At 66.9% G+C, this 55,815-nt stretch carries 60 protein-coding genes, 1 tRNA gene and 2 pseudogenes (1 of these 63 only partly in view); 42 read left to right on the top strand and 21 right to left on the bottom strand.

Going from position 1 to position 55,815, the window contains the following annotated elements; genetic code table 11:
* The first annotated feature begins 93 nt into the window (after positions 1-93).
* From ABQE44_RS21035 to recN, 6 genes are read left to right on the top strand one after another with little or no spacing between them, the layout of a single operon-like run.
* On the top strand, positions 94-867 hold the full coding sequence (locus ABQE44_RS21035) for a tetratricopeptide repeat protein (RefSeq protein WP_448394072.1): 774 nt from the start codon (positions 94-96) through the stop codon (positions 865-867).
* A gap of 1 nt (position 868) precedes the next feature.
* Positions 869-1,891 carry an HAD-IIA family hydrolase gene (locus tag ABQE44_RS21040; protein ID WP_448431753.1) on the top strand — a complete coding sequence of 341 codons (1,023 nt, stop codon included), beginning with the start codon at positions 869-871 and terminating at the stop codon, positions 1,889-1,891.
* An 8-nt stretch (positions 1,892-1,899) separates the two neighbouring features.
* Positions 1,900-2,076: a hypothetical protein gene (locus ABQE44_RS21045; RefSeq protein ID WP_448394070.1), complete on the top strand. Its 177-nt coding sequence runs from the start codon at positions 1,900-1,902 to the stop codon at positions 2,074-2,076.
* Positions 2,077-2,082: 6 nt separating this feature from the next.
* A complete protein-coding gene (locus ABQE44_RS21050; protein WP_448431755.1) occupies positions 2,083-2,889 on the top strand; it encodes a TlyA family RNA methyltransferase in 807 nt (268 codons plus the stop codon).
* Positions 2,886-3,812, top strand: coding sequence for an NAD kinase (locus tag ABQE44_RS21055; protein ID WP_448394068.1), 927 nt, complete (start codon positions 2,886-2,888; stop codon positions 3,810-3,812). Before ABQE44_RS21050 ends, ABQE44_RS21055 begins: the two co-directional genes overlap by 4 nt.
* The gene (recN, locus tag ABQE44_RS21060; protein WP_448394092.1) at positions 3,812-5,581 is read left to right on the top strand and encodes a DNA repair protein RecN; all 1,770 of its coding nucleotides are present in this window, start codon (positions 3,812-3,814) and stop codon (positions 5,579-5,581) included. The genes ABQE44_RS21055 and recN overlap by 1 nt, the downstream gene beginning before the upstream one ends.
* On the opposite strand, the gene ABQE44_RS21065 is transcribed toward recN, so the two are convergent.
* Positions 5,578-6,153, bottom strand: a complete 576-nt coding sequence (locus ABQE44_RS21065) for a TetR/AcrR family transcriptional regulator (protein WP_448394067.1) — start codon at positions 6,151-6,153, stop codon at positions 5,578-5,580. The genes recN and ABQE44_RS21065 overlap by 4 nt on opposite strands.
* A gap of 31 nt (positions 6,154-6,184) precedes the next feature.
* Between ABQE44_RS21065 and ABQE44_RS21070 the strand changes: the two genes are divergently transcribed.
* The 6 genes from ABQE44_RS21070 (at position 6,185) to xerD (ending at position 12,357) form a co-directional block, all read left to right on the top strand.
* On the top strand, positions 6,185-6,565 hold the full coding sequence (locus ABQE44_RS21070) for a VOC family protein (protein ID WP_448394066.1): 381 nt from the start codon (positions 6,185-6,187) through the stop codon (positions 6,563-6,565).
* 81 nt (positions 6,566-6,646) lie between these two features.
* A complete protein-coding gene (steA, locus tag ABQE44_RS21075) occupies positions 6,647-7,831 on the top strand; it encodes a putative cytokinetic ring protein SteA (RefSeq protein ID WP_448394065.1) in 1,185 nt (394 codons plus the stop codon).
* Positions 7,832-7,840: 9 nt separating this feature from the next.
* Entirely contained in the window at positions 7,841-8,782 is a 942-nt protein-coding gene (locus ABQE44_RS21080; protein ID WP_448394064.1) for a copper transporter, read from the top strand.
* 206 nt (positions 8,783-8,988) lie between these two features.
* Positions 8,989-10,764, top strand: coding sequence for a CTP synthase (locus tag ABQE44_RS21085; RefSeq protein ID WP_448431757.1), 1,776 nt, complete (start codon positions 8,989-8,991; stop codon positions 10,762-10,764).
* Positions 10,757-11,377, top strand: coding sequence for an NUDIX domain-containing protein (locus ABQE44_RS21090; RefSeq protein ID WP_448431759.1), 621 nt, complete (start codon positions 10,757-10,759; stop codon positions 11,375-11,377). The genes ABQE44_RS21085 and ABQE44_RS21090 overlap by 8 nt, the downstream gene beginning before the upstream one ends.
* Positions 11,374-12,357, top strand: a complete 984-nt coding sequence (xerD, locus tag ABQE44_RS21095) for a site-specific tyrosine recombinase XerD (protein WP_448394061.1) — start codon at positions 11,374-11,376, stop codon at positions 12,355-12,357. The genes ABQE44_RS21090 and xerD overlap by 4 nt, the downstream gene beginning before the upstream one ends.
* Here xerD and ABQE44_RS21100 read toward each other — a convergent pair whose 3' ends face one another.
* On the bottom strand, positions 12,358-13,113 hold the full coding sequence (locus ABQE44_RS21100; RefSeq protein ID WP_448394060.1) for an O-methyltransferase: 756 nt from the start codon (positions 13,111-13,113) through the stop codon (positions 12,358-12,360).
* Between the two features lie 139 nt (positions 13,114-13,252).
* Here ABQE44_RS21100 and ABQE44_RS21105 point away from each other — a divergent pair, with 139 nt between their 5' ends.
* From ABQE44_RS21105 to ABQE44_RS21150, 10 genes are all read left to right on the top strand, one after another.
* Positions 13,253-14,110 (top strand): ParA family protein, encoded by an 858-nt coding sequence (locus ABQE44_RS21105; protein WP_448394059.1) that lies wholly within the window; start codon positions 13,253-13,255, stop codon positions 14,108-14,110.
* Complete coding sequence (locus tag ABQE44_RS21110; protein ID WP_448394058.1) at positions 14,107-14,928, top strand: segregation/condensation protein A; 822 nt, start codon at positions 14,107-14,109, stop codon at positions 14,926-14,928. Before ABQE44_RS21105 ends, ABQE44_RS21110 begins: the two co-directional genes overlap by 4 nt.
* Positions 14,921-15,631, top strand: a complete 711-nt coding sequence (gene scpB, locus ABQE44_RS21115; protein WP_448394057.1) for an SMC-Scp complex subunit ScpB — start codon at positions 14,921-14,923, stop codon at positions 15,629-15,631. Before ABQE44_RS21110 ends, scpB begins: the two co-directional genes overlap by 8 nt.
* Positions 15,624-16,367: a pseudouridine synthase gene (locus ABQE44_RS21120; protein ID WP_448431761.1), complete on the top strand. Its 744-nt coding sequence runs from the start codon at positions 15,624-15,626 to the stop codon at positions 16,365-16,367. The genes scpB and ABQE44_RS21120 overlap by 8 nt, the downstream gene beginning before the upstream one ends.
* Positions 16,364-17,050 (top strand): (d)CMP kinase, encoded by a 687-nt coding sequence (gene cmk / locus ABQE44_RS21125; protein ID WP_448394055.1) that lies wholly within the window; start codon positions 16,364-16,366, stop codon positions 17,048-17,050. Before ABQE44_RS21120 ends, cmk begins: the two co-directional genes overlap by 4 nt.
* Positions 17,047-18,453: a ribosome biogenesis GTPase Der gene (gene der, locus ABQE44_RS21130; protein ID WP_448431763.1), complete on the top strand. Its 1,407-nt coding sequence runs from the start codon at positions 17,047-17,049 to the stop codon at positions 18,451-18,453. The genes cmk and der overlap by 4 nt, the downstream gene beginning before the upstream one ends.
* Positions 18,454-18,536: 83 nt before the next feature.
* Positions 18,537-19,304, top strand: coding sequence for a sulfite exporter TauE/SafE family protein (locus ABQE44_RS21135; RefSeq protein ID WP_448431823.1), 768 nt, complete (start codon positions 18,537-18,539; stop codon positions 19,302-19,304).
* Positions 19,305-19,526: 222 nt separating this feature from the next.
* Positions 19,527-20,492: a sulfite exporter TauE/SafE family protein gene (locus ABQE44_RS21140; protein WP_448431765.1), complete on the top strand. Its 966-nt coding sequence runs from the start codon at positions 19,527-19,529 to the stop codon at positions 20,490-20,492.
* Between the two features lie 36 nt (positions 20,493-20,528).
* A tRNA-Pro gene (locus tag ABQE44_RS21145) sits at positions 20,529-20,605 on the top strand.
* A 75-nt stretch (positions 20,606-20,680) separates the two neighbouring features.
* Positions 20,681-21,988, top strand: coding sequence for an acyltransferase family protein (locus ABQE44_RS21150; protein WP_448394090.1), 1,308 nt, complete (start codon positions 20,681-20,683; stop codon positions 21,986-21,988).
* Positions 21,989-22,127: 139 nt separating this feature from the next.
* Here the strand turns inward: ABQE44_RS21150 and ABQE44_RS21155 are convergent, their stop codons facing one another.
* Positions 22,128-22,574, bottom strand: coding sequence for a hypothetical protein (locus tag ABQE44_RS21155; RefSeq protein WP_448431767.1), 447 nt, complete (start codon positions 22,572-22,574; stop codon positions 22,128-22,130).
* Positions 22,575-22,880: 306 nt separating this feature from the next.
* On the opposite strand from ABQE44_RS21155, the pseudogene ABQE44_RS21160 reads away from it, so the two are divergent.
* From ABQE44_RS21160 to ABQE44_RS21170, 3 genes and pseudogenes are all read left to right on the top strand, one after another.
* Positions 22,881-23,949: pseudogene (locus ABQE44_RS21160) on the top strand (DUF1214 domain-containing protein).
* Entirely contained in the window at positions 23,946-25,130 is a 1,185-nt protein-coding gene (locus ABQE44_RS21165) for a sulfotransferase family protein (protein WP_448431769.1), read from the top strand. Before ABQE44_RS21160 ends, ABQE44_RS21165 begins: the two are co-directional and overlap by 4 nt.
* Before the next feature lie 59 nt (positions 25,131-25,189).
* Entirely contained in the window at positions 25,190-25,714 is a 525-nt protein-coding gene (locus ABQE44_RS21170; RefSeq protein WP_448431825.1) for a TetR/AcrR family transcriptional regulator, read from the top strand.
* A gap of 227 nt (positions 25,715-25,941) precedes the next feature.
* Here ABQE44_RS21170 and ABQE44_RS21175 read toward each other — a convergent pair whose 3' ends face one another.
* The 3 genes from ABQE44_RS21175 to ABQE44_RS21185 form a co-directional block, all read right to left on the bottom strand.
* Positions 25,942-26,826 carry a universal stress protein gene (locus ABQE44_RS21175; protein WP_448394049.1) on the bottom strand — a complete coding sequence of 295 codons (885 nt, stop codon included), beginning with the start codon at positions 26,824-26,826 and terminating at the stop codon, positions 25,942-25,944.
* 84 nt (positions 26,827-26,910) lie between these two features.
* On the bottom strand, positions 26,911-27,402 hold the full coding sequence (locus ABQE44_RS21180) for a hemerythrin domain-containing protein (RefSeq protein WP_448431771.1): 492 nt from the start codon (positions 27,400-27,402) through the stop codon (positions 26,911-26,913).
* Positions 27,399-27,851, bottom strand: a complete 453-nt coding sequence (locus tag ABQE44_RS21185; RefSeq protein WP_448431773.1) for an OsmC family peroxiredoxin — start codon at positions 27,849-27,851, stop codon at positions 27,399-27,401. Before ABQE44_RS21185 ends, ABQE44_RS21180 begins: the two co-directional genes overlap by 4 nt.
* A gap of 311 nt (positions 27,852-28,162) precedes the next feature.
* Between ABQE44_RS21185 and ABQE44_RS21190 the strand changes: the two genes are divergently transcribed.
* Entirely contained in the window at positions 28,163-28,561 is a 399-nt protein-coding gene (locus ABQE44_RS21190; RefSeq protein ID WP_448431775.1) for a DUF4267 domain-containing protein, read from the top strand.
* Here the strand turns inward: ABQE44_RS21190 and ABQE44_RS21195 are convergent.
* Entirely contained in the window at positions 28,547-31,411 is a 2,865-nt protein-coding gene (locus tag ABQE44_RS21195; RefSeq protein WP_448431777.1) for an MMPL/RND family transporter, read from the bottom strand. The two genes, ABQE44_RS21190 and ABQE44_RS21195, sit on opposite strands and share 15 nt — an antisense overlap.
* A 237-nt stretch (positions 31,412-31,648) precedes the next feature.
* Between ABQE44_RS21195 and ABQE44_RS21200 the strand changes: the two genes are divergently transcribed.
* Complete coding sequence (locus ABQE44_RS21200; protein ID WP_448431779.1) at positions 31,649-32,308, top strand: DUF7159 family protein; 660 nt, start codon at positions 31,649-31,651, stop codon at positions 32,306-32,308.
* On the opposite strand, the gene ABQE44_RS21205 is transcribed toward ABQE44_RS21200, so the two are convergent.
* The 5 genes from ABQE44_RS21205 to ABQE44_RS21225 form a co-directional block, all read right to left on the bottom strand.
* Complete coding sequence (locus tag ABQE44_RS21205) at positions 32,309-32,749, bottom strand: DUF5078 domain-containing protein (protein ID WP_448394043.1); 441 nt, start codon at positions 32,747-32,749, stop codon at positions 32,309-32,311.
* Between the two features lie 13 nt (positions 32,750-32,762).
* On the bottom strand, positions 32,763-33,089 hold the full coding sequence (locus tag ABQE44_RS21210) for a DUF732 domain-containing protein (RefSeq protein WP_448431781.1): 327 nt from the start codon (positions 33,087-33,089) through the stop codon (positions 32,763-32,765).
* Positions 33,086-35,992, bottom strand: a complete 2,907-nt coding sequence (locus ABQE44_RS21215; protein ID WP_448431783.1) for an MMPL/RND family transporter — start codon at positions 35,990-35,992, stop codon at positions 33,086-33,088. Before ABQE44_RS21215 ends, ABQE44_RS21210 begins: the two co-directional genes overlap by 4 nt.
* Positions 35,989-36,417 carry an MmpS family transport accessory protein gene (locus ABQE44_RS21220; RefSeq protein ID WP_448394040.1) on the bottom strand — a complete coding sequence of 143 codons (429 nt, stop codon included), beginning with the start codon at positions 36,415-36,417 and terminating at the stop codon, positions 35,989-35,991. The genes ABQE44_RS21215 and ABQE44_RS21220 overlap by 4 nt, the downstream gene beginning before the upstream one ends.
* Before the next feature lie 163 nt (positions 36,418-36,580).
* A complete protein-coding gene (locus ABQE44_RS21225) occupies positions 36,581-37,177 on the bottom strand; it encodes a TetR/AcrR family transcriptional regulator (protein ID WP_448394039.1) in 597 nt (198 codons plus the stop codon).
* A 49-nt stretch (positions 37,178-37,226) separates the two neighbouring features.
* Between ABQE44_RS21225 and ABQE44_RS21230 the strand changes: the two genes are divergently transcribed.
* From ABQE44_RS21230 to ABQE44_RS21240, 3 genes are all read left to right on the top strand, one after another.
* Complete coding sequence (locus ABQE44_RS21230; RefSeq protein WP_448394038.1) at positions 37,227-38,063, top strand: mycofactocin-coupled SDR family oxidoreductase; 837 nt, start codon at positions 37,227-37,229, stop codon at positions 38,061-38,063.
* Between the two features lie 8 nt (positions 38,064-38,071).
* Entirely contained in the window at positions 38,072-39,280 is a 1,209-nt protein-coding gene (locus ABQE44_RS21235) for a cytochrome P450 (protein WP_448431785.1), read from the top strand.
* Between the two features lie 107 nt (positions 39,281-39,387).
* Positions 39,388-39,627 (top strand): hypothetical protein, encoded by a 240-nt coding sequence (locus ABQE44_RS21240; RefSeq protein ID WP_448394036.1) that lies wholly within the window; start codon positions 39,388-39,390, stop codon positions 39,625-39,627.
* Positions 39,628-39,677: 50 nt separating this feature from the next.
* On the opposite strand, the gene ABQE44_RS21245 is transcribed toward ABQE44_RS21240, so the two are convergent.
* The 3 genes from ABQE44_RS21245 to ABQE44_RS21255 form a co-directional block, all read right to left on the bottom strand.
* Positions 39,678-40,889 (bottom strand): cytochrome P450, encoded by a 1,212-nt coding sequence (locus tag ABQE44_RS21245; RefSeq protein WP_448394035.1) that lies wholly within the window; start codon positions 40,887-40,889, stop codon positions 39,678-39,680.
* A gap of 134 nt (positions 40,890-41,023) precedes the next feature.
* On the bottom strand, positions 41,024-41,737 hold the full coding sequence (locus ABQE44_RS21250) for an SDR family oxidoreductase (protein ID WP_448394034.1): 714 nt from the start codon (positions 41,735-41,737) through the stop codon (positions 41,024-41,026).
* 11 nt (positions 41,738-41,748) lie between these two features.
* Complete coding sequence (locus tag ABQE44_RS21255) at positions 41,749-42,558, bottom strand: FadR/GntR family transcriptional regulator (protein WP_448394033.1); 810 nt, start codon at positions 42,556-42,558, stop codon at positions 41,749-41,751.
* 75 nt (positions 42,559-42,633) lie between these two features.
* On the opposite strand from ABQE44_RS21255, the gene ABQE44_RS21260 reads away from it, so the two are divergent.
* From ABQE44_RS21260 to ABQE44_RS21280, 5 genes are all read left to right on the top strand, one after another.
* On the top strand, positions 42,634-44,955 hold the full coding sequence (locus ABQE44_RS21260) for a CaiB/BaiF CoA-transferase family protein (RefSeq protein WP_448394032.1): 2,322 nt from the start codon (positions 42,634-42,636) through the stop codon (positions 44,953-44,955).
* Between the two features lie 238 nt (positions 44,956-45,193).
* Positions 45,194-46,300 carry an aromatic ring-hydroxylating oxygenase subunit alpha gene (locus tag ABQE44_RS21265; RefSeq protein ID WP_448394031.1) on the top strand — a complete coding sequence of 369 codons (1,107 nt, stop codon included), beginning with the start codon at positions 45,194-45,196 and terminating at the stop codon, positions 46,298-46,300.
* A 208-nt stretch (positions 46,301-46,508) separates the two neighbouring features.
* On the top strand, positions 46,509-46,922 hold the full coding sequence (locus tag ABQE44_RS21270) for a nuclear transport factor 2 family protein (protein WP_448394030.1): 414 nt from the start codon (positions 46,509-46,511) through the stop codon (positions 46,920-46,922).
* Positions 46,923-47,011: 89 nt separating this feature from the next.
* Positions 47,012-47,485: a MaoC family dehydratase gene (locus tag ABQE44_RS21275; protein WP_448431827.1), complete on the top strand. Its 474-nt coding sequence runs from the start codon at positions 47,012-47,014 to the stop codon at positions 47,483-47,485.
* Positions 47,482-47,925: a MaoC/PaaZ C-terminal domain-containing protein gene (locus ABQE44_RS21280; protein WP_448431787.1), complete on the top strand. Its 444-nt coding sequence runs from the start codon at positions 47,482-47,484 to the stop codon at positions 47,923-47,925. Before ABQE44_RS21275 ends, ABQE44_RS21280 begins: the two co-directional genes overlap by 4 nt.
* A gap of 19 nt (positions 47,926-47,944) precedes the next feature.
* Here ABQE44_RS21280 and ABQE44_RS21285 read toward each other — a convergent pair whose 3' ends face one another.
* Positions 47,945-48,346, bottom strand: a complete 402-nt coding sequence (locus ABQE44_RS21285; protein ID WP_448394028.1) for an Rv0313 family protein — start codon at positions 48,344-48,346, stop codon at positions 47,945-47,947.
* Positions 48,347-48,452: 106 nt separating this feature from the next.
* Here ABQE44_RS21285 and ABQE44_RS21290 point away from each other — a divergent pair, with 106 nt between their 5' ends.
* The 4 genes from ABQE44_RS21290 (at position 48,453) to ABQE44_RS21305 (ending at position 50,513) form a co-directional block, all read left to right on the top strand.
* Positions 48,453-49,253, top strand: coding sequence for a nuclear transport factor 2 family protein (locus ABQE44_RS21290; protein WP_448431789.1), 801 nt, complete (start codon positions 48,453-48,455; stop codon positions 49,251-49,253).
* A 50-nt stretch (positions 49,254-49,303) separates the two neighbouring features.
* Complete coding sequence (locus ABQE44_RS21295; RefSeq protein WP_448394026.1) at positions 49,304-49,486, top strand: hypothetical protein; 183 nt, start codon at positions 49,304-49,306, stop codon at positions 49,484-49,486.
* 67 nt (positions 49,487-49,553) lie between these two features.
* Complete coding sequence (locus tag ABQE44_RS21300; RefSeq protein ID WP_448394025.1) at positions 49,554-50,117, top strand: hypothetical protein; 564 nt, start codon at positions 49,554-49,556, stop codon at positions 50,115-50,117.
* Positions 50,118-50,147: 30 nt separating this feature from the next.
* Positions 50,148-50,513, top strand: coding sequence for a DUF732 domain-containing protein (locus ABQE44_RS21305; RefSeq protein ID WP_448431791.1), 366 nt, complete (start codon positions 50,148-50,150; stop codon positions 50,511-50,513).
* Here ABQE44_RS21305 and ABQE44_RS21310 read toward each other — a convergent pair.
* The 3 genes from ABQE44_RS21310 to ABQE44_RS21320 form a co-directional block, all read right to left on the bottom strand.
* A complete protein-coding gene (locus ABQE44_RS21310; protein ID WP_448394023.1) occupies positions 50,510-51,451 on the bottom strand; it encodes an ankyrin repeat domain-containing protein in 942 nt (313 codons plus the stop codon). The two genes, ABQE44_RS21305 and ABQE44_RS21310, sit on opposite strands and share 4 nt — an antisense overlap.
* A gap of 88 nt (positions 51,452-51,539) precedes the next feature.
* The gene (locus ABQE44_RS21315; RefSeq protein WP_448394022.1) at positions 51,540-51,857 is read right to left on the bottom strand and encodes a hypothetical protein; all 318 of its coding nucleotides are present in this window, start codon (positions 51,855-51,857) and stop codon (positions 51,540-51,542) included.
* 197 nt (positions 51,858-52,054) lie between these two features.
* The gene (locus tag ABQE44_RS21320; protein WP_448394021.1) at positions 52,055-52,864 is read right to left on the bottom strand and encodes an LmeA family phospholipid-binding protein; all 810 of its coding nucleotides are present in this window, start codon (positions 52,862-52,864) and stop codon (positions 52,055-52,057) included.
* Positions 52,865-52,941: 77 nt separating this feature from the next.
* Here ABQE44_RS21320 and ABQE44_RS21325 point away from each other — a divergent pair, with 77 nt between their 5' ends.
* From ABQE44_RS21325 to ABQE44_RS21335, 3 genes are read left to right on the top strand one after another with little or no spacing between them, the layout of a single operon-like run.
* Positions 52,942-54,264, top strand: coding sequence for an NAD(P)/FAD-dependent oxidoreductase (locus ABQE44_RS21325; RefSeq protein ID WP_448394020.1), 1,323 nt, complete (start codon positions 52,942-52,944; stop codon positions 54,262-54,264).
* Positions 54,265-54,297: 33 nt separating this feature from the next.
* Entirely contained in the window at positions 54,298-54,489 is a 192-nt protein-coding gene (locus ABQE44_RS21330; RefSeq protein ID WP_448394019.1) for a hypothetical protein, read from the top strand.
* Positions 54,489-55,028 (top strand): NUDIX hydrolase, encoded by a 540-nt coding sequence (locus ABQE44_RS21335; protein WP_448431793.1) that lies wholly within the window; start codon positions 54,489-54,491, stop codon positions 55,026-55,028. The genes ABQE44_RS21330 and ABQE44_RS21335 overlap by 1 nt, the downstream gene beginning before the upstream one ends.
* A 22-nt stretch (positions 55,029-55,050) precedes the next feature.
* Here ABQE44_RS21335 and ABQE44_RS21340 read toward each other — a convergent pair.
* Together ABQE44_RS21340 and ABQE44_RS21345 are read right to left on the bottom strand one after the other, a co-directional pair.
* Positions 55,051-55,443, bottom strand: a pseudogene (locus ABQE44_RS21340) (nuclear transport factor 2 family protein); the annotation flags it as partial.
* Positions 55,440-55,815, bottom strand: partial view of an LLM class F420-dependent oxidoreductase gene (locus ABQE44_RS21345; RefSeq protein WP_448394017.1) — the final stretch only. It continues 500 nt past the right edge of the window; the window shows 376 of its 876 coding nt (coding positions 501-876); its start codon lies off the right edge, out of view; its stop codon occupies positions 55,440-55,442. The gene ABQE44_RS21345 and the pseudogene ABQE44_RS21340, both read right to left, overlap by 4 nt.

Here is a 55,815-nt window from a genome sequence, read left to right on the forward strand (position 1 = left end):
GGATTACCCCCCACAATTGCGTGGGGGGTAATTCTATTTGCGATATTCGTGATCGAATTCTCAGGCGTGGTCGGATCCGGTAGAAAGGCATACGTGGCTCAGGACAGGCAAGGCGGCAACGGCGGGCGCCGTCCGCGTTCTTCGGCACCGCGCTCGTCGGGCCCTGACCGGGCTCGGCGCTCGCAGCCGAAGCCCGATCGCGAACCGTCCGGCCCGCGAATCCCCGAGAACATTGAGGCCAAACAGCTTTCCCCCGAAATACGCCGAGAGCTCACAACTTTGGACCGTGCCACCGCGGATCTGGTGGCTCGGCATCTGGTGGCGGCCGGCGAACTTCTCGTCGACGATCCCGAGGCCGCACTCGCTCATGCCAAGGCCGCCAAGACCCGCGCGAGTCGCATCGCGGCCGTCCGGGAAGCCGTCGGCATCGCCGCGTACCACTGCGGCGACTGGGCGCAGGCGCTCGCAGAACTGCGCGCGGCACGGCGCATGGGAAGCCGCTCGCCGCTGCTTCCGCTGATCGCCGACTGCGAACGCGGCGTCGGCCGTCCCGAACGCGCCATCGAGTTGGCACGCAGCGACGAAGCCGCGCAACTGACCGGTGACGATGCCGACGAACTGCGCATCGTGGTGGCCGGCGCGCGGTCCGATCTCGGCCAGCACGAACAGGCGCTGGCGCTCCTGTCGTCGCCGCAACTCGACCCCGCCCGCACCGGGCAGACCGCAACCCGGCTGTTCTATGTCTACGCCGAGACCCTGCTGGCCCTTGACCGCAAAAGCGATGCGCTGCAATGGTTCATCCACGCCGCAGCCGCCGATGTCGACGGCGCCACCGACGCCGAAGACCGGATCACGGAGCTGGGCTGACGTGGGCGCGCTCGTTCAGGACCATGACTGCCTCCTGCTCGATCTCGATGGCACCGTCTTTCGCGGCCACGAGCCCACGACCGGCGCCATCGAAACGCTCGCGACGGTCGACGCCCGCACGCTGTATGTGACCAACAACGCCTCGCGGGATCCGGCCGAGGTCGCCCAGCATCTGGACGCCATGGGCTTCGCGGCAACCGCCGATGATGTCGTGACCAGCGCGCAAAGCGCCGCGAACTTGTTGGGAAGCCAGTTATCCCCGGGCGCAGTGGTTCTCGTCGTCGGCACCGACGCATTGGCGGCCGAACTACGCCGCGTCGGCCTCAAACCGGTCCGGCAGTGGTCAGACGACCCTGTCGCGGTGGTGCAGGGACACTCGCCCCAGACCGGCTGGCCGGATCTGGCCGAAGCCGCGCTGGCCATCCGCAACGGAGCGCTGTGGGTCGCGGCCAACGTCGACCTGACCCTGCCCTCCGAACGGGGTCTGTTGCCGGGTAACGGCTCGATGGTGGCGGCGCTGCGCGCGGCAACCGGCGCCGACCCGCAGGTGGCTGGCAAGCCGCAACCCACGATCTTCGCGGATGCGTTGGCGCGCGGCGACTTTCGCACACCGCTGGTGGTCGGGGACCGGCTCGACACCGATATCGCAGGCGCCAACGCGGCCGGTCTGCCGAGCCTCATGGTGCTCACCGGGGTCAGCACCGCCGACGATCTGGTGCGCGCCGCGGCGGCCGAGCGACCCGACTACCTCGCCACCGATCTGCGCTCGCTCTACGCCCGCCCCGACGCGATGCGCATCCACGCGCACCCCGCGTGGCGTGTCGACGTCGACTCCGCCGAAGTGATCGTGCACTCCACCGGACGCGATCCCGCCGATCCGCTGTCGGTGGTGCGGGCCACCGCCGACGCGGTCTGGACCGCCGGTCTCGACGGTGCCACCCTGACGGTGACCGCCGGTGACGACACCGCACGCCAAGCCCTGCACCGGTGCTCCCTGCTCAGTCCGTCGCATCGACTAGCGTGAGTACCGATATGAGTACCGACCCGGACCAGATCCGCGCTCAGATCGCCGCACTGCTGGCTGATCTACCCGACCCCGCCCAAGACGGTGTCGAGCTGGCCGACGCCGACGTCGACGCCCTCGCGGCCCGGCTGGAAGAGGCCCACGAACTGCTGGTCCAGGCGCTGGAATCGGTCGAGAAGGGATGACCGTCAGTGACGCGGCGGGCACGTGTTGATGCCGAGCTGGTGCGACGCGGGCTGGCCCGCTCCCGCCAGCAGGCAGCCGAGCTGATCGGGGCCGGGCGGGTGAGCATCAACGGTATGCCCGCCGCCAAGCCGGCGACCGCGGTCGCCGTCACCGCCACCCTCACCGTTGAAGCCGACGAACGCAGCTGGGTATCCCGAGGTGCCCACAAACTGATCGGCGCGCTGGACAGCTTCGGGCTGGCGGTCGCGGGCCGACGGTGCCTGGACGCCGGGGCCTCGACCGGGGGCTTCACCGAAGTCCTGCTGGATAGGGGCGCCCGCGAAGTGGTGGCCGCCGACGTCGGCTACGGCCAGTTGGCCTGGCCGCTGCGCCGCGACCCGCGCGTGACGGTGATGGAGCGCACCAACGTGCGGGAATTGACTGCCGATGCCATCGGCGGCACCGTTGAGCTGGTGGTGGCCGACCTGTCGTTCATCTCACTGTCCACTCTCCTACCGGCGCTGACCTCGTGTGCCGCACCCGACGCCGATATCGTTCCGATGGTGAAGCCCCAGTTCGAGGTCGGCAAGGACCGCGTCGGGGCCGGCGGTGTGGTCTCCGATCCGCGCCTGCGCGCCGAGGCGGTGCTGGCCGTCGCGGATCGTGCGGCCGAACTGCGTTGGCACACCGTCGCTGTCACCGCAAGCCCGTTGCCCGGCCCGTCGGGCAACGTCGAATACTTCCTGCACCTGCGTGCCCGCACAGACCGCGCCCTACACGGTGAGGCGCTCACGCAGGCGGTGGCCGACGCCATCGCGGAGGGTCCGCAATGACCAACGGCCGCGCTGTCCTCCTGGTTGCCCACACCGCACGCGAAGACGTCACCGAAGTGGCGCGTCGCGTGCACAAGGTGCTGGGCGACAACGGAATCGGGCTACGGATGCTGTCGGCGGAGGCTGTGGACCACCGCGGGCCCGCCAACCTGTCGCCCGACGACATCCGGGCTCTCGGCGTCGAAATCGAGGTGGTCGACGCCGATGAACGGGCCGCCGAAGGCTGCGAACTGGTGCTGGTGCTCGGCGGCGACGGCACCTTCCTGCGTGGTGCCGAGCTGGCCCGCAACGTCGAAATCCCGGTGCTGGGCGTTAATTTGGGCCGGATCGGGTTCCTCGCCGAGGCGGAGGCGGACTCCATCGACAACGTGCTCGAGCGCATCATCAACCGTGACTACCGCGTGCAGGAACGGATGACGCTCGACGTCGTCGTGCGTGTCGAGGGCAGGATCGCCGACCGTGGCTGGGCCCTCAACGAGGCCAGCGTGGAAAAAGGCCCCCGGCTCGGGGTGCTCGGCGCGGTGCTCGAGGTCGACGGGCGTCCCGTGTCTACCTTCGGCTGTGACGGTGTGCTGGTCGCGACGCCGACCGGATCCACCGCGTGGGCGTTCTCCGCGGGCGGACCCATCGTGTGGCCAGACCTGGAGGCAATCCTGGTGGTGCCCAACAACGCCCACGCGCTGTTCGCGCGGCCGATGGTGACCAGCCCTGATGCGGCGATCGCGATCGAGATCGAAGGTCACGGCCACGACGCGCTGGTGTTCTGCGACGGCCGCCGCGAGATGGTCGTACCTGCCGGCGGCCGCGTCGAGGTCACCCGCTGTGGCACCCCGGTCAAGTGGGTCCGCCTTGACAGCGCACCGTTCACCGATCGCCTGGTGCGCAAGTTCCGGTTGCCGGTCACGGGGTGGCGCGGACAGTAGTGCTATCCGAGATCCGCATCGAGGCACTGGGCGCCATCGGCACCGCGACCGCCGAGTTCGATCGGGGGCTCACGGTGCTGACCGGCGAGACCGGCACCGGCAAGACGATGGTGGTCACCGGCCTGCACCTGCTCGGCGGGGGCCGCGCCGACACCACCCGAGTACGCACCGGCGCCAACCGCGCAGTGGTCGAAGGCCGCTTCATCACAGCTGAACTGGGCGACGGGGTGGCCGCCGTCGTCGACGAGATCCTCGACACCTCGGGAGCCGAACGCGACGACGACGGCAGCGTCATCGCCGCCCGCTCGGTCAGCCGGGACGGACCGTCACGCGCCTACCTCGGCGGGCGCAGCGTGCCGGCGAAATTGCTGAGCAATTTCACCACCGAGGTGCTTGCCCTGCACGGCCAGAACGATCAACTGCGGCTGATGCGCCCCGACGAACAGCGTGGCGCGTTGGATCGCTTCGCCGACGTGGAGACCAAACTCAAGCGTTACCGCACGGTGCGCGACGACTGGCTGGCAGCGCGCGGAGACCTCACAGAACGCACCGATCGCGCGCGCGAGATGGCGCAGGAAGCCGATCGGCTGAAGTTCGGCCTCGACGAAATCGACGCTGTCGCACCGCAACCCGGTGAGGACGATGCGCTGGTCGAGGACATCAGGCGGCTTTCGGAACTCGACGCGCTCCGTGAAGCCGCCCAGATCGCCCGCGCCGCGCTGGCCGGCGCGCCTGAGGACGACCCGTCGCACGACGCCACGTCGGCGACAGAGCGCGTCGGGCAGGCCAAGTCCGGGCTGGAAAGCACCGATGACCCCGCTCTGCGGGCGCTCGGCGAGCGGCTCGGTGAAGCGCTGACGACGATCACCGACGTCGCCGCCGAACTCGGCGACTACTTGTCCGAATTGCCCAGCGACGCCAGCACGTTGGAAACCAAGCTGACCCGGCAGGGCGAATTGCGCACGCTTACCCGCAAATATGCCGCCGACATCGACGGTGTGCTGCAGTGGGCCCGCGACGCCCGGGACCGCCTGGTGCAACTGGACGTATCCGAAGAGGCGCTCGCGGAGCTCGAGCGCCGCGTCGCAGAACAGCAGACCAAGGTCGTCACCGCGGCGGCCGAACTGACCAAGGCGCGCACCAAGGCCGCCAAGGGCATGTCCAAAGCCGTCACCCAGGAGCTGTCCGGCCTGGCGATGGCAGGCGCCGAGTTCGCGGTCTCGGTGGCTCCACTGCCGGCCCGGGCCGACGACTCCGCACCCCTGACCCTGCCGTCGGGTCAGACGGTGCACGCCGGTCAGTACGGCGTCGACGCCGTCGAGTTCGGTTTCGCCGCCCATCAGGGCACCGAGCTGCTGCCGCTGAACAAGAGCGCCTCCGGCGGAGAGCTCTCGCGCGTGATGCTGGCACTGGAAGTGGTGCTGGCCGCATCGGCCGAGGGCACCACGATGGTGTTCGACGAGGTAGACGCCGGCGTGGGCGGCCGCGCCGCGGTCCAGATCGGGCGCCGGCTGGCCCGGCTGGCCCGCACCCATCAGGTCATCGTCGTCACCCATCTGCCGCAGGTGGCCGCCTACGCCGACGTACATCTCATGGTCGACAGCGGCAACGGCCGCAGTAAGGCCAGCGTCGTGCGCCGCCTCGACGACGAGGACCGGATCGCCGAGCTGGCCCGCATGCTGGCCGGGCTGGGGGAGTCCGACAGCGGCCGCGCGCACGCCCGCGAACTGCTCGAGGCGGCGCAGAAAGAGCGTGCCGAGCGCGACTAGCGGCTCAGGACGGTGTCGATCAGATTCGCGATGAACCGGGGATCGGCTGGTTCAGAGGTGGCCAGCCTGCGGTAGAACAACGCGCCCGACAGTGCTTCCGACGCGGCCTCCGGATCGACGCGGGCCGGAAACTGGCCGTCGGCGACACCCGAGGCGATCGTGTCGGTCAGGCGTTGTCGCCGTCGTGCCGAGTACCCCTGGAAGAACTCGCGGATGGCTGGCTCGGTTTCGGCGGCGTGCACCAGTGCGGGGATGCACGCCGATACCGCCGAATCGCTGAGCGCACGGGCGAGATGGCCGAGCAGTATCTCCACCCGGTCGCGGGCAGTCCCGGCGGGTGCTTCGCGTTCCGGTTGCGGTTGGACGTTGAGGGTCTCCAGCGCATCGGCGATCAACGCGTGTTTGTCGGGCCAGTGCCGGTAGACCGTGCTGCGGCCCACCCGCGCGCGTGCTGCCACGGCGTCCATCCGGAAGCCCGCGTGACCGGCCGTCGCGAACTCGTCCAATGCGGCACGCAAGATCGTTCGGCGTGAGTGCTGGACACGCGGATCGGGCAGACCTTTCTGGGACATTTTTGTATCATAACCTACAGGAGGTGCAAAGATGAGTGGTATAAGTGTTCGTTACATCGTGGACGACGTCGATGCCGCCGTGCGGTTCTACACCAATGCGCTGCAGTTCGAGGTGGCCATGCGCCCCGCACCCGGGTTCGCCATGCTCCGTCGCGACGAGTTGCGGCTCCTGTTGAATGCCCCCGGCGGCGGAGGCGGCGCGGGTCAGTCGCTCAGCGACGGCAGCCAACCAGTTCCCGGTGGCTGGAATCGATTTCAGCTAGAGGTGGACGACCTCGACGACACCGTTTCAAAGCTCGCCGATGCCGGGGTGGCACTTCGCGCCGACGTGATCACCGGCCGAGGTGGCCGACAAGCTCTGGTGTGCGACCCCGCCGGAAATCTCGTGGAACTCTTCGAGCCCTTCCGGTGAAGTGTTACTCATGTGACAAAAGGGACAGATGTTACGGCGCGCCTCCGACGGATAACGCCGGTGCCTCGACAGAATCGCCGCATGAAGATGTCAGCCCTGCTATCTCGTAATGCCAGCTCACGCCCGGGCATCACCGGCACGGCCCGCGTCGACCGCGACATCGAGAGGCTGCTGCGGCGAATCACGCCGGGCGACATCGTCGTCATCGACGCGCTGGACCTGGATCGGATCACCGCCGACGCGCTGGTGGAATCCGGCGTCACCGCGGTCGTCAACGCCTCGCCGTCGATCTCCGGGCGCTACCCGAACCTCGGCCCTGAGGTGCTGGTCGGCAACGGCGTCACCTTGTTCGACAACACCGGCGAGGAAGTGTTCAAAAAGGTCAAGGACGGCGCCCGGGTGCGCCTGCACGATGGCGGCGTGTACTCGGGGGACAAGCTCCTGGTGCAAGGGGTCGAACGCACCGACCACGACATCCACGAGCTGATGCATGAGGCCAAGAGCGGGCTGGTGGCCCACCTCGAAGCCTTCGCGGGCAACACCATCGAGTTCATCCGCAGCGAGAGCCCACTGCTCATCGACGGGATCGGCATCCCCGACATCGACGTGGACCTCAACCGCCGCCACGTGGTGATCGTCGCCGAGGACACCAGTTCCGCCGCCGACCTCAAGGCGCTCAAGCCGTTCATCAAGGAGTACCAACCGGTGTTGATCGGTGTGGGCTGCGGCGCCGACGTCTTACGCAAGGCTGGGTATCGGCCCGCGCTCATCGTCGGCGACCCCGACAAGATGAGCGCTGACGTGCTGCGGTGCGGCGCGCAGGTGGTGCTGCCCGCCGACGCCGACGGCCACGCGCCCGGGTTGGAGCGCATCCAGGATCTGGGTGTCGGCGCGATGACGTTCCCGGCCGCTGGGTCGGCCGCCGATCTCGCGCTTCTGCTGTGCGATCACCACGGCGCCTCGCTGATCGTCACCGCGGGCCACAGCGCAAGCATCGAGGAGTTCTTCGACCGCTCACGCCAGCAGAGCAACCCGTCGACGTTCCTCACCCGACTGAAGGTGGGGGAAAAGCTCGTAGACGCCAAAGCCGTCGCCACGCTGTACCGCAGCAGGGTTTCCGGCGGGGCGATCGCGATGCTGGTGCTCGCGATGATGGTCGCAGTCATCGTCGCCCTGTGGGTGGCCCGCGCCGACGCGGCCCTGCTGGACTGGGTCGCCGATTACTGGAACCAGTTCCTGCTCTGGGTACAGGGCTGGGTGACCTAGGAGTAGCGCGTGATATCCCTACGCACACACGCGATCTCACTTGCCGCCGTTTTTCTCGCCTTGGCGATCGGCGTGGCGTTGGGATCTGGTCTGCTGTCCAACACGGTGCTGTCCGGCCTGCAGAGCGACAAACGCGACCTCCAGCACCAGATCGACACGCTGAACACCGACAAGAACGCGCTCAACCAAAAGCTCAGCGCAGCCGACGAATTCGATGCGCAGATGTCGCCGCGAATCCTTCACGACGCGATGAAGGACCAGTCGGTGGTGTTGTTTCGCACGCCCGACGCCACCGACGACGATGTCGACGCGTTGACCCGGCTGATCGGACAGGCAGGCGGAACGGTCACCGGAACCATCGCGCTGACCCAGGAATTCGTCACCGCCAACTCCGCCGAGAAACTGCTGTCGGTGGTGAACTCGCCGATTGTGCCCGCCGGGAAGCAGCTGAGCACGTCCTCGGTGGACCAGGGTTCGCAGGCCGGCGACCTGTTGGGCATCAGCTTGCTGATCAACCGGGACCCGAAGGTGGCGCCAGTCGACGACATGCAGCGCGACACCGTGCTGGCGACGCTACGCGACACCGGTTTCATCACCTACGGCAACCAACGGATCGGCCCGGCCAACACCGCGCTGGTCGTCACCGGCGGCGCACTCGGCGAGGACGCCGGTAACCGCGGACCCACCGTCGCACGGTTTGCGGCCGGGTTGGCCCCGCACGGCTCCGGCACCGTCCTCGCGGGCCGCGACGGCTCCGCATCGGGCACCGCGGCCGTCGGGGTGGCGCGCTCCGACGCCGCGCTGAACTCGGCGATCACCACGGTCGACGATATCGACGTCGAAGCCGGCCGGATCACCTCGGTGCTGGCGCTCGGCGACCTCGCCAACGGTGCCCGGCCCGGCCAGTACGGCATCGGGACGGGCGCGACCTCGGTCACCGTCCCGCAGTGACGGCCCTCGGCGCGTCCCCGACGCTCAGGCCCTCGGCGCGTCCCCGACGCTCAGGCCCTCGGCGCGTCACCGACGCTCAGGCCCTCGGCGCGTCACCGACGCGGTGTCACCCTCGGTGTTAGGGTGGGGTTCCGTGGGCTGGCAGGCCCCAAGCTCTAGGAACGGCCTAGAAAAGTAAGCCCTGCCCGTCGTCACGGAGGTTGCTCTTGCCAGCGTTACGCAAGCACCCGCAAACCGCCACCAAGCATCTCTTCGTCACGGGCGGGGTCGTTTCTTCCCTCGGCAAGGGTCTGACGGCGTCGAGCCTCGGCCAACTGCTCACCGCCAGGGGTCTGCGCGTCACGATGCAGAAGCTCGACCCGTACCTCAACGTCGACCCCGGCACCATGAACCCGTTCCAGCACGGTGAGGTGTTCGTCACCGAGGACGGTGCCGAAACCGACCTGGACGTCGGGCACTACGAGCGGTTCCTGGACCGCGATCTGACCGGCTCGGCCAATGTCACGACGGGGCAGGTGTATTCGACGGTCATCGCCAAGGAGCGCCGCGGCGAGTACCTCGGCGACACGGTCCAGGTCATTCCGCACATCACCGACGAGATCAAGCGGCGCATCGTGGCGATGGCCGAACCCGACGCCGACGGACGCCGGCCCGATGTGGTGATCACCGAAATCGGCGGCACCGTCGGTGATATCGAGTCGCTGCCGTTCCTGGAGGCCGCCCGGCAGGTCCGCCATGAGGTCGGCCGGGAGAACTGCTTCTTCCTGCACTGCTCGCTGGTGCCGTTCATGGCGCCGTCGGGTGAGCTCAAGACCAAGCCGACGCAGCATTCGGTGGCCGCGCTGCGCAGCATCGGTATCACCCCGGATGCGTTGATCCTGCGCTGCGACCGCGACGTGCCCGAACCGTTGAAGAACAAGATCGCGCTGATGTGCGACGTCGACGTGGACGGGGTGATCTCCACCCCCGACGCGCCATCGATCTATGACATCCCCAAGGTGCTGCACCGCGAGGAACTCGACGCCTACGTGGTGCGCCGGCTGAACCTGGCGTTCCGTGACGTGGACTGGACGCAGTGGAACGATCTGCTGCAGCGTGTCCACGAGCCCCACGAGACCGTGCGGATCGCGTTGGTGGGCAAGTACATCGACCTTTCCGACGCCTACCTTTCCGTGACGGAGGCGTTGCGGGCGGGTGGGTTCAAGCACCGCGCGAAGGTGGAGTTGCGCTGGGTCGCCTCCGATGACTGCGAATCCGAAAGCGGGGTCGCGGCGGCGCTCGACGACGTGCACGCGGTGCTGATCCCAGGCGGGTTCGGTATCCGCGGCATCGAAGGCAAGATCGGCGCCATCAGCTACGCCCGCAAACGCAAGCTACCGGTACTCGGGTTGTGCCTCGGCTTACAGTGCATCGTCATCGAGGCCGCACGCTCGGTCGGGCTCATCGAGGCCAACTCCGCCGAGTTCGACCCCAAGACACCCGATCCGGTGATCTCCACGATGGCCGACCAGCGCGACGCGGTCTCGGGTGCGGCCGACCTCGGTGGAACCATGCGGCTGGGTGCCTATCCGGCCGTGCTCGAACCGGATTCGATTGTGGCGCAGGCCTACGAAGCCACCGAGGTGTCCGAACGCCACCGGCACCGCTACGAAGTCAACAACGCCTACCGCGACCGCATCGCCGAAAGCGGGCTGCGGTTCTCCGGAACCTCGCCGGACGGCCACCTGGTGGAGTTCGTCGAGTACGACCGCGATATCCACCCGTTCATCGTCGGCACCCAGGCCCATCCCGAGCTCAAGAGCAGGCCCACCCGCCCGCATCCGCTGTTCGTCGAGTTCGTGCGGGCGGCGCTGAACTACAAGGCAGAGGAACGGCTTCCGGGCATGGACATCCCGGAGCACGCAAACGGATCCGAGCATCCCGAGGAGATCGGGCAACTGCTGACGGAGCCCGAACTGCAAAAGTCGCAAGTCCGTGGCTGAGCACGACTTCGAGACCGTCGACTCCGAGACCCGCTACGTCGGAAAGATCTTCGCCCTGCGCGCCGACGAGGTGCGGATGCCGGGCGGCCACACCGCGCGGCGCGAAGTCGTCGAGCACTACGGCGCGGTCGCGGTGCTCGCGCTGGACGACGAGCACAACGTCATGCTGGTGTACCAGTACCGCCACCCGTTCGGCCGCAGGCTGTGGGAGTTGCCGGCAGGCCTGCTGGATGCCGGTGGCGAGCCGCCGCACATCACCGCCGCGCGTGAACTGAAGGAAGAAACTGGTCTGGCCGCAACGACATGGCACACGCTCGTCGACCTCGACTCGGCGCCGGGAACATCCGACGAGAGCGTGCGCGTGTACCTGGCCACCGGGCTGACCGACGTCGGCAGGCCCGAAGCCCACGACGAGGAAGCCGACCTCAAGCTGCAGTGGTTTCCGCTCGAGCAGGCGGTGCAGATGGTGCTGTTCGGTGAGATCGTCAATTCCATTGCGGTAGGCGGAATTCTGGCCACACACGCGACGGGGGATGTGTCCTCACTGCGGCCCGTCGATACGCCTTGGACAGACCGCTCGACCGCGTTCGCTCGCCGCAAGGGCATGTTGTGACCACGTTTCGCACGGCGCTGGAAGACCAGGTGCAGGGCTACCTCGACCACCTGACCATCGAGCGCGGCGTCGCGGCCAATACGTTGAGCTCCTACCGCCGTGACCTGCGGCGCTACACCGAACACCTGACGGGTCGCGACATCGACGACCTGGCCAAGGTGTCCGAAACCGACGTCAGCGATTTCCTTGTCGCGCTGCGTCGCGGCGACCCCGAGGCCGGAACGGTCGCCCTTTCGGCGGTGTCGGCGGCGCGCGCGTTGATCGCCGTGCGCGGCCTGCACCGGTTCGCCACCGCCGAGGGGCTCACCGAGAACGACGTGGCCTGCGCGGTCAAACCGCCGACGCCGAGCCGGCGCCTGCCCAAGAGCCTCACGATCGACGAGGTGTCGGCGCTGCTGGAGGCGGCAGGCGGTGACAGCGAGGCGGACGGGCCGCTGACCTTGCGTAACCGGGCGCTGTTGGAGGTGCTCTACTCGACCGGCGCCCGCATCTCCGAGGCGGTCGGGCTCGACGTCGACGACGTCGACACCCAGGCTCGGTCGGTGTTGTTGCGCGGCAAGGGCGGTAAACACCGGCTGGTGCCGATCGGCCGACCCGCGGTCACCGCGCTGGATGCGTACTTCGTACGGGGCAGGCCCGAGCTGGCGCGTCGCGGCCGGGGCAACGCGGGATTGTCCCCGGGTCGCTCCGCTCCTGCCCCAGGAGCGATCTTCCTCAACGCCCGCGGCGGACGGCTGTCGCGCCAAAGCGCATGGCAGGTGCTGCAGGACTCAGCCGAACGGGCCGGCATCACCGCAGCGGTATCGCCGCACGTGCTGCGGCACTCGTTCGCCACGCACCTGCTCGATGGCGGCGCCGACGTGCGCGTCGTGCAGGAACTGCTCGGCCACGCGTCGGTCACGACGACGCAGATCTACACCATGGTGACCGTCACCGCGCTGCGCGAAGTGTGGGCAGGCGCCCATCCGCGGGCGCGATAGTCAGGCGCCCAGGTACTCCGACTCCAGCACCAGGTCGGGCAGCATCGACTGATACTCGACGTGGGTCTTGTGCTCGACGGTGCGCCACAGCTTGCCCTGCTGTTGGCTCATGTATGCCCGGTACTTCGGGGCGCCGGGGACCAAGACGTTGTCGGCGACGACGACCGACCCGGGATGCAGCCAGCCACGGTCGAGCACGCTCTGCAGATCGGAGAGGTACGCGCGTTTGTCGTGGTCGATGAACAGCACGTCCAGCGTGCCCGCGGCGAAACCGTGTTCGTCGGCCAGCGCGTCGAGGGTCTTGCCGCCGTCACCGAGCGTTCCCACCACGCAGGTAACCCGGTCATCGACCCCGGCATGCGCCCAGATGCGCCGCGCCACTTCGGCGTTGGCCGCGGAGAACTCGACGGAGTACACCTTGGCCGACGGTGCCGCGCGGGCCAATCGCAGCGCGCCGTACCCGCAGTAGGTGCCGAGTTCGAGCACCAGGCGCGGGTCGGCGCGCCGGACCGCGGCATCGAGCAGGGCGCCCTTTTCATCGCCGACGTTCATCAGCATCGACTTCTGATAGGCGAAGTCGTCGATGGTGGCCAGCACGTGCTCGACGTCACCGCGGCGCGCGTGGCGCTCCACGTGCGCCGCACACGCCTGTTCGCGGCCGTCGCCGATCTGGCCGGTCTTCGCGAAACCGGGCATGCCCAGCGCGAAGCGCCAGACCGACCAGCGAAGAAAGGGCAGTTTCTGCTTCAGCGCCATGGCGACACTTTATGCCTCGGTGCGGCCCGATCGCCCCGCATGTTGCCCAGCGGGTCTGCCTGACCAGGCACGCCTGTCCCGTTAAACTTGCCCGGATGTTCGCCATGCGGGTGCTGTGCCTGACCAAAGGTGGTCGCGCATGAGCGACGACGGCGAAAAAGCGGTGGGCCTGACCGGTCGTCCGCCCCGTCCGGTCCCCGAGCCCAAACCCAAGTCCGTACACGGCCCGGCCAAGGTCATCGCGATGTGCAACCAGAAGGGCGGCGTCGGCAAGACCACGTCGACCATCAACCTGGGCGCCAGCCTCGCCGAGTACGGCCGCCGGGTGCTGCTGGTGGACCTGGACCCGCAGGGCGCGCTGTCGGCGGGTCTGGGAGTTCCGCACTACGAGCTCGAACACACCGTGCACAACCTGCTCGTCGAACCGCGGGTGTCGATCGACGACGTCATCGTCAACACCCGGGTCAAGGGCATGGACCTGGTGCCCAGCAACATCGACCTGTCGGCCGCCGAGATCCAGCTGGTCAACGAGGTGGGCCGCGAACAGACCCTGGCCCGGGCGCTGTACCCGGTGCTGGACCGCTACGACTACGTGCTGATCGACTGCCAGCCGTCGCTGGGCCTGCTCACCGTCAACGGCCTGGCCGGCAGCGACGGGGTGATCATCCCGACCGAGTGCGAGTTCTTCTCGCTGCGCGGGCTGGCGCTGCTGACCGACACCGTCGACAAGGTGCGCGACCGGCTCAACCCCAAGCTGTCGATCAGCGGCATCCTGATCACCCGGTATGACCCCCGCACCGTAAACTCGCGCGAAGTGATGGCCAGAGTTGTGGAGCGGTTCGGCGACCTGGTGTTCGACACCGTGATCACCCGGACGGTGCGCTTCCCGGAGACCAGCGTGGCCGGTGAGCCGATCACCACATGGGCGCCGAAATCCAGTGGTGCGGTGGCTTACCGGTCGTTGGCTCGCGAAGTCATCGACCGGTTTGGCGCGTGAACGCCCAGACCGAACCGGACCAAACCGAACAGTCGGGTTTCCAGGTCCGGCTGAGCAACTTCGAGGGTCCGTTCGACCTGCTGCTGCAGCTGATTTTCGCGCACCGCCTCGACGTCACCGAGGTCGCGCTGCATCAGGTGACCGACGACTTCATCGCCTATACCAAGGCGATCGGCCGAGAACTGGAACTCGACGAGACCACAGCGTTTCTGGTGGTGGCCGCGACGCTGCTCGATCTGAAGGCCGCCCGCCTGCTGCCTGCCGGCGAGGTGCACGACGAAGACGATCTCGAACTGCTCGAGGTGCGTGACCTGCTGTTCGCGCGGGTGCTGCAGTACCGGGCGTTCAAGCACGTCGCCGAGATGTTCGCCGAACTCGAGGCCGCCGCGCTGCGCAGCTATCCGCGGGCGGTGGCGCTGGAGGACCGTTATCAGGATCTGCTGCCCGAGGTGATGCTGGGCGTCGACGCCGACAGCTTCGCGCAGATCGCCGCGGCCGCCTTCACGCCGCGTCCGGTTCCTACCGTGGGTACCGAGCATCTGCACCAGGTGGCGGTGTCGGTGCCCGAACAGGTGGCTAACCTGATGGGGCTGCTGGAGCGGCGCGGGGTGGGGCAGTGGGCGTCGTTTCGCGACCTGGTGGCCGACTGCGGGGCCCCGATCGAGATCGTCGGCCGGTTCCTGGCGCTGCTCGAGCTGTACCGGGCCAGGGCAGTAGCATTCGAACAACCAGAACCGCTTGGTGTGCTCCAAATTTCGTGGACCGGAGAACGTCCGACCGAGCAGCACCTCGCGGCGGAAGTGGACCACTATGACTGACGACAACGACGCCGACGCCGCGACTGATCTCGACCTCGGCATCGACGTCGCGACCGCGCCGGAGTTGCAGGATTCCGAACTGGGCGCGGTGTTGGAGGCGCTGTTGTTGGTGGTCGACACCCCGGTCACCGTCGAGCAGCTGGCCGCCGTCACCGGGCAGCCCGCCGACCGGGTCGCCGAGAAGCTGCGGTCGATGGCCGATGAGCTCACCGCCCGCGACAGCGGCATCGATCTGCGCGAGGCCGGCGGCGGCTGGCGGATGTACACCCGGGCTCGCTACGCACCCTACGTCGAACGGCTGTTGCTCGACGGGGCGCGTTCGAAGCTGACCCGTGCCGCGCTGGAGACGCTGGCGGTGGTGGCCTACCGCCAACCGGTGACCCGAGCTCGGGTCAGCGCGGTACGCGGCGTCAACGTCGACGCGGTGATACGCACGTTGGTGGCGCGCGGGCTGATCACCGAAGCCGGCAATGACCCGGACTCGGGTGCGGTGACCTTCGCGACCACCGAGTTGTTTCTGGAGCGCCTGGGTTTGACGTCGCTGGCCGATCTGCCCGATATCGCGCCACTGCTTCCCGACGTCGACGTGATCGACGACCTGAGCGAATCCCTGCACGACGAGCCCCGATTCCGCAAGCTCAACGGGGCACCGTCACCCGAGCAGCCGATGTCGTTTGATGTGGACCAGGATTCAGATGGCTGAACCTGACGGTGTGCGGCTACAGAAAGTGTTGTCCCAGGCCGGAATTGCATCGCGCCGCGTGGCCGAGAAGATGATTCTCGACGGCCGCATCGAGGTCGACGACCAGGTGGTCACCGAGCTGGGCACGCGGGTGGATCCGGACGTTTCGGTGATCCGCGTCGACGGCGCCCGGGTCAAACTGGACGACACCCTGGTGCACCTGGCGATCAACAAACCCAAGGGCATGCACTCGACGATGTCTGACGATCGGGGCAGGCCGTGTGTCGGCGACCTGGTCGAGCACCGGGTGCGGGGCAACAAGAAGCTCTTTCACGTCGGCCGACTCGACGCCGACACCGAAGGGTTGATGTTGCTGACCAACGAGGGTGAATTGGCGCACCGGCTGATGCACCCGTCCTACGAGGTGCCCAAGACGTATCTGGCCACGGTGCTGGGCTCGGTGCCACGCGGGTTGGGGCGCACGTTGCGCTCCGGTGTCGAACTGGACGACGGGCCCGCCAGCGTGGACGATTTCGCCGTGGTCGACAAGGCGCCGGGCAGGACGCTGGTGCGGCTGACCCTGCACGAGGGACGTAAGCGGATCGTGCGTCGACTGCTCGCCGCGGTGGGCTATCCGGTGCAGGAACTGGTGCGCACCGAGATCGGCAGCGTGTCGTTGGGGGATCAGCGGCCGGGCAGCATCCGGGTGCTCACCCAGAAGGAACTCGGCGAGTTGTACCGGGCGGTCGGATTGTGAACGCGACGCTGGTGATCGCCATCGACGGCCCCGCGGGAACCGGAAAATCCACGGCGGCAAGAGATTTAGCGCGCGCTTTGGGGGCGCGCTATCTTGATACGGGCGCGATGTACCGGATCGTCACGCTGGCTGCGGTGCGCGCAGGAGTGGATCTGCACGACACACCGGCCATCGAGACGGTCACCCGGGATGTGCCGCTGTCGGTCGGATACAACCCCGACGAGGACAAGGCTTACCTTGACGCAGAAGATGTTTCGGCCGAGATCCGCGGGGACGCGGTGACCAAGGCGGTGTCGGCAATCTCGGCAGTGCCCGCGGTGCGGGCCCGGCTCGTCGGGCTGCAACGCGAACTGGCGTCGGGCCCCGGCAGCATCGTCGTGGAGGGCCGCGACATCGGCACCGTGGTGCTGCCCGACGCCGACTTGAAGATCTTCCTGACGGCGTCGGCGCACGAACGTGCGCGGCGGCGCAACGCCCAGAACGCCGCTGCCGGCTTGGCCGACGACTACGAATCGGTGCTGGCTGATGTGCAGCGGCGCGACCACTTGGACTCCACGCGCCCGGTGTCACCGCTGCGGGCCGCCGCCGACGCCGTGGTGGTCGACACCAGCGACCTGTCGGCGTCCGAGGTCGTCGCGCACCTGCTGCAGCTCGTCCGCGACCGTGCGGGGGCCACGCCATGACCGGTGACGGCACCTGGAGCGACGAAAGCGATTGGCAGATCGGTGCGGACGACGTCACCGAGGCGGTCGAGGACGCGGCGGCCGCACCGCCGGTGGTCGCGGTCGTCGGCCGGCCGAACGTCGGCAAGTCCACGTTGGTGAACCGGGTCCTGGGCCGCCGCCAAGCCGTCGTGCAGGATGTGCCCGGCGTGACCCGCGACCGGGTGTCTTATGACGCGATCTGGTCGGGCCGGCGGTTCGTGGTACAGGACACCGGCGGGTGGGAACCCGACGCCAAGGGGCTGCAGCAGTTGGTGGCCGAACAGGCGTCGGTGGCGATGCGCACAGCCGACGCCATCGTTTTCGTGGTCGACGCCGTGGTCGGGGCGACGACCGCTGACGAAGCGGCGGCTCGGTTGCTGCAACGCTCCGGTAAGCCGGTGTTCTTGGCGGCCAACAAAGTTGACAGCGAGCGAGGCGAGGCCGACGCCGCCGAGTTGTGGTCGCTGGGCCTCGGCGAACCGCACATGGTCAGCGCGATGCACGGCCGCGGGGTGGCCGATCTGCTGGATGAGGTCATCGACGCGCTGCCCGCGGTGTCCGAGCTGGCCTCGAGCGGGACCGGACCGCGTCGCGTCGCCTTGATCGGCAAGCCGAACGTCGGCAAGAGCTCGCTGCTGAACCGGCTGGCCGGCGATGAGCGGTCCGTGGTGCACGACGTCGCAGGGACCACGGTGGACCCCGTCGACTCGTTGATCGAAATGGAAGGCAAGCTCTGGCGCTTCATCGACACCGCGGGGCTGCGGCGCAAGGTCGGTCAGGCCAGCGGGCACGAGTTCTACGCATCGGTGCGCACGCACGGGGCGATCGACGCGGCCGAGGTGGCGATCGTGTTGATCGACGCATCGCAGCCGTTGACCGAGCAGGACCAGCGGGTGCTGTCGATGGTGATCGAGGCGGGTCGGGCGCTGGTGTTGGCGTTCAACAAGTGGGATCTGGTCGACGAGGACCGCCGCTACCTGCTGGAGCGCGAGATCGACCGGGAGTTGGCGCAGCTGCAGTGGGCGCCGCGGGTCAATATCTCGGCCAAAACCGGCCGGGCCGTGCAGAAGCTGGTGCCTGCACTGGAACGCTCGCTGGAGTCGTGGGACACCCGGGTGCCGACGGGACGGCTGAACACCTTCTTCAAGGAAGTCGTTGCGGCTCATCCTCCGCCGGTGCGCGGCGGCAAGCAGCCGCGCATCCTGTTCGCCACGCAGGCCACCGCACGACCACCGACGTTCGTGTTGTTCACCACCGGCTTCATCGAAGCGGGCTACCGGCGTTTTCTGGAGCGACGGCTGCGTGAGACCTTCGGGTTCGAGGGCAGCCCCATCCGGATCAACGTGCGGGTTCGGGAAAAGCGCGGCAACCGCTCCCGGTGATTTCGGCGCGTTTACGGCCCGTGAGCGGTCCTAACCGCGCCGAAATCGCCCCCGGATAGGGTGACTCAGTGCCCGTCGTCGACATGATTTTGATCGCGTTGGCGGGTCTCGGCGCAGGCGCCATCAACACCCTCGTCGGCTCGGGCACGCTGATCACCTTCCCCACCCTGGTGACACTGGGCTATCCGCCGGTGACCGCGACCATGTCCAACGCGGTCGGGTTGGTGGCAGGCAGCCTGTCCGGCACCTGGGGGTATCGGCGCGAGCTGCGGGGCCAATGGAATCGGCTGGCGTGGCAACTGCCGGCCTCGTTCGTGGGCGCAGGCCTGGGCGCGTGGCTGCTGCTGCACCTCCCGGAGACGGTGTTCGAGCAGGTGGTGCCGGTGCTGCTGGTCGCGGCCCTGGCGCTGGTGGTGGTGGGACCGCGGATCCAGGCCTATGCGCGACGGCAAGCCGAGGCGGCCGGGAGATCCGCCGATCACGTCTCGACGGCAAGGATGGTGGCGCTGGTGGCCGCCACGTTCGCGATCGGTGTCTACGGCGGCTACTTCACCGCGGCGCAGGGCATCATGCTGATCGCCGCGATGGGCGCGCTACTGCCGGAGGACATCCAGCGGATGAACGCGGCCAAGAACCTGCTGTCGTTGGTGGTCAACGTCGTCGCGGCGGCGGCGTACATCCTGGTGTCGTTCGACCGGATCAGCTGGGAGGCGGCCGGGCTGATCGCGGTCGGATCGCTGATCGGCGGATACCTCGGCGCACACTACGGACGGCGGCTGTCGCCGAACGTGTTGCGGGCGGTGATCGTCGTGGTGGGAACAATTGGGCTGTACCGATTGCTCACTGTGTAGACGTCTTCGATAAGCTGCGTTGATCCGCGACCGCGAGAGGGAGACAGGTGGCTGAACGCCAGTTCCGCATTGCACCGTCGGCCCTCTGCGCCCTGGAGCCGTTCTGGCCGTCACGACGGCTGATGGCTTTCGACGAGTGGTGTTGCGCGCGCATCTGACCGCGCCCACCATTCCCTCCGGTCACCCCTGCCCGTGACCGCTTAGTCGAAAGCTGCCGAACCTATGCGTTCGCTTCTGATCTTCGCGCTCGTCGGCGTTGGCGCCCAGCTGGTCGACGGTGCCCTCGGCATGGCGTTCGGCGTCACCGCTTCCACGCTGCTGGTGCTCAGCGGTGTCGGCGCCGCGCAGGCCAGTGCTGCGGTGCACCTCGCCGAGGTGGGCACCACGCTGGCGTCCGGATTGTCGCACTGGCGGTTCAAGAACATCGACTGGACGATCGTGTTGAAGCTCGGGGCGCCAGGTGCCGTCGGGGCGTTCGCGGGTGCCACGGTGTTGTCGTCGTTGTCGACCGAGCACGCGGCCCCGTTGATGGCGGGCATCCTGGTCGCCATCGGTACCTATGTGGTGCTGCGGTTTTCGCTGCGCAACCCGCCAGTGCTGCGGCACGGAGGGACCCCGCACCGGGCGAGGTTTCTCAGCCCGCTGGGGCTGTTCGGCGGGTTCATCGACGCGTCCGGTGGGGGCGGTTGGGGTCCGGTGACGACGAGCACGCTGCTCTCGCGGGGTAAGACCGCGCCGCGCACGGTGATCGGTTCGGTCAGCGCTTCGGAGTTCCTGGTGGCCGCTACGGCGTCGGTGGGCTTCGTGATCGGCCTGCGCGACGAGTTCGTTTCGAACCTGCCGATCGTCGCCGGACTGGCTATCGGCGGGGTGGTCGCGGCGCCGTTCGCGGCCTGGTTGGTCAGCCGGATCAGCCCCGCCCTGTTGGGCACTGCGGTCGGCGGCGTGATCGTGCTGACCAACAGCCAGAAGTTGGTGCACTACTTCGGCATCGAATGGCCGTGGTCGACGGGTGTGTACGCGACGATCACCGTGGCATGGGCGACGGCGCTGATACTGGCGTGGCGGACCTCGCGCGCCCCGCGGTTCGTGCCCGACGACGACGCGCTGGACGCGGCACCGGAAGTGGCCCGGGACACGGCGACGACGGCGAAGCCGGGTTGGGGAGAGCCCAGCGCCCTGCGGTAGGCTTTCGACCGCTGCCGGCGATCCCGGCGGCGGTCGCGGGCTGTGGCGCAGCTTGGTAGCGCACTACACTGGGGGTGTAGGGGTCGCAGGTTCAAATCCTGTCAGCCCGACCATTTGTTTCTGTTGCTCGGCGGCGACACGTAGTTCTACTCATGACCGCCGACCGAGTCCCCGGGCATGCTGAAGACATGCCGCTGACCGCGCATCTGTATTGGCCTCTGTCGCGCGTCGACAAGTTTGCCGCTGAAACCCCGCCGGACCGGGACCGTGCCATCGACGTCGCCCGGCTCGGCGCGCTCGTCGTCGTCGTCTTCGGGCACTGCGCACTGCTGCTGGCCACCATCGACAGCGGTGGTGTCCGGATCGGCAACATCCTCGGCGAGATCCCGGCGCTGACCCCGATCACCTGGGTGGTACAGGTGATGCCGCTGTTCTTTCTGGCCGGCGGCGCCGCGGGGGCGTACGGCTGGCACACCGGCCGGGCCTGGGGCCAGTGGCTGTTCACCCGCGCGCAGCGGCTGTGCCGGCCGGTGTTCTGGTACCTCGCGGTGTGGTCGGCAGCCCTGTTCGGTGTGCGGTTGACCCTCGGCGCGGAGTCCGCGGCCGATCTGGGCCGCGAGGCCGTCGCGCTGCTGTGGTTCCTCGGCGTCTACTTCATCGTGCTGGCATTCGTGCCGGTGCTGACCCGCCTCGACAGCGGGCGCGCCACAACCGCCGTCGTCGCCGGGTTGCTGGCTGTGGCCGGGCTCAACGACGCGATCCGCATCGCGACCGGCACCGCCATGGCCGGTGTCGCCAACTTCGTCGTCGTCTGGCTCATTCCCGTCGTCATCGGCGTCGCGTACGCCCGCAGGCTGATCGGTCGCCGTACGGCGCTCGGGGTCGCGGTCGGTGCGCTCGCCGCACAGATCACGCTGGCGATGGTCGGCCCCTATGAGGTTTCGCTCGTCGTCACCGGAACCGAGCGATTGTCGAACGTTTCACCGCCCACCCTGCTGCTCGCCCTGCACTGCACCTGGATGTCATGCGCATTCGTCGCCACGGCCGGCGCGATCCAGCGATGGGCACAACGGCCACGCATCTGGTACGTGGTGGCCGTCGGCAACGGGGGAGCGATGACGCTGTACCTGTGGCATATCGTCGCGATCGCGATCGCCGCGTTCGCACTGCACGCCGTCGGCCTCGACGCCTACGACGTTGACGCAGCGGGATTCTGGGGCCGCCTGGCGCTGCGGACCGCCGTGTTCGCGGTGGTGATGTTCGCGATGTTCCGCCTGCTGTCACCGCTCGAGCATCGCCGGCTGCCGTGGTGGGACGCACCGGCTTCGGGCGCCGGCGCGAGATCCGTGACGGCCGGCGTGCTGGTGATCGCCGCCGGGGTGGCGCTGCTGCTGCTGGCCAAGAACGGTCTGACCGGTTCGACCGGCTGGACCTTGCTCGGCTGCTTCGTCGGCGCGGCGGCTACCGCACGAATCTGCTTGCGCGCCAGGGCTTGAGCAGATTTGCTAGCAGTCCGGCATCGCCTCTGCGATCGCGCGGCTTTCGGAACGGCCCGTTGCAGGGTATGCCGCCAACTATCCGGGGTCGCGGTGAGTGCGTACGTGACCTCGGTTACGGTCCCGGCGATTGCAGATTTCACGGGCAGAAGGCAATGAGCGCGTTCTGCACCGCTCGCTGCGCGCTCTCCGTCCGCATGAACGCGTCGGTCAACGCACCTGGGTCGTCCGCAGACACGGAATGCCCCGATCCGCTGTCGGAGCCGACATACTTTCCGACCGGGTTGCCCCCGGTTGCATCGGTGAACGCCGCGACGGCCGCATCGACCTGGTCGGCCGGCAACTTCTGACCGAGCAGGGCGGCGTTATCGCGATAGTTTCTCGGGCCCACGATCGCGCACATTTCCGGAAACTGCTCGGCGACCTGGTTCGCCGCTGTGACCAATTGCTCATCGGTGACGTCGGCGCACACCAACGGGCTCGCGGTACCCCACTCGTCGAGGAACCTGGCGCCGTCACTGCCGTACTGTGGCGCGCCACCACCTGGCGACGCTGTGCCGTGCTCGAAGGCGCCGATCACCCGCATACCGGAAGTGCACGAAGACGTGCCTTGTCCGTCTGGCTGTTGATTCTGACTTCGCACACCGCTCTCACTGCCGCTGCAACCACTCGTCAACGCGAGCGCGCCGAGCAACACCGAAACTGCAACGACGATCGGCCTGCCGAATACGCTTACCCCACTTGACAACTCAAGTCCTCTCATTCGTCGCGCTTAGGATATCGCCACATTGCACACAGCATCGGCTCGTTAAGGCGCAAACCGCCTCCGCAATTACGCAACACTGTGTATGTTAAATGCCGGCCGCTTGCCCCGCCGACGGAATCGAGTGCCATGTCGACAACTCCACGCAGTGACGAGGCCTTCGACGCGCTGCTCGGCATGTTTCGCGACCTAGGTGAGGTGGTCCGCGCCGACGCCTGCGATGACCGCGAGCGCCTGGAGGGCTACCGGGTGCTTTCCCGGATTATCGCCCTGTGCAGCGAACTGTCGCTCGACGTCGATCCCGAGGTGCCGCGGTTCTTCCCGATGGCAACGGCGCTGCGCCAGGTCGGCGGACCCAACCCCGACGGCGAGTACGACCTGTGCGCGCTGACCCCCGGCCGTTCGTATCGGGTCCACGGCCGCCGTGAGACGGTGACCTATCTGGGTTTTCAGGTGATGGCTGGCACCGGGCTCACGCCCCGCCGCCTATCTATCGGACACCGATTTGACCGTCGGCGCCGGCGGCACCTTCGAATTCGTGCTCGCCCCAACCGATCCCGGCACCGGTGAGCACTGGGTGCAGATTCCCGACGATGCCTCGGCCGTCGTCGTGCGGCAGTACGTCTCCGACCGCCGGACCGAGCAGCTCGCCACCTACGAGATCGCCCAGATCGAACCAGCACAACCCGTCGCCGCGCTCACCGACGAAACACTCGCCGATCAGCTGAGCGCGTTCACGTGGACGGCCTACAAGCTGATGACGCTGCACCGCACCGTCTTACCGAACCTGTTGGACGAGCCCAACAAACTGGTGACGGCGGAGGCGGCGGCGCTGGGCTCGGAGAACACCACCCCCGACAACCTCTACATGCTCGGCACGTTCGACCTGACCGACGGCCAGGCCCTGCAGCTCGACATCGAACCACCCCACACCCGCTACTGGTCGATCACCCTGGAGAATATCTGGCACGAGTGCCTGGAGCCGTTTCGCAGCCGCAGTTCGGGCACCCAGGCCTCATTTCAACCCCGCGCCGACGGCACCGTGCGCGTCGTCATCGCCGGATATGACCCCGGCGTGCCGAACTGGCTCGACACCGGCGGACGCCGCCGCGGCTTCATCGTGCTGCGCTGGCTCGACAACCCGGACCCGCCCAGCGTCACCACCACCCTGCTCAACCTCACCGAGGTCACCGCATGAAATCCCAGGAGCTTATCGAGTCCGCCATCACCACAACAGGTCTCACCGACTTCGGCGACGACGCGCTATTCGGCGGTGACGGCTGGCGCACCGCTCTGGACGTGCTCGTCGATTCGTTGGCCCGCGAGGCGAACCTGCACGAGATGGGGCAGTTCGTCGTCCAAAATGAGCTCACCCAGTACCTGGTGAACCGGTTGCGCATCGTCGACCACCACCGCCGCCACCCCGAGATTCGGGAGCGCGACATCACGCCGCCGATCGTCATCATGGGTCAGGCTCGCACCGGCACCACCATGCTCTTCGATCTGCTCGCACAGGATCCCGACCATCGGGTGCCGCAGACGTGGGAGGTCGACCAGCCGTTGCCGCCGCCGCGCACCGAGACCTACCTGACCGACCCGCGAATCGCCCAGACCGAGGCGGGTTTCGAGCTCGTGGACACCGTGATTCCAGAGTTTCGGGCCGTGCATCAACTCGGCGCCCAACTCGCCCAGGAGTGCGTGCGCATCACCGCGAGCCACTTCGTCTCCGCGATCTTTCCCACCCAGTACCAAGTGCCCTCTTACCTGCAATGGCTGCTGAATCCGGCCCAGGAGCAGGGACACGTCGCCGGCTCCTACACCTGGCACCGGCGCTTCCTCGAACTGTTGGCCAGCGAAGCCCCCGGCAACCGCTGGCTGATCAAGACCCCGTTTCACTGCTGGACGCTGCCCGAACTGATGGCCGAATACCCACAGGCGCTTCTGGTGCAGACACACCGTGACCCCGCCAAGGTGATGGCCTCCACCACAAGCCTGCTCGCCACGCTGCGCAAGCTGGGCACCGACGACATCGATCAGCCCAGGATGGCCGCCGAGTTCTTCGAGTTCATCCTCGGCGGGCTCGAGCGCAGCGCCGACGCCCGTTTCACCGGTGTCGTACCCGCGGACCGGGTGGTCGACGTCCAGTTCGCCGACCTGATGAACGACCCGATCGGCGCCGCCAAGACCGTCTACTCCGCGTTCGGGTGGACGTTCACCGCCGACGTCGAGGACGCCATGACAAACTTCCTGCGCACCCACGTGCGCGAGGGCCACGGTCATCCGTACACGTTCGAGGCCACCGGCCTTTCGCTCGACGCGATCCGCGAACGCACCGCCCGCTACACCGAGTACTTCGCCGTCGCCGAGGAGCTGAGCTGACCCGCGTCGCCGCGGCCGGCCCGGGCCGACCGCGCGATTCACAACGGCACGAGGCAGTCCTGGCCGCCACCCGGGAGTTGCTCGACGAACGCGGTTACACCGCGGTCACCTTCTCCGAGGTCGGCAAGCGCGCCGGCGTCACCCGGCAGTTGGTCTACCGGTGGTGGGCGGTCAAGGCCTCGTTGGTATCCGAGGCGCTCTTCGGCTTCGGCACGCCCGAGTGGCCGACGGCCTATCGCGGTCCGCTCGGCGCGGACCTGCGGACGTTCGTCGGCGCCATCGTCGACTACGCGTGCCGACCCGATGTGCGTGCCGGCATCGCGGGGCTGATGGCCGACGCGGACCCCCATACTCCGTTGCCGGGTCTGGTCGAGGGCCTGCTGGTTCCGCTGCGTGCGTCACTGACGGCGCTCGTCGACGCCGGGATCGGCCGCGGCGACGCGCGAATGAACGTCGATATCGACTTGACGCTCAACACGATTCGCGGTGCGGTGACCATGCACCTGCTGGCCGATCAGACGCCGCCCGATGTGGTGGTCGACCACGTCACCCAGCTCATGACCTGGGCGCTGACGCGGCCCTAGTGGCAACGGTGTCCGGTTGTGGCACTGCGGCTTTGGCCCGTACCGCGATCAAGCCGCCGCCGATGACCAACGCCGTCCCCGCGTACATGTAGGCCGTCGGCGGATGCTGCCAGACGATCCAGTGCGATCAGCGCGGAGAACACGATCATGGAGTAGATGAACGGTCCTACCTTCTCCGCCGACGCATAGCGATGGGCCACCACGGCACAACAAGGGCAATTCGTCCTTCAGCGCGGGCGCGCGACGATCACCGGCTTGCGAACGGCCTGCACCACGGCCGAGCTGACCGATCCCAGCAGCATTCCGGTGAACCCGCCGCGGCCACGGCTGCCGACGACCACCAGCTGCGCGGACTCGGCGTGCTCGACGAGTTGGCGTGCCGGCTCGTCCCGCACCACCACCGGCCGCACTGCCACGTTGGGGTACCGCTTCTGCCACGGGGTCAGATGATCGGTCAGCCGTTGTTCCTCGTGGGTCTTGACCGTTTCCCAGTCCAGCTCGGGCAGATCGAGCACGGTGTCGCTCCACGCCTCCAACGCCACCACCTCCACGCCCCGCAGCGCCGCCGCCTCGAATGCGATGTCGGTGGCGTAGTCGGCGCCCGCGGAGCCGTCCACGCCGACTAGAACCGGCGCGGTCGCTGTGTCCGGCGTCGCTGATTTGTCGTCGCCGATGACGGCCACCGGGCAATGCGCGCGATGTACCAGCCCCGACGTCACGGAGCCGAGCAGAAGCCTGCTGACCGCGCCGCGGCCCCGGTTGCCGACCACGACCATGTCGGCCGTCTCCGAGATGTCGACAAACGTGGGCACGGTGGATCCGAAGAACACCTCGGTGTTGACTTTGGCGGGCCGGTGCTCGGCGGCGTAGGAGTCGACGAGCTTGACCGCGGCCTCCATGTAGTGCCCGACCATCTCCTGTTGCCACTGGTGCAGGTCGACGGGCAGCGGGACGTGTGGGGACGTGGTGATGATTGGGTTGACCACGTTCACCAACGTGAGCGCGACGCCACGCAGTGCCGCCTCCCGCGCCGCCCAGCCGATCGCCACCGTGGACGTCGATGATCCGTCGACGCCGGCGACGATGCCGGGATTCTCGATCAGAGCCGCCACCTCAGCCTCCTCCGTGCTCGCCGAAAAGCCGGTGCCCAATAGTGTGCCCTGTGGGCGCGCCCGGCGGACGGGAAAGGCCCTTGCTCAGGAGACCGTTTGGTCACCCGTCACGGCACCGTGGCAGACCCAGCCGTCAGGGACCTGCGCGGTCACGACGAGTTCGGTCAGCTCATCGCGGTCCGAGGCAGACAGCGTGTCGTCGGCCTGGGGGTAGAGAATCCGCTCTTCCTTCCAGTTGTGCGATCCCAACAGCGTCAACAATTCTCGGCACAGCTGCGCTGCGGTGTCGGTGCTGTCGCGGGTGAGACAATCGTCGAGTTGTTCCAGCAGCGGCCAGATGTGAGCGTGCTCATGCACCATCACCATGACCGGGCCCACCATGCCCGCCGCCCGCAGCGGCGGGAACAGGTACTCCTCTTCGAGGTAGATGTGTCGCCGCAGCACGGCCACCGCTTGGCGCAGTGCGTCGCGGTGCTCATCGGTGACCTCCGCATGGGCGCTGTCGGCGAAGAGTTCGATACCGCGGTCGATGGTCCGGTGCTCGCGTTCGAGCGCGGCGCTCAACGTGGCGCTCATGCCGTCTCCCGGGCCAGCAGTTGTGCGTTGACGCTGATTTTCGCGCCGGCGAACAGCCGCGACACCGGGCACAGCGCGGCGGCCTCATCCACAACCTTCTGGAAATCTGCGGCTGCGATTCCCTCGACTTCGGCAGTGATGTCCAGTGCCGAGGTGACGATCGTCGGTAACCCGTCGACCTCGTCGAGCGTCACCGTCGCCTGCACGTCCAGCCGTTGCGGCTCAACGTGGTGCTCACCGAGTTTGAGCGCCAGCGCCATCGAGAAGCATGACGAATGCGCTGCGGCGGCCAGTTCTTCGGGGCTGGTCTTACCGCCGGGCTGTTCGGTGCGTGCGGCCCAGGTGACATCGTTTCCCGTGAGCGCCCCGCTGCCGGACTCCATTCGCCCAAAGCCGGTGGCCAGGGGGCCTGCCCAGACGGTGCGCGTGGTGCGATCAGCGATAGCCATGAGTTCTCTTTCCTTCTGCGACGGAGGCCCGTGTTTATACAGTCATTGTTTGTAGAAACGCTACTCCAGTTTCGGCGTTACCGCGAGGGCTGGGCCGCCAGTCGTCCGCGCAACTGCTTGGTCTCCTCGAATTTGGCGGTGACGTCGCGCAGCGGTGAATCCGAACATCCGTTGCGCCATCTCCCGCTCGGATGCGACGGACCCAGTATTGCATTAGGCAAGTCTTGCGTTATGCACGGCTAGATGTCCGCGGCGCGGCGGTATCCGGGTTTCTGCCCCGGCGACACGGTCCGACCGCTTAGGCTCCAGCCATGTCGATCGACCGTGCCGCGCTGGTCGCGGGCAGCATCCGCCTCGCGTCAGGCATCTCATTTCTCGTCGACCCGCTGGCAGCCAACCGGTTGTGGGGCGCCCCTGACGACACGACGCCGACGACCCAACTGCTGTTGCGTTCGATGGGCTACCGCGACGCGCTCATCGGTGGTCTGCTGACCGCGGCGGCGCTGCGTGGGCGCAACACCCGGGGCTGGTTCCTCGCCTCCGGCGGCGCCGACGCCGCCGACCTGCTCGGCGGGATCGGGGTGCACAACGAGATGAAGCCGTCCCAGCGCACCATCGGCCTCGGCGGCGCGGTCATCGGCATCGGCGTCGGGCTGTGGGGCGCAATGCGCGGATGCCCACAGTCATCGCAGAATTCAGCGTCGAGCTAGGGGCTCGGGCCACGGCACGGGCCTCGGCCGCGCACGCACCACCTGGGGCCACCAGAACCACTTGCCCAGCAGCGCTGCGATCGACGGTGTCATGAAGGCGCGGATCACCAATGTGTCGAACAACAGGCCCAGCCCGATCGTCGTGCCGACCTGAGCGACCACGGTCAACTCGCTGACCACCATCGAGAACATCGTGAAGGCGAACACCAGACCCGCGGCGGTCACCACCGATCCGCTGCCGCCCATCGCCCGGATGATGGCGGTGTTGACGCCGGCGGGTAGTTCTTCTTTCAGGCGTGCCACCAGCAGCAGGTTGTAGTCGGCGCCGACGGCCAACAGGATGATCACCGCCATGGCCATCACCATGAACTGCAGTTCGATGCCCAGGACGTGTTGCCACAGCAGCACCGAGAGCCCGAAGGACGCGCCCAGCGACAACACCACGGTGCCGACGATGACACCCGCCGCGACGATGCTGCGCGTGATCAGCAGCATGATCGTGAAGATCAGCGCCAACGCGAGGATGCCCGCGATCATCAGGTCGTAGCTGTTGCCGTCGCGCATATCCTTGAACGACGACGCGGTACCGCCGAGGTAGATCGTAGAGCCCTCCAGCGGTGTGCCCTTGACGGCTTCCTTGGCGGCCAGCTTGATCGCGTCGATGCGGTCGATGCCGGCCGCGCTGAGCGGGTCACCCTCGTGGTTGATGATGAACCGCACCGCGTGCCCGTTGGGCGAGATGAAGTTCTCCATGCCCTTCTTGAAGTCTTCGTTGTCGAAGATCTCCGGCGGCAGGTAGAACGTGTCGTCGTTCCACGAGTTGTTGAACGCATCGCCCATGGCGGACTGGTTCTCCGACATCGCGGCCTGTTGATCCTGCATGCCCGCCTGGGTGGCGTGCATGGTCAGCATCATCTTCTTCATGTTCTTCATCGTCTGGATCTGCTCGGGCATCAGCGCAAGCAGTTGCGGCATCAGCGCATCGAGGCGTTCCAATTCGGGCAGCAGCGCCTGGACATTGTCGGTCATGACATTGACGCCGTCGATGGTGTCGAAGATCGACCTCAGGGTCCAACAGACCGGGATGTTGTAGCAGTGCGGTTCCCAGTAGAAGTAGTTGCGGATCGGCCGGAAGAAGTCGTCGAAGTTGGCGATGTGGTCGCGCAGTTCGACAATGTCGACGGTCATCGTCCGGGTCTTTTCGACCATGCTGTGGGTGGTCGCGTTCATCTCGGCCATCAACGACATCATTCGGGTCATCGTGTCGATGGTCGTCTGCATCTCCTCGGCCTGCACCAGCATGTCGTCCATGCGGTCCTGCATGTACTTGCGGTTCAGGTCCTGGGTGACGCCGCCGAGGCTGATCTGGGCCGGAATCGTGCTGAACTCGATCGGCTTGCCGTCCGGGCGGGTGATCGACTGAACTCTGCCGATGCCGGGCACGTCGAACACGGCTTTGGCGATCTTGTCGATCACCAGGAAGTCCGCCGAGTTGCGCAGGTCGTGGTCGCTTTCCACGAGCAGCACTTCGGGGTTCATCGTGGCGGGGGAGAAATGCCGTTCAGCCGCCGCGAAACCTTCGTTGGCGGGCAGGTCGGGCGGCAGATACTGGCGGTCGTTGTAGTTGGGCTGGTAGCCGGGCAGGGCCAGCAGGCCGACGAGGGAGATCGCGACCGTCACGAACAGGATCGGTGCCGGCCAGCGCACGATGGCGGCGCCGATCTTGCGCCAACCCCGAATCCGCATCGCGCGCTTGGGTTCGAGCAGGCCGAACCGACTGGCCACGATGATGATCGCGGCGCCCAGGGTCAGCGCGACGAACACCGCCGTCGTCATCCCGACCGCCAGCGGCACGCCGAGCGACTGGAAATACGGCAGCCGGGTGAAGGACAGGCAGAACGTCGCCCCGGCGATCGTCATACCCGACCCGAGCACGACGTGGGCGGTGCCGCGATACATCGTGTGGAAGGCGGTGACCCGGTCCTGTCCTATCGTGCGCGCTTCCTGGTAGCGACCGGTGAGAAAGATCGCGTAGTCCGTCGACGCCGCGATGGCCAAGGTGACGAGAAGGTTGGTGGCGAACGTCGAGAGCCCGATGAGGTCGTGGTAGCCGAGGAAGGCCACCACGCCGCGGGTAGCCGCCAGCGCAAGGACCACCATCGCCAGCGTCAACAGCACGGTCGTGATGGACCGGTAGACCAGCAGCAACATCGTGATGATGACGGCGAACGTCACCATCTCGATGATGCGTACGCTGCGGTCGCTGGCGATCTGCTGATCGGCTATCAACGCCGATCCACCGGTGACGAACACGTCGACGCTCGGCGGAGGTGGCAACCCGTCGACGATGTTCTGCACCGTCTCCACCGACTCGTTGGACAACGCCTCGCCCATGTTGCCGGCCAGGTACACCTGCACGTAGACGGCCTTGCGGTCGGCGCTGAGCGCGGCGGCCTCGGTCAGCGGGTCGCCCCAGAAGTCCTGTACGTGCTCAACGTGTTTGGTGTCGGCTTCGAGCTTGCCGATCAGCTCGTTGTAGTAGGCCCGCTCCTCGTCCCCGAGAGGTTCCTGGCCCTCGATGACGATCATCGCCGAGCTGTCGGAGTCGTACTCCTCGAAGACCGTGCCGATGCGTTTCATCGCGATCACCGACGGCGCTTCGTCGGGGCTCATCGAAACCGAACGCATCTGGCCGACGACCTCGAGCTGCGGCACCGAGACGTTGAGGACCGCGATCAGAAGGATCCAGCCGATGATGATCGGCACCGCCAGGCGCCGGATCCAGGTGGCCACGTTGGACCGCAACGGCTTATGTGCTGTCGGTGCCGAATCGACGGCAGGGGTGCTCACCTAGCCAACACCTCGGCTGAGCTCCTCCCTTGGAGTGTTAGACCGTCTTAGTTTTTACCAGATTAGGCTGGCCTACGGCGAACTACCTCTGCTGACCAGCCACGCCGGTGTACGACGCGGCAGTGCGCAACATTGTAGGGGCCTTAGCTGAGGGCAACTTCACCGCCGCAGTAACACGACGAACCCTGGGCCGATATTCACGTTGAGGCACGGCGGATCGACAGAGATGGGGCAGCGGTGCAGACAGCGCTCGAGCTTTCGATGGCCTCGACCGGTATCTCCTGGGCATTGGTTGACGCGACCGGCGCGAACGAGACCGTCCTTGATCACGACCACGTCGACACCGCCTCCGACGACGGCGACATCACCGCTCATCAGGGCGCGGTGCGCGGCGCGCTGGCCATCGCCGACGCCAGCGGTTATGTGGTGAAATCAGTCTCGCTGCGATACACCGACGACGTCGAAGCGAACGCGTCACTGCTTCGGGAGTGGTTGCGGGACACGGGTTTCGACAATGTCGATACCCCGCCTGTCGCGAAGCCGGCACGTCGGCGGCGCCGGTTCGGTTCGCACCTGCGCGCGGCCGCCATCGTGGTGGGCGGTGTGATCGCGCTGTTCGCCGTGGCGCCCGAACTCGGCGGACAGCCGGAAGCCTCGTCGTCGGGCAGCGATGCGGCATCCACCACCACGGTGGTGGCGGTGACCGTCGCGCCGCTGGACGCGCCGGCGTCGTCGCTGAAGACCTACACCATCCCTGACGTGGCGCCGGCGACCCGGCCCGCGCCCACCTACTCCAGCGCGCCCGAGGCCGTCGTCGCCGCCGCTCCCAATCCGATTGCGCCCGTAGGGGACCCGATGACAGAAGTACTGAGCTCGGTGGTCAGCGCCCTACCGTAATCACCAGGTCCAGACGGACGGGTCATGGGGCGGGTAGTCCGCGCACACCTCGGTGCCGTGCGCCACCACACCCTTGTTGTTGAAGAACAGCTTCGCCCAGTTGGGCCACGCGAACGCCATCTGCTCGTAGTAAATATTGGTGGCGATGTTCTCCGAGTAGGCGCGGCGACCGGGGTAGTCCATCGAGAAGTACCAGTGGATCCGGTCCCGTGCGCCCTGCTGGACCTGAGGCGACTTGTTCTTGTAGTCGATCATGTAGCGCTCGTAGTACACCGGGTCGGTGTCCCGCACCGCGGCCATGTACTGGTCGACCGTGCACGTCGTCTTGAGCATCCGGTTGGGGATCGGGTAGTCCTCGGTGGCGTCCGCGGACGCCGTTGCCGGAAAGAGCACGGCCGCGCTGACGGCCGCGGCCAGGGCGATGCTGACTTTGCGTAACACTTTTCGACTCCTTCTAGCGCGCCGCGTCGTCGAGAATCGGCAGTTTGTCGGGACAGTAGGTGCGCAGCGCCGCGCCGAGGAACTGCCACGCCTGTTCGGTGGTGCTACCGCGCTGCAGCTGGTCGAAGATGAACTCCGCGGAATCGTTGGCGCTGCGGTCGACGTCGTTGCGCAACCGCTTGCAGCTGATCTTCGCGATCCAGGCGTTGAAGTCGCGCTGACCGTAGATCCCGTAGCTGTGCAGCTCCGAGGCAAAGGCAGTGTCGACATCAGCGGATGCCGGCGCCGCGAACGTCAGTCCCGCTGCGGCCACCGCTATTGCGACCATCGAGCGCTTCAAAGCTGCCCTCCTTGTTGACCCGCCTGTGTGAACTCTTTGGGTTTCGGCCACGCCGATGGTACGGGTCGCTGACGGACCCGTTGAGGCCACCAGAACCATTTGCCCAACAACGCCGCGATCGACGGCGTCATGAAGGCGCGGACCACCAGAGTGTCGAACAGCAAGCCTAACCCGATGGTCGTGCCCACCTGGCCGATTACGGTCAATTCGCTGACCGCCATCGACATCATCGTGAACGCGAAGACCAGGCCCGCCGACGTCACCACCGAGCCGCTGCCGCCCATCGCGCGGATGATGCCGGTGTTGATGCCGGCATGCAGCTCCTCTTTGAGCCGGGCCACCAACAACAGGTTGTAGTCGGCGCCGACCGCCAACAGGATGATGACCGACATCGCCATCACCATCCAGTGCAGATCGATCCCGAGGATGTGCTGCCAGATCAGGATCGACAGGCCGAACGACGCACCCAACGACACCACCACCGTGCCGACGATCACCGCGGCGGCCACCACGCTTCGGGTGATCAGCAACATGATGATGAAGATCAGCGCCAATGACGCGATCGCCGCGATCGTCAGGTCGTAGACGTTGCCGTCGGCCATATCCTTGAACACCGCGGCCGTGCCGGCCAGATAGATCTTGGAGCCCTCCAGCGGCGTGCCCTTGATGGCCTCCTTGGCCGCCTGTTGAATCTGCTCGATCTTGGCGATGCCCTCCGGGGTCATCGGATCGCCCTCATGAGAGATGATGAACCGCACCGAATTTCCGTCAGGCGAGATGAAGTTCTCCATACCCTTCTTGAAGTCTTCGTTGTCGAACACTTCCGGCGGGAGGTAGAAGGAGTCGTCGTTCATCGACGCGTCGAACGCCTCGCCCATGGCGCTGGAGTTCTCCTGCATCGCCGCCATCTGATCCTGCAGCCCCTTCTGGGAGGCGTGCATGGTCAGCATCATCGTCCGCATGGTCTTCATCGTCTCGATCATCGACGGCATCAGGACGACCATCTGCGGCATCAGCTCATCGAGGCGCTCCATATCCGGGAGCATGTCCTGGATGTTGTGGGTCATCGTGTCGATGCCGTCGAGGGTGTCGAACACCGACCGGAACGCCCAACAGATCGGGATGTTGTAGCAATGCGGTTCCCAGTAAAAGTAGTTGCGTATCGGCCGGAAGAAGTCGTCGAAATTGGCGATGCTGTCCCGCATTTCGGCGACGCTGACCGTCATGTCCTTCATCTTGGTGACCATTGCGTGGGTGACGTCGGCCATCTCCGCGGTCAGTGCCGACATCCGTTCCATGCTCGCGATGGTCTTCGACATCTCATCGGCCTGAACCAGCATGTCGGCCATGCGGTCCTGCAGATACTTCTGGTTCATCTGCTGGGTGGTGCCCTGCATGCTGATCAGGAACGGAATCGAGGTGTGTTCGATCGGCTTGCCGTCGGGCCTGGTGATGGCCTGCACCCGGGAGATCCCGGGAACCCGGAACACCGCCTTGGCGATCTTGTCGATGACCAGGAAGTCCGCCGAGTTGCGTAGGTCGTGGTCGCTTTCGACCATCAACAGTTCCGGATTCATCCGTGCCTGTGAGAAGTGGCGGTCAGCGGCCGCGTAGCCCTCGTTGGCGGGCAGGTCCGCCGGCAGGTAAGTCCGGTCGTTGTAGTTGGTGTGGTAGCCGGGCAGGGCCAGCAGACCGACCAGCGACAGCGCGATTGTGGCGACCAGGATCGGGCCCGGCCACCGCACGACGGCGGCGCCGATCTTGCGCCAACCGCGCACCCGCATCGCCCGCTTGGGTTCGAGCAAGTTGCCGAACCGAGTCGCCACGGTGATGATCGACGACCCGAGCGTGAGCGCGGCGAACACACAGGTCACCATGCCGATGGCCAGCGGGACACCCAGCGACTGGAAGTAGGGCAGCCTGGTGAAGCTCAGGCAGAACGTGGCGCCGGCGATCGTCAGGCCCGAGCCAAGCACGACGTGGGCGGTGCCGCCAAACATGGTGTAGAAAGCCGATTCTCGGTCTTCACCAGCGCCACGCGCTTCTTGGTATCGCCCGTTGAGGAAGATCGCGTAGTCGGTGCCTGCGGCGATGGCCAACGTGACGAGCAGGTTGGTGGCAAACGGTGAGAGCCCGATGATTTCGTGGTAGCCGAGGAAAGAGACCACGCCTCGGGTCGCGAGCAACTGCAGCACGACCATCACCAGCGTGATCACCACGGTGACGATCGAGCGGTAGACCAGCAGCAGCATCGTGATGATTACCGTGAAGGTGACCGCCTCGATCAGCCGCATACTGCGGTCGCTGGCGATGTGCTGGTCGGCCGACAGGGCGGCCGGGCCCGTCACGTACGCCTTGACACCCGGCGGCGGCGGGATGCCGGCCACGATGTCCTGGACCGCCTGCACCGATTCGTTGGCCAGGCTCTCGCCCTGGTTACCGGCGAGATAGGCCTGGACGTAGACCGCCTTGCCGTCGTTGCTCTGCGCGCCAGCCGCGGTCAGCGGGTCGCTCCAGAAGTCCTGGACGCTCTGGACGTGCTTGGTGTCGGCTTCCAGCTCGTCGACGATCTTGTCGTAGAACGCGCGCGCATCGTCGCCGAGGGGTTCTTCACCCTCCAGGACGATCATCGCCGAGCTGTCGGAGTCGAACTCCTCGAAGACCTCGCCGATGCGTTTCATCGAGATCATCGACGGCGCCTCGTCGGGGCTCATCGACACCGCGCGCATCTGACCGACCGTCTCCAGTTGCGGCACAGCGATATTCAGCACCGCGATGAGCAGGATCCAGGCCAGGATGATCGGCACCGCGAACTTGCGGATCATCCTCGGGATGAACGGACGTTGGGTGTGCCTCGCCGGCGGGAAGGCGTCTGTCGGCGCCTCGCTGGACGGCACGCTCATGCGGATTTCACGTAGCAGAAGGTCTGGGCGCTGACGCCGGTGGAGGTTCTCTCGTCCTTGACCTCGTCGTCGACGGTGATCCGACAGGTGATCGATTGTCCGTCACCCTGAGCGACGATGTTGGGCGCCGCAGACGGGGCGGTCGTTTGCAACGTCAGGGTCCACGGCAGCGACGCGCCGTCGACGCGGATCGGTTTGGCGTCGAGATCGAGGTAGTTGATGTCGGCGTAGGAACCGGTGCCGAAGATCTCGTAGGTCACGACTTTGGGGTCGAACGGTTCGGGGTCGTCGGCGAACACCGTCGGCGTGGTGATAATGCCCTCGGCGCCGAAGAACGTACGGATGCGCTGCACGGTGAACCCGGCGATGGCGACCACGACGATGATCACGAGTGGGATCCACACCCGCTTGGCGAGGCGGATCACGTCATTCGCCTTCGACCGCTGCCGTCCATATATCGCGCCCCTTGATTTTCGTATCGTCTCAATTCCGGCGTGCGTACTTAGCCGGTATAACTTCTCATTTCGGCCTAGGTTAGCTCAAGTCAGTGTGTCGCTGGTCACTCCCACCGTGACCTTGCGGTTTAGATCACTCACCGGGAAGTTCGAACCGTTGCAGGTGGCGGTCGATGAACGCCTGGGCCTCGGCGTGACCTCGGGTGATGCCCAGTCCGCGCTCCAGCAGCAGCACCCGTGCCAGGCTGGTCAGGATCATCGACATGACCACCGGCGGAAACGCCTCGACGTCGACATCGTGGGCACGCAACGCAAGTGCCATGGCGTTTTGCTCCGCGTCGCCGAACCGATCGGCATACGCCGCGATTTCGCTGCGGATCTCTTTGCGGTGGTTGGCCAACGCCATGAATTCCATCCACAGCTGGGCGCCGTGGGTGCTGTTGAGCCGCCACAGCGCGTGCAGGGGTTGATCCCCGGCCGTGGCCTGGCGCTGTTTGGCGAGGTTGGCCTCGGCACCCGACCGCAGCACTGCGAGGTAGAGGTCGTCCATCGTCGGGAAGTAGTAGTGCACGAGCGCGGGCTTGACCCCGGCCTTGGCCGCTACGCGGCGCGAAGTGGCTGCGGCGTAACCGTCTTCCAACATCACCTGGGCGGTCGCCTCGATCAACGCCTGTCGCGTTGCCGACTCGCGGCGGACCCTTGACCCCTGCTCAGCGGGGCTGCTAGACATAGCCTCAGCATAAATGTTGGGCGATCGCCCAACAATTGAGGGAGCGTGGATGGCCGGTCGGGTAGCTGGCAAGGTTGCGTTCATCACCGGTGCCGCACGAGGTCAGGGACGCAGCCACGCGGTGCGGCTTGCCCAGGAGGGCGCCGACATCATCGCGATCGACGTCTGCCGTGGTTTCGGGGGCTCGCCGGCGCCGGCGGCCACCCCCGAGGATCTGGCCGAGACGGCGGACCTCGTCAAGGGCCTCGATCGCCGTATCGTCACCGCCGAGGTCGACGTCCGCGATTTCGGAGCGCTCAAGGCCGCGGTCGACAACGGGGTCGAGCAACTCGGCCGCCTCGACATCATCGTGGCCAACGCCGGCATCGGCACCGTCGGCGTCAAGCTGCACAAGATGGGCGAAGAGTCGTGGCAGGAGACGTTGGACGTCAATCTCGGGGGCGTCTGGAAAACCGTCAAGGCAGGTGTGCCGCACCTGCTGGCCGGCGGACGCGGCGGCTCGGTGATCATCACCAGCTCGGTCGGCGGGCTCAAGGCCTATCCACACGTCGGCCATTACGTCACCGCGAAACACGGCGTCGTCGGCTTGATGCGGACCTTCGCCGTCGAACTGGGACAACATTCGATCCGCGTCAACACCGTGCATCCGACCCACGTCAACAGCCCGCTGTTGATGAACGAACCGACCTACCGGATGTTTCGCCCTGACTTGCCCGACCCCGGACCCGACGACCTGGCACCGGTCTGTCAGTCCTTTCATTTCCTGCCGACCCCGTGGGTGGAGACCGAAGACATCAGCAACGCGGTGCTGTTTCTGGCCTCCGATGAAGCCCGCTACATCACCGGTGTCACGTTGCCCGTCGACGCCGGCAGCATGCTGAAGTAGAGGAAGCAATGAGCGTCCCCGATACCGGCTCAGCCACCGACGTCTACTACGACCCATACGACGTCGATATCACCGCCAACCCGTATCCGACGTACGCGCGGCTGCGCGAAGAGGCGCCGATCTACTACAACGAGCGCTACGACTTCTGGGCGCTCTCACGTCATTCCGACGTCGACAAGGCCCTGGCGAACTGGGAGACGTTCTCCAACCAGCGCAGCGACATCCTGGAGCTCATCAAGTCGGACTTCGACATGCCCAAGGGTGTAATGATGTTCGAGGATCCGCCCATCCACACGATGTTGCGCGGGCTGATGTCGCGGGTGTTCACGCCGCGCCGGATGGCCGAGATCGAGGACCAGATCCGCCGCTACTGTGTCGGCTGCCTTGATCCGTTGGTGGGCTCCGGCGGTTTCGACATCATCGCCGAGCTGGCGTCGATGATGCCGATGCGGGTGATCGGTATGCTGCTGGGTATCCCTGAGTCCGAACAGGTTTCGGTGCGCGATGCCAACGATGCCAACCTTCGCACCAAGCCGGGCGCGCCGATGAAGGTCGTCAACGCCGACAAGATCGCCGACGGCAGCATCTATGCCGACTATGTCGAGTGGCGGTCCAAGAACCCGTCCGACGATCTGATGACCGCCCTGCTCAACGTCGAGTTCACCGACGAGGACGGTGTGACGCGCAAGCTGACTCGCAAAGAGGTGCTGCACTACACCCAGGTGGTGGCCGGTGCGGGCAACGAGACGACCGGGCGGCTCATCGGCTGGCTGGCCAAAGTGCTTGCCGAGCACCCGGATCAGCGCCGCGAGGTCGTCGAAGACCGGTCGCTGCTCACCCGCACCGTCGATGAGACGCTGCGCTTCGAGCCGACCGGCCCGCACGTCGCGCGCTACATGGCGCGCGATTTCGAGTGCTACGGCACGACGGTGCCCGCTGGGGCGGCGATGTTGTTGCTGTTCGGTGCCGCCAACCGGGACCCGCGTCGCTACGCCGATCCGGACACGTTCGACATCCACCGGCCCAACATCGCCCACCTGACGTTCGGCAAGGGACTGCACTATTGCCTGGGGGCGAACCTCGCGCGACTGGAGGGCCGTGTCGCGCTCGATGAACTGCTGAACCGCTGGCCGGAGTGGGACATCGATTACGAGACTGCACAACTGGCGCCGACGTCGACCGTGCGCGGTTGGCAACACCTCCGCATCGTGGTGTGAATGCCCTCGGTGCCGAAAGGGGCAAACGGGCGGGAAAGCGCGAGTAGATCACGTCATTTCGTCGATCTCGGGGTTTGAACTGAGCGCGGATGGGGCAAGATGAGCGCATGCGAAACGTCATCCGTCGTTCCTCTATCGTCGCTGCCGCGTTCGCGCCGGTGGCCGCGCTGTCGGTGATGGCGTCGGCCGTCGGCGCTGCCCAGCCGCTCAACTGCCAGAACGGGGAGTGGTGGGACCCGGTCGACAACGTGTGCCGGCCGCCGGTGGCGACCGCGCCGCTGGCATGCGCACCGGGGGAGTACTGGAACCCGGTCAAGAACGTCTGTCGTCCCCTCGGGCAGTACTAGGCCGCGCGTCGGGACCGACGAATTGGCGAGGTCTACTCGCGCTTTCGCGCTCAAACGCGATCCGTGGCGCGAAACGTCACCGGAAGACGCGTGGGGGAGCGAAACGGCATACCCACGATTCTGGTGTCGTCGCCGGCGACCAGTTCGAGATCGGTGACCCGGTCGAAGAGGCTGTTCAGCATCGCCCGTGTCTCGACCCTGGCCAGATGTAGGCCAAGGCAGCTGTGAATGCCGCCCGCAAACGAGATGTGGGGTTTTCGCGCCCGGTGGATGTCGAAAACCTCGGCGTCGGGCCATCGCTTCTCATCGCGGTTGGCCGAACCCATGCACAGGTTGACCTGTGCACCTTGCGGAATGCGCACGCCGTGGACCTCAACGTCGCGAGTCGTGTTGCGCGGCACCGAAACCAACGGGGTCTCGTAGCGCAGGCCCTCCTCGATCGCGATCCCGATAAGGTCGCGGTCCTTCTGCACCTCATCCAGCTGCTCGGGATGGGTCAGCAGTAGATAGAGCAGGTTGCTCGACGACCGATAGGTGGTCTCGAGCCCGGCGGGCAGCAGCAGCCGGAGAAACGAGATGATCGCTTCGTCGGTGAGCCGTTCGCCGTCGATCTCCGCGGCGACGAGGTCACCGATGATGTCGTCGGTATTCGCCTTGCGCCGCTGATCCACCTGATCCTGGAAGTAGGCGCCCAATTCGACAGATGCGTTGAGCCCGGCCTCGATGTCCTCGCTGATCGAGATGAGCTCCAGTGACAGCCGCCGGAACAGCTCCAGGTCCTGCTGCGGCAGCCCCAACAGCGCCGCGGTGATGCGGGTGGGGAATTCGAATGTCAGCGCCCGGACCAGGTCGGCTTCACCGTTGTCCCTGATCTCGTCGACCAGACGGTGACAGATCGGGTCGATCAGCGCAGGCTCCCAGTACTCAAGTGCGCTCTGCCGAAAGGCCTTGGCGACCAGGCTGCGATGGTCGTGGTGCTGCTTACCGTGCATGCTCAGGATGGTCGGGCCGAGCACCAACCCGATGGTGTTGTCATAGAACTCCGAGGCGAACGTGTCGCCGTCGCGGAACGCGGAGAACACGCTGTCGAAATCGAACAGCGTCCACTCCTCATCGGAGACCAGCTCTGGAGGCGCCATCGAGGTGTCGCTGATCGATCCCCGCCACACCGGTTCGGTGCTGCGCTTGTACGCGAAGAAGGCATAGGGGTCACGTGCCAAGTCGGGGGCTATCGAATCGTCGGAATCGATACTGATCGTCACCTGGCCTCCCGGACAGCACATCTTTGCGCCGTAAGTAACTATCTTTACTAATTTAGGTAATCTAGGTCAAGGCGACCGACGGGACGTGATGCAGCGCCTGGCGGTCTGCCGGCCACGGTCAAGGCGCGCTGAAATCAGCTGCCCGCGCGGCGCTGTACCTCCAACGGAACCACCGGCGGCCGTGCGGACGGGCCGCGGGTGACGGCGTGCAGCCTGATCTCGGGCAGGTCCACCGACGGATCGAGGGAGTCCAGCCACACGACCGCTTCCGCGACGTCCTCGGCCCGAATCGCGTACATCTCGAACGGAACGTCCTGCAGCATCTCGGTTTCGACCGGGCCGGGGGTGACGACGTGCACGTTGATGCCGTCGCGGTCAACTTCCTGCGCCAGCGCCCCGGCGAACGCGTTCATCCCCGCCTTCGACGCCGAATAGGCGGTGCGGGCCCGCATCGGTTCGTGGGCCGCCGAGGACGAGACGAACACGAAGCGCGAACCCGCCGTCATGTGCGGCAACGCGGCCGAGCTCACCACAAAGCACGAATCCAGGTTGGCCGCCATGGTGGCCCGCCATTGCGCGAAGGTCTGCTTGCGCACGTAGGTGCCTCCGAGGACGCCCGACGCGTGCACCACCAAGTCGATTCGGCCGGCCGCGTCGACCGCGGTCTGGAAGGTGGCGGGTTCGCTCGCGTCGGCGACGACGTAGCGGGCACCGACTTCGTTGGCTGCCGCGCGTAACGGTTCCTCGCGCCGCGCGATAAGGAGCACATCGTATCCGGCCGCGACGAGCCGTCGGCCACAAGCCTTTCCGATGCCACCGCTGCCGCCGGTGATCAGCGCCGTGCGCATACCCGACCCTGTCAGCGCTCGCGTTGCGCAAGCGCCTGCGGCGACAGCGCCACGATCCGCTGCTCGGGATCGCCACCGAGCAGATAGGTCTGGGTATCGGCAACGTGACGCGCGGCCAGCTTCCTGGCACGTTCGGCGTCACCGGCTTCGATGGCGTCGGCGATCTTGGTGTGCACCCGCAATGCGATGCGGCGCTTGCTCAATGACGGGTACTCGCCCCGCGCCGCTGTTTCCTGCGCCCACCAGTTCAGGTGGCCGGTCCACAGCGTCTCGAGGCTGCCGACCACCGCGTTCATCGTGTGGTTGCCGCAGCCGCGCACGATTTCGTCGTGGAACTGCCCGCCGATCTCGGTGAACCGCGCACCGTCGTCGATATGTTCGGCCATGGCGTCGTTGAGTTCTTTGAGCTTGGGTATCAACGTCTTACCGCGATCGGGCCGGCGTGCGGCAAGGGCCGCGCACATCGGGTCGAGTTCCTGTAGTGCAGTACCGAGATCGGCGAGGGGAACGTAGTCGCTCTGCAGCAGCAGTCCGAGCATGTAGGCCGCGCTCGCTTTGGCCGGTGCGTGCACGACCGCACCGCCGCGGTTGCCGCGACGCACCGATACCAGGCCCTCGGTTTCCAGGATTCGCAACGCTTCTCGCAGCGACACCAGGCTGACGTTGAACTGCTCGACGAGCACTTCCTGTCGGGGCAGCAGGTCACCGTCGGACAGTTCACCCTCGATGATCTGGCGACGCAGTTCGTCGGCGACGATTTCGGCGGTTCTGCGTGCGCCCAGCCGCCGTCGCGCTTCGGGACCGATACCCAGCGTTGTCATGACATCGCAATGTTAACAGTGACAGCGCCGCTAACTGCGCGGGCTATCCGCCAATAGTTATTAAGATGGCCAGAAATGAGGGAGGTCGTGCATGTGGGCGACATAGCACCCACCCCGCTCGGTGACCTGCGCGTGGTGGAGGTCAGCGACCGCATCGCCGGCGCGTACTGCGGCAAGCTGCTGGTGGACGCCGGCGCCGACGTGGTCAAGGTCGAACCGCCACAAGGCGATCCGTTCCGCCGCTATACGCTCACCGGCGCCGCGCCTCCAGCGGCTGTCGATGCGCCGCTGTTCAGCTATCTGAACGCCGGAAAGCGCAGCGTCACAACGTGTTCTGATGATCTAGTGTCCGGAGCGGATATCGTGGTGCTGACGGCCGACCGCGACGGCGCGCGACGGTGGGGTGTCGACCCGCAGCGGCTTGTCGAAATCGCACCCCATTGCGTGATGGTCACCGTCTCGGACTTCGGTTGGAGCGGTCCGTGGTCGCAACGCCCGGCGACGGAGTTCACACTGCAGGCCGCCTCAGGTCTGACCGGGTTCCGCGGTGACCCGGCGGGCCCGCCGATTTCGATCGGCGGCGAGCTGGGGGAGTTCATGGGCGGGGTGTGGGCGGCCTACGGCGCGCTGGCCCTGCACCGGCGGGTACGCAACGGCGGTCCGGGCGGCCATCTCGACATGTCGATGCTCGAAGCGGTCACGCTGATGCAGAGCGGCGAGTGGCTGCACAGCCAGCTACTGCAGGTGCCGCCCGTGCAGCGCTCGGTCGAGGTGCCCTCGATCGAGCGGGCCAAGGACGGCTATGTCGGGATCAGCATGGTGACCGGTCAGCAGTGGCTGGACTTCGCCGCGATGCTGGACTGCCCGGAGTTCACCGAAATTCCCGCGCTGCAGTTCCAGATCGGCCGGTGGGACTACCGCGACTGGATCCGCGAGCGTATCGATCCGTGGATGCGCGCGCGCACCGTCGAGGAGGTCGTCGAGCTCGGGCAGTTGTTTCGGCTGCCGCTGGCGCCGCTGGGCAACGGCGCGACGATCCCGCAACTGGACCACATGGTGCAGCGCGGCGTGTATGTGAAGAACCCCGCGGGTTTCCGGCAACCCCGTCCACCGTGGCTGATGAGCGAGGCCCGACCGGCGCCGCTGCGCGGCGCACCGGCTGTCGGCGCCAGCGACGGTGAGAGCCCGTGGGCGCCAAGGGAAATACTGGCGACCATACAGTCGTCGGGTGACCGCCCGCTTGCTGGCGTCCGAGTCGTGGACTTCACCGCGTTCTGGGCGGGTCCGGCGGCCGCCCACGCGCTGGCCGCGTTCGGCGCCGACGTGATCAAGATCGAGTCGGTGCAGCGCCCCGACGGCATCCGGTACTCGGGCGGTATGCGCAAGGATGTCGACGACTGGTGGGAGTACGGCTGGGTCTTTCACGCCATGAACACCAACAAGCGGTCGGTGACACTCGATTTACAGTCGCCCGAGGGGCTGCGGCTGCTCAAGCAACTGGTGAGCAAGGCCGACGCGGTGGTGGAGAACTTCTCACCACGGGTGATGGATCAGTTCGGCCTCGGCGCCGACGTCCTGCTGGGCATCAACCCGCGGCTGGTCGTGTTGCGGATGCCCGCGTTCGGCCTGAGCGGTCCGTGGCGCGACCGGGTGGGGTTCGCGCCGACGATGGAGCAGATCGCCGGCCTGGCGTGGGTGACCGGCCTACCCGACGGACCGCCGATCGCCCCCCGCGGGGCGTGCGATCCGCTCGCGGGTGCGCATGCCGCGTTCGCTCTGCTCGCGGCGTTGGATTTCGCCGAGCGCACGGGTCGCGGCCAACTCGTCGAGGTACCGATGATCGAGACGGTGTTGAATGTGACCGCGGCGCAGACGATGGAGTACGAGGTCTTCGGCGAGGTGCTGGAGCGCCGCGGCAACCGGGGCCACACCGCGGCCACCCAGGACATCTATCGGTGTGCGGGGCAGGACAATTGGGTGGCGGTGTGCGCGCACACCGATGCCCAACGCGCTGTGCTCAGTGAGCTCGCCGGCGGGCTGGACGCCCGGTTGGACCGGTGGCTGGCCGCTCAGGACGCCGAGACTGTAGTGGAAACGCTTGTGGAAAGGGGTGTTCCGGCAGCCGTGGTGATCTCGCCGTCTCTGGTGGTCGACAACCCGCAGCTGGTGCATCGTGGGTTCTTCGAGAAGCTCGTCCACCCGAGCACCGGGCCCGGGTGGTATCCGTGTCCACCGTTCGCCCGCCCCGACGGCGTCGACGCGTGGCTGTACCGCACACCGCCGACGCTAGGTGAGCACAACGCCGAGGTGCTGTCGCAACTGTGCGGGCTCGACGACGCCGACCTGGCGCGGCTCAGCGCCGACGGCGTGATCGGCACCCGCCCCAAGGGCTTCTGAGGCCAAACGCGCCCACCGGACCGATTCCCTGGATGAGCGGCCGGTCGCGGCGCAGCGCCGTGCACAGCTCGTCGGGAAAACCGTTCTGCCGCAACGACAAATCAGACAGGTAGACCGGTTCGGTCGTCGTCACGCCGGCACTCCTGCGTCATCCTTGCTTTAGCAGGCCTAAAATAGTAAAAATAGGCAACGGCGGGTCCTCGCGACCTGCGGCGTTGCTTCGCGGACGGAGACAGCAGTGACGGAGACGGACATCCTGGATCCGTCGGAGCGCGAGTTCGGGTCAACCGGGATCAGCCTGTCGTCGTATCGCTTCCCGACCGGCTGGTTCATCGTCGGGTTCGCCTCGGAGCTGTCCGCGGGCCAGGTCAAACGTGCCCACTATTTCGGCGAGGAGCTGGTGATCTTCCGGACCGAATCCGGTCAGGTCAACGTGTTGGACGCCTACTGCCAGCATCTCGGCGCGAACATGGGTGTCGGCGGCACCGTCGAAGGTGAGCGCATCGTCTGCCCGTGGCACGGCTGGCACTGGAACGGCGACGGCACCAACGCGCTGATCCCGTACAGCAAGATCGGCTGCAAACAGAACGTGCGCATCCGCAGCTACCACAGCATGGAGTGGTACGGCTTCATCCTGGTGTGGCACGAACGCCACGGCCGCGCACCCTACTGGCAGCCGCCGGTGCTGCCCGAACTCGAAACCGGTGAGTACTACCCGCTGCACCCGCACACCCGGATGCTGAACCGGGTCAAGGTGCATGCCCAGATGATCATCGAGAACGCCGCCGACCCGTATCACGTCCAGTACGTGCACAAGGCCGCCAACCCGGCCACCACCGCGTCCTTCGAGCTGTCCGGCTACCACCTGCATGCGACGGTCAACGCGAATTTCGGTGGGGGACGGGCCAAGACGTGGCTGACTCCCAACGGCCCCGTCGACGCCAAGATCATCTACGACAACTACTCGCTGGGTCTGGGGGTCGTCCGGTTCCCCTCCGAGCTGGTGGCCACCGTTCAGGTGACCGGCCAGACCCCGGTGGACGAGGACTACACCGACTACTTCTACACCCAGGCTTCGGCCCGCGCACCGGGCGACGCCGGCGACAAACCGACGGGCCGGGCCGCGAAATTCCTGCAGCTGCAACAGGAAGTCATCAAGCAGGACTTCTTCACCTGGGAGAACATGAAGTACCTGGAGAAGCCCAACCTCGCCCCGGAGGAGGCCGGTGACTACGCGGCCCTGCGGCGCTGGGCACACCGGTTCTATCCAGGGCCCGAGCCGTCGGCGACCGATTACGGGTACACCGCCGACGGCCAACCCGATCCGGCGGCAGCGCAAGCGTGACCGAACCGCTCCCCGTCGCCCTCAGATCCGTTTCAGATGACGGTGTCGCGGGTACGTCGGAGGGCACCTGCCGGGCGCCGGCAACACATCCGATGAGCGAGGGGTATGTGTCGTCGGTGTCCGGCAGCTTCATGTGCGGCCGCACCCCGAGTGGTTTTTCAACCGGGACTCGCCTGGCTACCTGGGTAGTCGCGAGAAGGAGACGCCTATGACCATGACCTACCAGCAGCAGTACGTGCTCGATGGTCTCGCGGGACGGGCGGCGATCCTCGATCTGGATGCCCGACACAACCGGTTGTACTCCGCCGGTGACCGAAACGGGTGGATCGCCACGTTTCGGCACGCGGGCGCGACGTACACGCGCGGGGGAGAGTCATTCAGCGATCTGCGGGCCGCGTTCGACGGCGGCGGCGGGCGGCGGCTGGTGACGCTCGACCATGAGATCGCGGTGGACGGCGTGGACGCGACCCAGCGTTGTGTCGCGGTGTTGTTCGGCGCTGACACCGTTTTGGCGACCGGCACCTACACCGACCGGCTCAGCTACGAGCGGGGCGGCTGGTACTTCACGTCGCGGGAGCTCGAATGGGATCGGGCGCCACGTGAAAACGCACTTCTGTTGTGAGACCCGTTGTGAGCCCCGTTGTGAGCCCCGTTGTGAGCCAAGGCATCCGGTACGCGTTCGCGTTCGGCATCTACGCCGACGCGCTGCGCATGGTCGGGACGAAGACACCGCCGCGGTATGCGGGCACCGCGGTCAGCGGTGCGCGGATTCAGCACTTCGCCGCCATGGTGCACGACGCCAACCCGGCGTACTGGGATGAGGAGTTCGCCCGCCAGGTGTGGGGCGGGCTGCTCGCCCCGCCTGCGATGTTGATGGGCTGGTTGATCCCGCCGCCGTGGCTGCCGACCGAGCAGCCGCCGACACCGTCGATCGCGATCCTGGTACCGCTTCCGGGTACGACGTTCATCAACGCGTCCAACGACGTCGAGTTCCTCAGCCCGATCGTCGAGGGAGACCGCCTGCACGTGGTGGAAGAGGTGGTGTCGGTGTCCCCGGAGAAGACCACCCGCCTGGGCACAGGACATTTCGTCGAGACCCGCGATGAGTTCTACCGGGACGACAACGCGTTGGTCGCCGTCAACCACAACACGTTGTTTCGGTTCACCCCGGCGGAGCGGCCGTGACCGCCCACCCCGAGGTGTCGTGGGAGAACCTCGTGGTGCCGACCGAACTCCCGGAGGTGGTCGACCACATCGACTACCAGCGGGTGGTGATGAACCCCGGTGCGACCTGGGACTACTTTCCCGCCCACTACGATCCGAAATACGCTCGGCGCCAAGGACATCCGACGATCTTCGTCAACACCATGCACATCGCCGGGTTCGTCGACCGGGTGGTCACCGGCCGGGCCGGCCCGCACAGCAGGGTGGTGCGCCGCAGCATCAGGTTGCTCGGCTCGATCTATGCCGGCGACACGATGGTGGGGCGCGGCCGGGTGGTCACCAAACGCCAGGACGCGTCGGGCGGGGCGCCGCGGCTGCTGGTCGACCTCGAGGTCACGGTGTGCAACCAACGCGACGAGGTGTGCTGCCCCGCCGAGGTCACGCTGCAGCTGTCGGGTTAGGCCGGTCCGTTCGGGACGGCTAAGCGTCGTCCTCCGACGATTCGGCCGCCGCGTCGAGCACGCTCACCGCGATGCCGTACGGCAGGAACCGCACCTTGCGGCTGGCGTCGGTGTTGTTCTTGTTGGCCCGAAGCGCATCGAGTTCGGTCGGGTAGACCTGCTCGATGTGGGCGCTGCCGTCGTCGGCGACGGTGTAGATGGCCCACACGCCGTCGCCGGTCTCCCCGGTGGTCTCCGGTTCACGCTTCGGACGCGACGACCTGGTGAACTCGTCGATGAGGTTCGCCCAGCCGGCGCGTTCCCCGGAGGTGGCGAAGAACCTGCCGACCCCGTCGAGGGCGTCGCGCAGCCCTTCACCGGCTTCGCGGACGACCCGGTCGAACTCTTCGGGGTCGATCCCGAACGGTCCATTGCTGCTCATGGCGGTTCCTCCTCCGCGCCGTACGCTCGATGCACGGCGGTAAAACCAGTGTGCCCGTCGGTGGCGAACTAGTCGACTGCGGCCGACGAGGGTGGTAGGCAACCTTATGGCCATCTCACGGGCGGACGCGCTGGTAGCCGTCGAGCGATCCCCTGCGGCGTCCGGTGCGCATGACCGCGACCGGTGGGTCGACGCCTTCACTTTCGACGGACGCGTCGAGGATCCGGTCGGTTCCCATCCGCACCGCGGGCACGCCGCCATCGCGCGCTTCTACGACACCTTCATCGGCCCGCGCGACGTCGCGTTCGACCGCGACGTCGACATCGTGGTCGGCTCGACGGTGATCCGGGATCTGGATCTTGAGGTGGGCATGGCCTCCGGGGTGACGATGCGGATACCCGCCTATCTGCGCTACGACGTGGCCCACGACCAAGGCGAATTGAAAATCGCTGCACTATATGCATTCTGGGAACTTCCCGCGATGGTCGGACAGTTTCTCCGCAGCGGTATCCGTTCTGTCACACCGGGTCTGCAGCTGTCGAAGGGGCTGCTGCTCAACCAGGGTCTGATCGGCACACTCGGTTTTCTCAGCGGCTTCCGGGGCCCGGGGCCGCTCGGTAAGCGCCGGTTCGGAGAATTCCTCTCCGATGCGCAGGCGGGCAACGAGGTCGCGCTGCGGCGCTGGCTCGGCAAGGGTGCGCACATCACCCACGGCGACGACGTGGCGATGAGCGGCGCTGAGTTGCTGTCGCGTCTGGCCGGGTCCCGGCGTCGCAAGCTGATCGCGGCGGGCCACAGCCAGGTCGTCGGCATCGACCGCGACGGGCACCGCGATGTGCTGATGGCCGAGGTGTCGAGCAGGCCGTTCGCGATCGACCGGATCCGCTACTTCTCCGATGCCGACTGAGCGGTCCGGCGGACCGTTTGAACATGCGCGAGACGGGTAGAAAAGCCCCTATGGTCAGGCGTGATGAGGAAAAGACGGAAGACGACGTCGACGACGACGAGCACGTGGTGGGTTCACGTGCGGGCAAATCCGGCGGCGACGACGGCACGTACGTCGGGCAGACCGCGGCCGATGATGCGCTTGACGTAGGGGAAACGGGCGCCGAGGCGCGCAGCGAAGACGACAACCGCTGACTGCGGTTGTTGCGATTCGGTCGCGGATACGCGATGAGCAACCCCGCCGTGAGACGGTGAACGCACCATGCACGTCGACGATGAAATGACCTACGAAGAGTTCGGGCGCAAGTTCTTCGAGATCGCGGTGACCGAAGATCGCGTGGGCAGTGCGATTGCCGCGATCGCCGGTGACGAATTCGAGATGGGCCCGATCGCCCAGGGGCCCGGCAAAATCGCAAAGGTCTTCGCCAAGGTCCGCATCCAGGACCCGCGGTTGACCCGCCAGATCGGCGACATGATCACCTTCGACATCCGTATCCCGCTGGAGATCGACATGGTGATCGACCTGCGGATCGACAAGCCCAAGTTCATGGTGTTCGGCGAGATCACGCTGCACGCGACCGCGCGGGCCGCCGCGCCGCTGCTGCTGATCTTGGACGTCGGCAAGCCGCGGCCCTCCGACATCGCGATACACGTGACGTCCAAGTCGCTGCGCGGCGAGGTGTTGCGGGTGCTAGCAGGCATCGACGCCGAGATCAGACGGTTCATCGCTGCCCACGTCGCCGGGGAGATCGACAGCCCGGCGTCGCAGAAGGCCAAGATCATCGATGTGTCCGAAAGCATCGACGCCGGCTGGACCGGCGTCTGAGCGGTGCCCGGCGAAGCGTAGGCTTCCCGCGTGCTTCGCAAACCCGCCACGGCCGCCGTGTTGACCGCTGGACTTCTCGCCGCGGCGGCCGTCGTGCCGTCACCTGCCCAGGCCGACCCCGTCGAGGACGCGTTCTTGCACGCCGTCGGCGAGGCCGGCGTGTTCGTGGGCGATCCGGGCCGCGCCGTCGCCGTCGGTCACCAGGTCTGCCCCATGCTGGCCGAACCCGGACAGAACGCCGCGAACGTCGCCGCCCAGGTCGCCGATGCCGCCGGCATGTCGCTGGGCCCGGCCACCATGTTCACCGGCATCGCGATCTCGATGTTCTGCCCGGCGATGGTGTCTTCGCTGGGGACGGGGACGTCGCCGATACCGCTGCCGTTCCTCGGGATCTAACGGCGCAGCGCGGCTTCGACCACCTGTGCCCCCGCGGCCGAGGCCAGCTCACGGTGGCGCTCGGTGACCGCGGCTCCTGCATCCCGCAGCGTGTCGACGACGTCGATCACGTCGGCGGCGCGGCAGCCCGTGACGGGTGCACCGCACGAGGACAGCAGGGCGTCCAGACCACGACCGGGTTCGGCGCCCAATTCGACCAGCGCTGCCACCGTGGCGGGCAGTATCCGCTGCGCGGCCCGCTCGATGGGTTGGATGCCGGTCGGGGTGGGCCTGTTGACCGACGCTCCCGCCCGGGCCAGCGCACGCACGATCTGCGCGTTGACCTGGTCCCCGGCTTCGTCGATAACGTGCATCGGGGTGGCGCCGTCGGAGTCGACCAGCGACGGGTCCACACCCTGAGCCAGCGCGTGGCTCAGCGCCACCGTGCGGCCCACCCGCACGATCTCGTGCAGGATCGTGGTGTAGCGCTCACCGCGCGCGGAGAGTTCGATACGGCGCCCGGCGTCCGCCCCGGCGTCGATCAGGGCCACCACGATTCCCGCGGATAGGGACCGCACCCCGTACCAGAGCGGGGACGCGCCGCAGGGGTCGAGCGGGTCGGGGTCAAAACCCATTGCGAGCAACTCGATCACCGACGAATCACCGCGGTGTGCGCGCTCGAACAGGTCGAGGATGTCGGCGGGTAACGGCTCGGTCCATGCCGGATGGCCGACACCCAGCGCGTCGAGCACCCGGATCAGCCCGTCACGCTTTTCGTGCAGGTCGAACCAGGGCCACGGACCCGCGCCCTTGGCGATGAAGTCGGCGACCGGCACACGCGAGCGTGCCGCGGCGGCCAACCCACCCTCGGCGCATTGCGTCGCGAACACGAGGTCGCCGCCGTCGTGGCAGACCACGACGCGCGCGTGCCCCTCCAGATACGACGCCAGTTCTTTCACAGCATGTGGATTGTGCCCAAATGCCCCAAGGGGCACCCGATCGGGTGCCCCTTGGCGTGGTCAGGAACGACGTGAGCCCTGCCGGACGTCAGCTGACGTCGACGTATATGGTCCTGTCCTGGATCTTGGTGAAGTTCTTACTGCTTCCCACGATCGGAGTGCCGGCGTCAATGCGCTCGAAGGTCGATCCGGGCCGGATCGAGAGCACCTCGGCCTCGTCCAGCGGTCCGTTACCGAAACGGTTCACGATCACCGTGTAGCCCTCTGACTGCAGACGCGCGATGGTGTCCTGGGCGTTGGTGTCACCAGTGGGCGCGGCGGTGACCGGCGCGGCGAGCCCGATGACTGCGGCAGCCAGCCCGGCGACAACGGCACTGCCCGCTGTTGCTATTCCGAAGTTCTTCATTACCGATACCTTCCTTTGCAGTTGTCGAGCCGTCGGGCGAATGTCGCGTCACGAACCTTGTTGCTTTCGAAGCATTCGCGCCGGCTCATCTCGGATAACAAGCAGGTGAGAGGTTTGATTCCACTGGCAGGAAATGGTTGAAACTGGCAGGAATTTATGCATGGAAACGAACGTCGGCAGCGAAAAAGAATGAATTGTTAACGCAGCCGGCCGAACCCGGTGAGGTTCAACGGCCGCCCCACGACGTTCAGCGCGCCGATGAGGTCCTCGAGCCGTTTGGGCGGGATTTCGATCCGCCACTCCGGAAGCGTGCCGGACAGCCGCACGACGTCGGGACTGAACTCGATCCCGGTCAGCCGCAGGCCCCGCGGTAACACTGGCAGGTGCACCGGATAGCTCGGGGTGCGCGAGGGCAGCGGCGAGCGGTACCGGCCGACGACCAGGCCGCGTGGCCGCAGCCACAGCGTCGAACCGTCCAGGCTGGCGTCGACCTCGAGATGCCCCAACGACGGCCGTCGGGTCAGCTGCAGCCGCGCGACGCTGTCGGCGCCGACGGTCGCGCACCAGCGCGGCGCCACCTTCTGCAACACGCCGTCGATCGCAGCCGCGGGCACCTCGACGGTCAGCTCCACCGGCGCGGCCACCAGCACCGGTGTGGCCGTCGGCCGCACGTGCACGTTGTGCAGCACCGCGGCGGCGTGCTCGAACCCGCCGGTTGCGTACTGGACGTCGCGCGCTGCCAGGCGCACGTCGTCGAGCTGGCCGACCGACAGCGTGCGCGCGTCGAGGCGGGAGTCGAACTCGGTGACCGTCAGCGTCACGTCGCCTTCCTCGAGCCGGACCGTCAGCCGACGTCCCACGACGAGTCGACGTAGCGTGGTGAACAACGTCCGGTAGGCCACCGTCGCGCCGCTGACCGGTGCCAGAGCCGCCGCCGACCACAGCGAGGTCAGCATGTCGATCGGCCGGAACGGATCGAACCGGCGAAGCGGCCGGGGGCGGGTCATACTCCTAAGCATCGGCGTCCGCGTCACGGATGTGAAGCGGTAGCCGGGCCCGACGGGCGTCCGTAGAGTGGGATGCAATGACCTCCGTGGTGATCGTCGGCAGTGGTTTCACCGGTTTCGAGTGCGCACGCAGTCTGGCCCGAAGGTTGCGCAAGCAGGAAGCAGACGGCGCCGAGCCGGTCGATATCTCGATCATCTCGCCGGTCGACTACATGCTGTACACCCCGCTGCTGCCTGACGTGGCCGGTGGTCTGGTGGATGCCCGCTTCGTCGCCATCCCGCTGGCCAACACCCTGCGCGGGGTGCAGGCCATCCGGGGCCGGGTGGAGCGCGTCGACTTCGATGAACGCACCGTGACGTTCATCGATCCGGAAGAGCGCGCGCGCAGCCTGTCGTGGGATCGACTGGTGCTGACGCCCGGATCGGTGACCCGGCTGTTCGACGTGCCGGGGCTCGCCGAGCACGCCCGCGGGCTCAAATCCACGGCGGAGGCGCTCTACCTGCGCGATCACGTGCTGCAGCAGCTCGAGCTCGCCGACGTCGACGACGATCCGGGCCGGGCCGAGGCCCGGCGCACCATCGTGGTCGTCGGCGCGTCGTACTCGGGCACCGAACTGGCCGCGCAACTGCGCGCACTCGCCGACTCGGCGGCCAAACAGATGGGCTTTGATCCCGCCGCGGTGAAGTTCGTGCTGCTGGATCTGGCCGAGCAGGTGATGCCCGAGGTCGGGGAGAAGCTGGGCGCCTCGGCCATGAAGGTGCTCGAGGAGAAGGGCATCGATGTCCGGCTGGGCGTCACGCTCAAAGAGGTGCACGCCGAACACGTTGTGCTCAGCGATGATTCGCTGGTGCGCACCCACACGGTGGCGTGGGTGACCGGGGTGACCGGTGCACCGCTGATCGATAACCTGGGGTTGCCGACCGAAAAGGGTCGGTTGAAGGTCACCACGGAGTTGCAGGTGCCGGGGCATCCCGACGTGTTCTCTGCCGGGGACGCCGCCGCGGTACCCGATGTCACCCAACCCGGCAAGATCACCCCGCCGACCGCGCAGCATGCCACCCGGCAGGGAAAGCTGTTGGCCCGCAACGTGGCCGCCAGCCTGGGCTACGGCAAGCCCAAGAAGTACAAGCACCGCAACATGGGCCTGGTCGTCGACCTTGGGCCCAGATACGCCGTTGCCAACCCGCTCAATGTGCAGCTGTCGGGGTTCCCCGCCAAAGCCGTGACGCGGACCTATCACCTCTACGCCATTCCACGGTTCGTCAACCGGTGGGCGGTGGCGCTGGCATATCTGACCGATGTGTTCTTCGACCGCTCGGTGGTGTCGTTCGGGCTGTCCACGCAGGAGGATGCGCAGTTCTCCAGCAGCGAGGGCATCCCGCTGCCGAAGGCGCACTGATTCAAGCCGCGCCGAAGCGGGAACGCTACCGGCATGGCTACTTATCGCGTGTTGAACCCGCAAGGTGACGTCGTCGACACCAAGAACATTGAAAGCGCTGACGACGCGCACGCCTGGTTCGTCGACCAGAAGGCCGATCCGGAACTGGGCTGGCGCATGGAGGTCAAGGCCGACGACGGCCACTGGGCGTTCTTCGACAGCAGCGAAGGCGACCGAAAGTACTGATGAGTGATTTCGGCGCGGTCACGCACCCTGACGGGGCGAAAGCGCGCCGAAGTCGCCTCAGCGCCGGTCTGCTGTTGTACCGCATAGCCGACGATGTCGTGGAGGTGCTCATCGGGCATCCCGGCGGACCGTTCTGGGCCCGCAAGGACGACGGTGCGTGGTCGATTCCCAAGGGGGAGTACACCGAAGGGGAAAACCCGTGGACCGTTGCCCAACGTGAGTTCGAAGAGGAACTGGGCAAACCCGCACCGGCCGGTCCGCGCATCGACTTCGCCCCGCTCAAACAGCCCAGCGGCAAGGTGATCACCGCGTTCGCGGTGCGCGGGGATCTCGACCTGACGGGCACCGTGTCCAACACTTTCGAGTTGGAGTGGCCGAAGGGCTCCGGAAAAGTCAGGGAGTTCCCCGAGATCGACCGGGTCGGTTGGTTTTCCGTGGCACAGGCTGAGTCCAAGCTGCTGAAGGGTCAGCGTCCGCTGCTCGACCGGCTGGTTGCGGCGCTCGAAGACGCCGAACCGGACGGGTCTCGATCGCGTTGATGGTCAGCGCACGGCCGTGGATGCGCCAGCCGACCCGGGTCCGCAGGTACTCGTCGTCGTAACGCAGATGCCAGATGAGGTCGGTGATCTGTCCGTCGGCCACCGTCCAGTGGTGGGCGATGCAGGTGATGCGGCCCAGCGCGTAGTCGGGCTCATCGCGGGCGGCGTAGACCTCGCCGACGATCGCGTGCTCGGTGCGGGCCACGGCGGCCAGGGCGGCCATGGCCGCCCGCACCCCGTCGCGGCCGTGGTTGCGGCGTACCGGCTCCAACGAGCGCGGCGGGTCGGGCAGCCGCAGTTCGGCTGCCTCGGTGAACAGTTCGACCACATCGTCGAACCGGCGGTCGTCGACGGCCGATGCGTACAGGTGCACCAGGTCGGTCAGCGCCAACCGGTCTGCGAGCGCCAGCGTCACGACGTCAGCCCGAGCCGCTGCGCGCAGGCCGACAACACGTCGCGGGCCTCGTCGATGTCGGTGATCGCCGGCATCGCCAACACGACGCGGTCGGCGCCCAGCGCAGCCAGCTTGTCCGCCCGGTCGCGGTCGATCCTGGTCACGCTGTGCCCCAGCGACAGTTCGAACGCGCCGGGGTCGCGCCCGTGCTGCTGGGCGCTGGCGCGCATGATGGCGACCAGCTTGTCGAGGTCGGCTCCGCTGACACCAAGGGGCTGAAATCCGTCGCCGAGGCGGCCCGCCCGTCGCGCCGCGGCCGCGCTGTGCCCGCCGATGGTGATCGGAATGGCCGCAACGGGTTTCGGATAGCACATCGCATGGTCGAAGTCGAAG

It is taken from the genome of Mycolicibacterium sp. XJ2546 (genome assembly GCF_053483195.1).

Coding starts and splice junctions, on each gene's coding strand:
- steA (WP_448394065.1), top strand. CDS start 6,647: ATGAAGATGTCAGCCCTGCTATCTCGTAATGCCAGCTCACGCCCGGGC.
- ABQE44_RS21185 (WP_448431773.1), bottom strand. CDS start 27,851: ATGGCTATCGCTGATCGCACCACGCGCACCGTCTGGGCAGGCCCCCTG.
- ABQE44_RS21180 (WP_448431771.1), bottom strand. CDS start 27,402: ATGAGCGCCACGTTGAGCGCCGCGCTCGAACGCGAGCACCGGACCATC.
- ABQE44_RS21320 (WP_448394021.1), bottom strand. CDS start 52,864: ATGACCCGCCCCCGGCCGCTTCGCCGGTTCGATCCGTTCCGGCCGATC.
- ABQE44_RS21290 (WP_448431789.1), top strand. CDS start 48,453: ATGGCCATCTCACGGGCGGACGCGCTGGTAGCCGTCGAGCGATCCCCT.
- ABQE44_RS21055 (WP_448394068.1), top strand. CDS start 2,886: ATGACCAACGGCCGCGCTGTCCTCCTGGTTGCCCACACCGCACGCGAA.
- ABQE44_RS21300 (WP_448394025.1), top strand. CDS start 49,554: ATGCACGTCGACGATGAAATGACCTACGAAGAGTTCGGGCGCAAGTTC.
- ABQE44_RS21165 (WP_448431769.1), top strand. CDS start 23,946: ATGAAATCCCAGGAGCTTATCGAGTCCGCCATCACCACAACAGGTCTC.
- ABQE44_RS21070 (WP_448394066.1), top strand. CDS start 6,185: ATGAGTGGTATAAGTGTTCGTTACATCGTGGACGACGTCGATGCCGCC.
- ABQE44_RS21100 (WP_448394060.1), bottom strand. CDS start 13,113: ATGGCGCTGAAGCAGAAACTGCCCTTTCTTCGCTGGTCGGTCTGGCGC.
- ABQE44_RS21150 (WP_448394090.1), top strand. CDS start 20,681: ATGCCGCTGACCGCGCATCTGTATTGGCCTCTGTCGCGCGTCGACAAG.
- ABQE44_RS21045 (WP_448394070.1), top strand. CDS start 1,900: ATGAGTACCGACCCGGACCAGATCCGCGCTCAGATCGCCGCACTGCTG.
- ABQE44_RS21120 (WP_448431761.1), top strand. CDS start 15,624: ATGGCTGAACCTGACGGTGTGCGGCTACAGAAAGTGTTGTCCCAGGCC.
- ABQE44_RS21330 (WP_448394019.1), top strand. CDS start 54,298: ATGGCTACTTATCGCGTGTTGAACCCGCAAGGTGACGTCGTCGACACC.
- der (WP_448431763.1), top strand. CDS start 17,047: ATGACCGGTGACGGCACCTGGAGCGACGAAAGCGATTGGCAGATCGGT.
- ABQE44_RS21275 (WP_448431827.1), top strand. CDS start 47,012: ATGGTCGGGACGAAGACACCGCCGCGGTATGCGGGCACCGCGGTCAGC.
- ABQE44_RS21325 (WP_448394020.1), top strand. CDS start 52,942: ATGACCTCCGTGGTGATCGTCGGCAGTGGTTTCACCGGTTTCGAGTGC.
- ABQE44_RS21135 (WP_448431823.1), top strand. CDS start 18,537: ATGATTTTGATCGCGTTGGCGGGTCTCGGCGCAGGCGCCATCAACACC.
- ABQE44_RS21260 (WP_448394032.1), top strand. CDS start 42,634: ATGAGGGAGGTCGTGCATGTGGGCGACATAGCACCCACCCCGCTCGGT.
- ABQE44_RS21230 (WP_448394038.1), top strand. CDS start 37,227: ATGGCCGGTCGGGTAGCTGGCAAGGTTGCGTTCATCACCGGTGCCGCA.
- ABQE44_RS21250 (WP_448394034.1), bottom strand. CDS start 41,737: ATGCGCACGGCGCTGATCACCGGCGGCAGCGGTGGCATCGGAAAGGCT.
- ABQE44_RS21155 (WP_448431767.1), bottom strand. CDS start 22,574: ATGCGGGTGATCGGCGCCTTCGAGCACGGCACAGCGTCGCCAGGTGGT.
- ABQE44_RS21315 (WP_448394022.1), bottom strand. CDS start 51,857: ATGAAGAACTTCGGAATAGCAACAGCGGGCAGTGCCGTTGTCGCCGGG.
- ABQE44_RS21235 (WP_448431785.1), top strand. CDS start 38,072: ATGAGCGTCCCCGATACCGGCTCAGCCACCGACGTCTACTACGACCCA.
- ABQE44_RS21190 (WP_448431775.1), top strand. CDS start 28,163: ATGTCGATCGACCGTGCCGCGCTGGTCGCGGGCAGCATCCGCCTCGCG.
- ABQE44_RS21140 (WP_448431765.1), top strand. CDS start 19,527: ATGCGTTCGCTTCTGATCTTCGCGCTCGTCGGCGTTGGCGCCCAGCTG.
- ABQE44_RS21295 (WP_448394026.1), top strand. CDS start 49,304: ATGGTCAGGCGTGATGAGGAAAAGACGGAAGACGACGTCGACGACGAC.
- ABQE44_RS21065 (WP_448394067.1), bottom strand. CDS start 6,153: ATGTCCCAGAAAGGTCTGCCCGATCCGCGTGTCCAGCACTCACGCCGA.
- scpB (WP_448394057.1), top strand. CDS start 14,921: ATGACTGACGACAACGACGCCGACGCCGCGACTGATCTCGACCTCGGC.
- ABQE44_RS21270 (WP_448394030.1), top strand. CDS start 46,509: ATGACCATGACCTACCAGCAGCAGTACGTGCTCGATGGTCTCGCGGGA.
- ABQE44_RS21335 (WP_448431793.1), top strand. CDS start 54,489: ATGAGTGATTTCGGCGCGGTCACGCACCCTGACGGGGCGAAAGCGCGC.
- ABQE44_RS21240 (WP_448394036.1), top strand. CDS start 39,388: ATGCGAAACGTCATCCGTCGTTCCTCTATCGTCGCTGCCGCGTTCGCG.
- ABQE44_RS21105 (WP_448394059.1), top strand. CDS start 13,253: ATGAGCGACGACGGCGAAAAAGCGGTGGGCCTGACCGGTCGTCCGCCC.
- ABQE44_RS21225 (WP_448394039.1), bottom strand. CDS start 37,177: ATGTCTAGCAGCCCCGCTGAGCAGGGGTCAAGGGTCCGCCGCGAGTCG.
- ABQE44_RS21255 (WP_448394033.1), bottom strand. CDS start 42,558: ATGACAACGCTGGGTATCGGTCCCGAAGCGCGACGGCGGCTGGGCGCA.
- ABQE44_RS21285 (WP_448394028.1), bottom strand. CDS start 48,346: ATGAGCAGCAATGGACCGTTCGGGATCGACCCCGAAGAGTTCGACCGG.
- ABQE44_RS21215 (WP_448431783.1), bottom strand. CDS start 35,992: ATGAGCGTGCCGTCCAGCGAGGCGCCGACAGACGCCTTCCCGCCGGCG.